The organism is Deltaproteobacteria bacterium (assembly GCA_016931625.1).
Taxonomy (GTDB): domain Bacteria; phylum Myxococcota; class XYA12-FULL-58-9; order XYA12-FULL-58-9; family JAFGEK01; genus JAFGEK01.
Map to the genome: position 1 here is coordinate 1 of JAFGEK010000017.1, position 46,448 is coordinate 46,448.

Sequence of the window (46,448 nt, forward strand, 5' to 3'; positions counted from 1 at the left end):
ATCTTATATTTAAAAGCATAAAAAAGATCTCTCACTACGTTCGAGATGACACCCATGTTTCGCCAGTATTTATTGAGAACTTACAAAGATACTAGCGAACATGCCGTAAATTTTAAGAAAAATTTTGCTTTATTTAAGAAGGCATATCAATACGCAACAGATCCTGCGTCGGCTCTAAACCCTGGCAATCAGGCAGTCGTGAAAAAAATGTCATGGGAGATAAATGAGCGTGAACGTGCTATCGATTATTCTATTCAGAATATCATTACAAATAGACAAGCAGTAGTTCGTTCTAATGGCAATATGGACGAATTTAATGAAGATTTGAGCTATTCTCTCGAGATCAGCATTTACAATCAAAATGGTGAACAGAAATATAGCTTTATTTTCTATATAAATGGTACATGTGAAGTAAAAGACTGGACGCAGAAAATTTCAGAAGATAGAAAAGAGACAGCAAAACTAGTCACTAACAACACTATTATTAAACAACAAATGCAACCAATTGCACCATTATTAAAAACTTTAACAATTAACTGCGATCGCATAGTTCCGCATGTTCGAAAGCAGTTGGCAGAATTTGAATGTCTGGCTGAGTGACAGAATACTGATTCGCATAAGCTTAGAATCTTGGTTATATTTATTATAATGTTATATGGTTTCTGGATGCCCATTTACATGGGCATGAGGTAAAATAAAAAAATGTCAAGCAAAAGATGTGTGTATGATCATGAGGCTTTCGCTTAGAATTATATAGTTTTATAAAGATAGATACATTAAGGGACACACCCTAAATTCGTAAAAATAGTAACGTTTTTATTTACCTTAAATCTACTTGCTTGATTTTTATTTCGTGCTAAAAGGCATTATTCACAAAACTCGGCACTAATGCGGGTTTGTTTTAAGTGGCCTTTTAGTGCCTTAAGTGAGAGGTTTTTCATGGCTCGAAAAATTACTGAAGATTGCATTAGCTGTGGTGCTTGCGAAGCTGAGTGCCCAAACCAAGCTATTTCGCAAGGTGACAGCATTTATGAAATCGATCCAACAAAATGCGATGAATGCGCCGGTAAAGATGAAGTTATGTGCGTCAGTGTTTGCCCAGTAGCTGATACTGCCATAGTGAAGGCTTAACTATCTGTAATTAAAATATTTTTGCTGACCAGCTAGCCATATCGGCGAGCGGTTGCCAAAAGATACCGAAAACAAGAGTCGCTGCGGCAAGCCCAAATGCCAAAAATGCCGCAGTACTCTTGCTTGTAATGTTAGGCTGTTCATTTTCATTGCGCTCAAGATACATGGCTTTAAGTACACGCGCATAAAAATAAAGCGAAATTACTGAATTAATAATGCCGACCAGGGCAAGGGCGACATACCAAAAACCACCATTTTTAATTAGTGCTGCAAAAAGATATAATTTGCCAATAAAGCCAGCAGTAGGCGGTAATCCAGCCAATGAAATTAAGAATATGGCCATGCATAATGCTAGCAATGGCGCACGTCGACCAAGTCCGCAAAAGGCACTAATATCTTCGCTACTATGCAATTGCACATTGTCACTTTTAGCGTCTTGAGCCTTTTGATAAGCACGATCAACTGCGGCGACAACAGCGAAAGCCCCAATATTCATGGCTAAATAAACCGCAAGATAAACAATTAGTGCCCCTATACCATCACTGCCACCAGCAACAACACCCATGAGTAAATAGCCTGCATGCGCTATACTTGAATATGCAAGCAGACGTTTAAGATTGTTCTGCCAAATCGCTGATAAATTGCCTAGCGTCATGGTTATACTAGCAACAATACCTAATACTAAAACCCATGGTACCGCATGATTAAGCAACACCCTACCTGCATTAGCTGTATTTGGAAAAATTAAAAAGGTAATGCGCATTAAAACCGCAAAACCCGCAGCTTTTGGAGCAACGGACAATAGCGCGGTAAATGGCGTTGGTGCGCCTTCATAAACGTCAGGACACCACATATGAAATGGTGCAGCCGCAATTTTAAACCCAATTCCAGTAAGCACAAATACAAAAGCAATTAAAGCAGCCCATTGACCAGCACTATTTTGCAAAGCTTGCGAGCCAACTATTGCACGCCCTAGGGTGGATAGTGAAAGTTCTCCAAACAGACCAAACAACAGAGTAAAACCAAACAACATTACACCAGAAGCTACACCACCATATAATACGTACTTAAGACCAGCTTCGGCTGATCTGCCACTACGGTTATCAAAACCAGTAAGCAGGTATGATGCTAAACTTACTGTTTCGAGTGCTACAAAAATCATTAATAAATGATTGGCGCTGGCTAATAAACACATGCCCAGGGTCAACAGCAGTAATAGACCATGATATTCAATGCGTCGTGAATCAGGTAATGATGGTTGATCAATACCAAGAAATATAACCAATGTAGTGGCAATTATTACCAGTCCGCGTGAAAAAACTGAAAAGGGATCAAGAGTAATAAGGCCATTAAAAATTATTGGCCGATTGCTAATAAAAGCAAACCCGCCAGTAGCAAACAATAAAACTAATGCCGCGACCAAACCTAAGCCAGCCAATAGCGGAAAAATGATTTGCCTTTTTTTACCTTGGGGAGCGATCAATGCCTCAAGCAAAAATATTATAACCATGGTGGCTGCAATAATAAGTTCAGGCAGCACAAACATAAAACTGTCTATATTACCGATGCTATTCACTACACGCTCCTCATTAAAGTCCGGTCATTAATCCAGTCTTTACTGCTAATGGTTGCACTAAAGCATGTAGTGTTTTGTTGATCAGATTAAGTACCGGCATTGGATAAAAACCAAGGATAACCATAGCAGCAGCAAGCGGATATAATGTCATACGTTCGCGCCAATTGAGATCTGACAAGCCGACATATTTTTCGTTTGGTTTACCCAAAAACATGCGTTGCATTGTCCATAGATAATAGGCAGCTGTAATAATCACGCTGGTGGCAGCGATAATAGTTATTACTTTGAACACTGGGAACGAACCCATAAATACTAATATCTCAGATATAAAACCATTAAGACCTGGCAAACCTAACGAGGCCATGAATGCAAGACCGGTGATTGCGGCATACTCAGGCATAATTTTGGCAAGTCCGCCAAACCCTTCAATTTCACGGTGATGAGCGCGGTCATAAATAACGCCTGCTATTAAGAAGAGCGCCGCACTGATTATACCGTGGTTCCACATTTGATACACCGCGCCTGATATCCCCTGCGGGGTAAATGCGGCCATACCCAACAACACAAAACCCATATGACTAACTGACGAGTAAGCAATAAGTTTTTTGAGGTCTTTTTGCGCCATACAAACAAAGGCGGCATAAACTATGTTAATAACCCCAAAAATTGCTATAGCCCATTGCGCCCAAATAGTAGCATCTGGCAAAACTGCAAAATTAATTCGTAGCATGCCATAGGTACCCATCTTTAATAGAACACCTGCAAGTATGACTGAGATAGGTGTAGGCGCTTCAACATGAGCATCTGGCAACCATGTATGAAATGGAAACATCGGTACTTTGATCGCAAAAGCGATGAACATGCCAACCCAAATAACCTTAGTAAAAGGTAATTCTAATATTGGCGACATTAGGGCAAACTTTTTCGCCTGGCTTGCCAGAGCCACTAGATTGAAAGTGTGCTCAGCTATAGTACCATCAACTAGCGCGGTTTTATCTGAAGCGAAATACAATGCTATCATACCTAAAAGCATCAACACTGAACCGGCTAGCGTATAAAGAAAGAATTTAATCGCTGCGTATTCACGACGTGGTCCACCCCAAATACCAATGAGAAAATACATTGGCAGAAGAACTAATTCCCAAAACACATAGAACAAGAAGAAATCAAGCGCACAGAAAACACCAAACATACCAGTTTCAAGCAGCAACAATAACGCAAAGAAACCTGGTTGTTGGCGCCGTGAAAAATGCTTAGTATCGTCAGCGGCAATACCCCAAGGCATTGATGCAATAACGGCAACGACTGAAACTATTGCAGTTAGCACCATCATTGAAATGCTAATGCCATCAATACCAACAAAATATTCTATGTTAAATGAGCGTATCCAGATAAAATGATGCACAAATTGCATCTGGGTACTGCTTGAATCGAAGTTAGCCCACAAAATTACTGCCATTGCTAATGATGGTAGCGACGCCAGCAGTGCAAATAAACGCGAGCAGTTATTCACTGTTTGTGGTGATAGCTGCAGCAATTTGCGTAGCATGAGTAAAAGACCAATAGCGCCGACACCAAATAGCGGCGAAAAGGTCATCCAAGTAAGAAGTGTTGACGTAGTTTGCATTGCCATGATTAATGAAAACCTTTAGCCATAAACGTCTATAAGAAAACGAGTTAACACTATAAGAAAAACTGCACCAATCGCTATGCCCATTAAATACTGAGACAATCGACCAGTTTGTATTTTGCGCACTTGATTACCAAAGCTGCGAATAGTCATACCAACTAAATTGACAATACCATCGACTATATATGCATCGATAAGACCATCGATAACGGCAAATATGCGAGTTATTTTGCCAGTGAGGTTAACAACACCATCAATAATATTTTTGTCCCACCAGGAAAAAAGACGCGAAGTAAACATAAAGCTTCTTACATAGGTAGCTTGATAAAACTCATCAACGTAATACTTGTTGTAAACTAAGCGATTTAACCCTGGAAATCTTGCCAGTATACAGGCAGGTACTTGACTTTGGCGACCTCGATACATCCACCAGGCTAAGACTAAACCTACAGTGGCAACTGCAATCGAACTAAGCATCAAAACAAGTTCTGCACTATGAGCTGCATGACCTTCAAGACGCTCAGGCAACTTTGCAGCATGTTCAAATACCGGTTCTAACCAATGCTCTAGCCAAGGTGCCTTGCCCGTCCATAGTATAGGCAAACCAATAAATGAGGTTAATACCGCGCCAAGAGCAAGTACGATTAATACACTAGTTATAACTTTAGGTTGTTCGCGAGGAGTGCTGTTGCTATGGCTTTCATGACTAGAGTGAGTTGCATCACCATTATGACCATGACCATGCGCTTCTACTTTGGCAACCGGGCCGGTGAAAGTCATAAAATACGAACGCCACATATAAAACGAGGTAAGCCCTGCGGCAATGAAGCCTAAGAGCCACGGCACGAACCCAGGCACTAATAAACTATTAGAGTTAAAAGCACGCCAAAGGATTTCGTCTTTTGAATAGAAACCAGCGGCAATAGGAAATCCCGAAATCGCTACACAAGCCAGCCAGTAAGTCCACCTGGTTATTGGCATAACCTTACCGAGCCCGCCCATTTTACGCATATCTTGTTCATGATGCATGGCCAAAATTACTGAACCTGCACCTAAAAACAAGCATGCTTTAAAAAATGCGTGAGTTAATAAATGATAAGTGCCCGCCCAAAAAGCACCAACGCCAACACCAATAAACATATAGCCTAGCTGTGATACGGTTGAGTAAGCGAGTACCTTTTTTATGTCGTATTGAGTAACACCTATAGTGGCAGCAAAAAGTGCGGTGACCGCACCAACAACTGCAACAATGGTCATTGCTAACGGGCTATGCACATACATAAAATTCATACGTGCAATCATATAAACACCAGCGGTCACCATAGTCGCAGCATGAATAAGCGCTGAAACTGGTGTAGGGCCAGCCATTGCATCTGGCAACCATACATACAATGGAATTTGTGCACTTTTACCGGTGGCACCAATGAAAAAGAAAATACCTACCCAAGTAAAAATATCTAGGCCCCAGAGGGTTTTATCGGCATTGGCGGCGATCAATGATGATAGCTCGCGAAAAGTTACAGTATAGCCACTGCCAATTTGATAGCCAGAGTTACCAAATACGCCACCAATTCCCCAAAAAAGAATAAAAAAGCCAATTATAAAACCAAAATCTCCAATGCGATTAACAATAAATGCTTTCATACCAGCTTTGGCGTTATTGACGTCTTCATACCAAAAACCAATTAACAGATAAGAACAAAGCCCCACCCCTTCCCAACCGACAAACATTAATAAAATATTATCGGCCAACACCAATACCAGCATCGCAAACAAAAACAGATTGAGATAAGTAAAAAAGCGCCAAAAAGCTTGGTCATCAGCCATATAGCCTTTAGCGTATAGATGAATAAGTGAACCAATTAGCGATACCGCTAGCACCATTACTGCTGATAAAGCATCTAGGGAAAAAGCCAGATCAACTTTTAAATATGAACCGATAACTATCCAATCGGTAACTTTATGAACTAACACGCTGCCAGTAGGCGCATTATTAAGTTGCAATGCAGCTAATACAGCCACAACAAACGCCGCCCAAGGCAGAGCAATACTAATAGTTGCGATAGCACCTTTGCCAAAAGCACGCTGCAAACGCATACCAAATAGGCCGTTTATTGCTGCACCAATTAAGGGCAATAACGGAATAAATGCGAGATATTTACTGTCGACGACGGTCACAGCCATTACCCCTTGAGAGTTTCAACGCGCTCGAGATCAACGCTACGCCAGCGGCGATGCACCGCTAAAATAAGTGCCAAACCAACAACTGCCTCAGCAGCTGCTAATACAATAATAAAAAGGACAAAAGCTGCACCAATAATAATTTGATTGCTATAGCGGGCAAATGCCATCATGTTGATACCAGCAGCGTTTAATAAAAGCTCAATACCAATCAACACCGCTACTGCATTACGACGGGTAACCACAGTAATTAAGCCCAGCACAAAAAGTATCGCTGCCAGCACGAGAAAATGTTGTAGCCCAACTTGCATCATGACTTACTTCGCCTTGTTATCTATGTGATGATGACGACGAGCCAATGTTACCCCGCCAATAACCACCCCAAGTAAAATTAAGCCCACCACTATAAAAGGTAGCATTAAGTTACCTGATAACATCTCACCCAAACTAGCAGTAGTCGGCTCTGGTGTAGTTAAAGAAGAGCTTTGCCGCCAAGGAGTTAAAACTGCAATTGATACCAATAAAACCAGCAGAGCCCCGCCCATTAAAAGACCAATAGGCCATGAACCACTACGATTGCTTCGGTTTACAGTTTCGATATTAGAAGTAAGCATAACCGCAAAAAGCATAAGCACGAGAATGCCACCAACATAGACTAAAAGCTGCATAACCGCGACAAAATCAGCGGCTAACATGCCATAGATTATCGCCACGCCAAAAAAGGTACCCAACAAAGCAAAAACCGCACGCACAATGTTATGAGAAAAAACCGCATACGCAGCTGTAGCAACCGTCGCTAAAGCAACACCATAAAAAATTAAATCGGGTATGGTTATATCATTCATGCCTTGCCTCGATCATCGCCAGCATCGGCACCAGAGTTCAAAACATTAGAAGCGTTATTTTCAGTGGACGCTGTATTTACAGCTTGTCGCTGCACCATAATTGTTTGGGACGCTGCAATCTGCTTAGCGCTGCGCTGTCCTTTGGCATTGGGCATTAGCCTTCGCAGTACTGAACCAGAAGGGGGACGTTTTACATTCGCATCTTCTTTTTTTACCATCTTAGCGACTGGCACTGATTGTTCAACGAAGTGTAAAAGTAAGTTATCTATATTATAAGTACCGCCTTCAAATTCTCGCGTATGATGTATAGCCCCAGTCGGGCAACATTCTTCGCAAAAACCACAATGCATACAGAGACCAAAATCGATATCAAACTTATTAATTTGCCGATCTTTGCCTTTGCTTACCTCTATTTTTATGCATTTAAGCGGACAAGTACGCTCACAAAGACCGCAACCAGTACAAAATTCAAGATCTACTTCAAGCAAACCACGTGAGCGTTCTGGTAGCATTGCCACAATTGGTTTGACTGTGCGATCAGGATATTGCAGCGTAACTGGTTTGCGCAACAGATATGAGCCCGTAACCGCAAGACCGTCACTAAGACTTTTTACTGTGCGACCGATAGCAGCAAAATATTCGCGAATAGCGCCCACTTATTTTGACTCCTCTTTTTTGCGAAAGGCACCGTAGTGGCGAACTTGCAGCTCGGGATCAAAAACACCTACTTGGCCACGAGCAAGATCAATTGAAATAGAGTCACCTACACTGCGTATATGATAAAACATGCGCTTAATAAAAAGCCCAACAAAAGCAAAACCCATCACTGTTGTTGCTATACGCACTATATCATGGGCAAGCGAAGCCTCTGGTACTAACCAAATATACAAGGCGTTTGCCGCAAGCATCGTGAAAGATAAAGGTAAAAGGTAGCGATAGCATAAGCTCATTAGTTGATCGACACGTAAACGTGGCAATGTCCAACGTAGCCATAAAACAACAAACGCGCCAAAGCTCGCTTTCGCAGCAAAAATTATCGCACCAAAACCTTGCAGCAATATCGAGTTAGCTTGAGCATTGGCTTTAACACCAGGTATTTGCCAACCCCCGAAAAACAAGGCAGTAGCAATCGCGCTCATTAAATAAACATTAGCGAATTCACCTAAGAAAAATCCACCAAAGCGCATACCAGAATATTCAACGTTATAACCTGCAACTAATTCGCTTTCGGCTTCAGGCAAGTCAAATGGTGTACGATTACCTTCGGCAACGGCAGCGGTGAAAAATAAAAAGAAACAAACAAAAGTAAATGGATTATAAAAAATATACCATTGCCAAGGCCAACCACCTTGTTGTGAAATAATGCTTTGTAGCGACAAAGAACCCGCCAATAGCGCAATAGACATCATAGATAAAACTGAAGGAACTTCATATGAGGCTACTTGCGCGGCTGAGCGTATACCACCTAACAATGCCCATTTATTATTCGATGACCAACCCGCCATCAAAACTCCAACGACGACGAGTGAAGTAATTGCAACCAAATACAAAATACCAACATTAAAATCAGTAGCGATTAAGAGCTGACCGAATGGAATAGTTGCAAAAGCACTAAACACACCAACTACTACCAAATACGGAGCTAAACGAAATAAAGGTCGATCAGCTGCAGCAGGGATGATGTCTTCTTTAGTAATAAGCTTTACGCCATCTGCCATCCATTGCAAAAAACCAATGGGGCCAACTCGATTTGGCCCAATACGACTTTGCGTACGTCCAGCTACGCGGCGCTCTGCCCAAGTTAATACACCAGCTATTGTTAAGGCGATAATTGCAACTAAGGCCGCAACAATAATAATCATTACCGCTGCAGTTACATCTGCCATTAAGCTACTGAAACCAAAAGTTGACACAATATATTGTGTTAATGCTTGCATGGTTAGCGATCCATCTCTGGCGCGAGAACATCAAGAGTTGCTATCACCGCAACTAAATCAGCGATCATAAGACCTCGCGAAACATGTTCAATGATGCTTAGTGCGGCAAAAGAACCCGAGCGCATTTTAAGGCGATACGGTTTATCACTACCATCGGCTACTAAATATACACCGAACTCACCACGTGCACCTTCAACGGCGCTGTATGTTTCACCCGCCGGAATCTTTAATAGTCGTGAAACCTTAGCACGAATTTCCCCAGTTGGTAGTTTGGCAATTGCTTGACGAACTATTTTGATACTTTGCTTAATTTCTAATACGCGCATGTAAAAACGGTCATAGCAATCACCAACCACACCACGGAAGCCAGTACCAATCGGCACTTCAAAATTTATGTCATTATAAGCACTATATGGTTGGTCTCGCCTTAAATCCCAATCAACACCGCTTGCTCTTAAATTAGGCCCAACTAAACCCCAAGCTTTAGCATCGTTTGCATTAATAGTGGCTATATTAGCTAGGCGTTTAACAAAAATCTCGTTACCTGAAATAAGTGAATCAAATTCTTTCATTACTGGTTCGAGATGAGCAACATAAGCATCAACGTCTTTTAACCATTGTTCTTCAGCGTCGTAAGCGACACCACCAATGCGTATATAATTATAAGTAAGACGTTGGCCGCAAAGCGCCTCCATTAAATCATTGCCACGCTCGCGTTCACGTAATAGGTAAAGAAAGGGCGTATAAGCCCCGATGTCCATGGTTACTGAACCGAGTGTAATAAAATGCGAGATTATCCGATTGAGTTCAGCAGCAATAATGCGTAAATATTCAGCCCGTGGCGGTACCACAATACCGGCTAAACGCTCGACCGCCATAGCATAGGCTTGACCTACAAAAATCGCTTCAAGATAATTAACTCGATCACCAAACGGTAAAAAGTTTGCATATGGATGTTGTTCGGCAATTTTTTCAATACCCCGATGCAAATATCCAACATCAGGTACCGCCTTACGCATGATCTCGCCGTCGGTATGCAAAATAAAACGTAACACCCCATGCGTTGAAGGGTGATGTGGCCCCATATTTAATAATAATTCTTCGCGCGCAACAGTAGCCACCATTTTACTTGCTCTCCGTTAGGTTATTGGTGGATAACTCGGGCTTGTGTCTGCGCGTAGGAATGCCTTGATAAAATTCGGGCTCTTGATAATCTTTACGCAATGGGAAACCCTGCCAATCATCAGGAAGTAAAATACGACGTAGATCTGGATGATCAGTAAAATTTACACCTAACAAATCAAATATTTCACGCTCATGCCAATTGGCTGCGGGCCAAATATCTTGCACGCTAGCTAATTGAGGTGCAGCTCGTTCAATGCGAGTTTTAATGACCACTTGAGCACGTTGCGAATAAGAAAACAAATGGGCTACAACTTCAATCTCATCTTGTTGTAAGTAGTCAATACCAGATAGAGCGCGTAAAAAATCAAACGATAGTGAGTTATGCAACAAATGCATGCAAGCGTGCCATTTGGCTGCTGGCACTTTTATAAACTCATCTCCAACACCTGAGATGTGCTCGCAACCTTCACCTATTTGCGTTTGTAATTTGGTTAAAATGTCGGCAGCTTGCAACTTGAATCACCCCTTATTAAGATGAATAGAATTATTAATATTAGTAGCAGCCATAGTTTCATTAGCTGCTGCATTTGTATCACCAGAATTACGTTTACTTATTGGCCACGGGTCGTGACGTTCAGGTAAACGACCGCTTGCTTTACGCATCCATGGTTCTTTAGCCATTTTATCTTGTACGAGTAAAAGCCCTTCAATAAGCGCTTCAGGCCGTGGGGGACAACCAGGGATATAAACATCAACCGGTAAAATTAAATCCCCACCCTTAACTACTGAATAACTATCGTAAAAAGGTCCGCCAGTATTAGCACATGAACCCATAGCAATTACATATTTAGGTTCTGCCATTTGTTCATATAGCAAACGTACGCGGCTAGCCATTTTATAAGTTAAAGTACCAGCAAGAATGATGGTATCTGCTTGCCTGGGTGTTGGCCTAAAAATAAAGCCGAAACGGTCAGCATCAGTTCGTGGACCACCGGTTTGCATTAATTCAATACCACAGCAAGCAGTGGCAAAAAGTAGATACCATTCACTATTTTTACGTGCGAGATTAATCAGGTCATCTAACACACCAACGGCAAAGGCACCATCTGGGCTTCTTTCGATATGGGGCGTCACCGTCATAGCCTTTCTGCTTTAGGGTCAGTGGCTATCGCGTTAGTAGTATTAGCACCGCTGACCTCTGACTCGGTTTCATCAGTTTTATAAGAAGCAGTATTGGTAAAAAGATGCTCTTTAATCTCACGTACCCAGCTTAGATCACCATGTCGCCAAACATATGCTAATGTAAGGATCATAAAACCAAGATAGCTAAATAAGGCTATTGCTGTGGCACCGGCATTATTGCTACCTAAAAAACGACGAAAAATCACAATAATTGGCACGGAAAGAGCTAATTGCACATCAAAAGCAACAAAAACTAAAGCAATTACATAAAAACGATTATTAAAATTAAACCAAGCTGAACCAAAAGGTCTCTCTCCGCATTCGTAAGTAGAAAGCTTTTGCGCATCTGGCTTTCTGGCTCTAAACATTCTACCTAAAGATAGAAGCACAAAAAGCAACGCCGCGCTTACCAGAAGAAAACCAAATATAACCGCAAGGTCAAACGACATAGCAGCCGGTAATTAACTACTAATAACCAGAAGTCAACAGCACATTTAAAAATATTGACTTTTTTGTTTAACAGTAAATATCTTATAACTATGCGATTCTTTAACTTTTTTGGTATAATTAGGGGGTGTCTATAAATGTTGGACTTAAGAGATTCACGAAAGCCCGCGTAAACGATGGCCGCGCGCTTAAGTAAAATCATGCAAAAGGCTTGCTAGTGGCAAGTCGCAGGCAAGATTTTTACGAGCACGTGGCCGTAAGTAGCGGATTTCGTGAAGATCGACGGGAGACATTTAGGGACACCCCCTATTTATAAAAGGATATTGTTGAATTATATGTACTTTCGCTAGCAATGATCGAATGTTGCAGGGGCAATAAATTCATGAAAAAAAAAATAATCGTATCCTTATTAAACAAAAAGCAAGATTATCAGCAATTGATGGCTAATGACGCTTACGAAACTGCGGGACGCGCTGGTTTCGATGTAGAAGTGCATTTTTGTGATAATAACTCGGTAATTCAAATACGTTTACTTTTACATCACATAAACGCTAAACCTGATGAACGCCCAGTTACCATAATTGTCGAGCCAGTTAGCTCACATGGCATTGAAAATATTGCAAGAAGTGCTGTAACTAATGGTATTGGCTGGATAATACTCGACTCTCATCCGCCCTATCTTGATACTTTACAAACTGAATTTCCGCAGGCAATTATTTCAAAAGTTGATGTTGACAACAAAGACATTGGCGCAATTCAGGCTCAGCAAGTAATGGCGCTTTTATCATCTGGCGGAAATATTCTCTGTGTTGAAGGGCCAAATGTAAGTTTACCAGCAAGGGCACGGCATGAAGGATTTGTTGAAGGATTATCTAAAATATCCAATATGAATATTGAACAGACTTTGCTTGGTAATTGGACTGAAACAGTTGCCGAACAAGTTGTTTCGTCTTGGTTTAGACGTAGCCGTGGCAACATAAACCAAATTAATTTAGTAGCCGCACAAAATGATGCTATGGCACTAGCAACAAAGCGTATCATAGAAAATGAACAACCTGGATGGAAAAAGATTATCTATATTGGGTGTGACGGGTTACCTCAAGGTGGACAAGATTTAGTAGATAAAAGAATATTTGCCGCTACTATTATCAAACCTTCTGAGACAGGGCCGGCAATAGTTCAACTGGCTAACTATCTACAAGGAAACATAATAAATAAAAATATTACCTTGCCGGTGCATTCTTATCCCACATTACACCAACTAAATCTTACACGTGGGTTTTAGTCAGGGGAGTGTCCCCTAGCTAAATCAAATTTTTAGAGCGTTAATAGAGTTCAAAATTGCGTCACGATGATTTTTTAATTTCAGCACTTCTCCTGATGCTTCAACAATTATAAGACGTGAGCCAGAAACAAATAATGCGATTAAATAACCGTAATCTTGCAGGCCTACAGGCGCCGCCAATTCTAGTAAGTAGCCTGGGATCTGGCCAGCGGTAATATCATTTTCGTTAGTAAAAATGTAGCCCGCATCAAGCATGCGTTTTTTCAATGCTTCGCGCCAAAAAACAACTTTCGCTTCTGGTGAATTTTTTTCTGTACGTACGCGATACACTACCCCATCAGGACTAACCGCGCGAAAATGATTTATACCATCATCATAAGCAGCAAACCCGTCAGGAACTTTTGCTTCAAAACGACGACACCCGTTTAGCAGCAACGTTGTTGAAAGCACGCTGGCAATTACCAGCAAAGGAAATAAGCTTTGAGAGTTGGTTTTCATTTGCGAAAGTCTTCAATAAGGTCGATTAAGTTTACGGTATTTAGCCAAGCAAAAGACGAACTGCCGTCACGTATTGGTGGTTGGCGTTCACGAAACTGAAAATTTACCGTTAAATCAGCAAAAGCAACATGATGTTCAATTAAATTTAAACTACCACGTAATTGTTCAATATCAGCAATGAGTTGAGTCATTTCATGTTCAATCGACACAATAGCATTTAAACTAGCACCATCTAATACCTTAAAATATCGCGCGAGCACTGCTTCGCGAGAGGCTACTAAAGTACGTTTTTCTTCAATATCAAAAGTTACATCTGTGCTGTTATAAGTCTTTTGTATTACCTTACCTAAGCTTTCAGCCATAGCAATAACTTTTGCTAGCGCATGGTGTGGCACCCGTAAAACTACATAGTCATTTTGCCTTTGTGAAAAATAACCGCCAAGTTCTTCGTTGCGTTTAATTAAATCATCGGCAGCCTGCGTGCGATCAGTCACTTTTAAAACCAATGACGTTGAAACCGTTACTTTAGGTGCTGACGCTTTTGCACTAACAGCGCATAGAGAAAGCAATAAAAAAGCAGAAAAAGCACCTCTTGCTCCCCTAATCATGATTCACCTCGCTCTAGTATATTGTTTACCGCATCATGATAACGTTGTTCGTGTTTTTGTGAAGGGTAGTAGATTTCGACAATTTGTAATTCGTCATCAATTACCCGCAGGCCAATAAGATAACGATAAGCAGCCTCTGATTGATCTACTAAACGCAGAACAGCAAAATCGCCAATATTAGTTATCGAGGCAGATTTATACTCTGGCGCCAACCTACTTTGGACAGCTTTCATCCAGTAATCAGTAGTACCTACTGGAATATTTTCACGCGTACTTGCCCATATTACCGCACCATCAGCGCTTTCGGCGGTCCAATGAGTTTTTTCACTTAGTAGCACCATGCCTTCGGGAACATTCAGTTTTAACCGTTTGCCTTGATGCGCAATATCGCGACTAAACGGCGATAACGAACGGATCCAACGAAAGGCCGCTAATTCATCAACTGAAGATGATGACTCACGTGGCTGGCGTGCAATCGCTTCAATAGATAACCGTGAAAATTCGGCAAGCGAAGCCAAAGTTTTTACTTGCATTTCGGCGCGATCAATTTCTTCGGTGAGTCGTCTTATTTCAGCTAAAATTTGTAATTTTTCATGTTCTTTACGTGCACGTGCTAACAAATCGATTAAACGATCACGGCTAGCTTTTAAAGTTTTTAACCGTAATGAAATATAAGTATATGAGTCGGTGACATCCTCGGCAGTCATTGAACGATCAAGCACATCACCAAGCTTTAAAACCGCAGCATAGATTTCACGAAATTTCGCAACTGGCACCCGCAAAGTTATTGCATTATCAGTCAAACTTTCAATATAACCACCTACTGTCTCGCTAAGCTTTGCTGCACTAGCAAGTGTTTCTTTGGGGCTGGTAACTCTCAACTTAACAAAACCGTTATAGTGAACCATACGGTTTATTTTTGCTGGTGGTTGCTCTTGACCTTCGATGCTTTCGCTTTCTTCTCTTTGGTTTGCAGCACCAGGACCACCGCGACTAAAATCTTTGCCTTTGCTGCCACCTTTACCAGATGAAATACGTCCAATTTTCTTTGATCGCATGGGCATTGGCTTTGAGGCCGCAGGTGGCGGTGGGGGGGCTTTGGTGTCCGACATAGTCGCAGCAGCAACTTCAGGCTCTGACATGGGTGGTGCCATTTCACTAGGCGATTCTGCGCTTAATGTGCAGGAGCCCGCAAAAAGGCAAAAAGCCACCAGTGCCTTTACAATACTGCAACCATGTATTGAATTATACTCATTGTAAACATATGATTTGATCATAAAGTTTTCACTTTCACCAAGTAAACCAACCAAATACTGTTAGCTCAGCTTTTGGGAGTTTTATGAAACTATTTTTTCCTTTTAAATGCAAGCAGATTAAATGTAATTGCAGCATTGCTAATTTTTTTGCCCTGCCTGCAACGCAAAAACACCGTTGAGCTGCTTATAGCTAAGCAACTATCTACTTAAGCCCGCGTTAATGCTTTCCCATAATCAAAACCGCGGTCGAAAGCTTTAAGATTAACGTCGATAGTGCTTTTGGGTACCGAATCTTCAACTGCTTTACGGATGGCTTGAGGGTCAACTATATTCGTTATAGCAGCAAAAAAACCGACCATAACAATATTTACCACCAATTTTTTACCCAATTCTTCAGCGATACGAGTGGCCGGGATTTTATAAACTTGCGCACCTTCTGGCACAGTTTGCGGTTTAACTAATTCTTCTTCAATTATTAGCGTACCACCAGGAGCGACTTCTTTAGAAAAACGATTGTAGGCATCTTGTGACATAAGCACCATAATATTTGGCTTGGTCACATACGGATATAAAATGCGCTCAGAAGAAACCACTACTTGGGCACTACAGGCACTACCGCGCGCTTCAGGACCAAACGCCTGCGTTAAAGTCGCTTCTTTATTATCATATAACGCGGCAGCTTTGCCGACGATTATCCCTGAGAGAATAACGCCTTGACCACCAAATCCCCCAAGCTTAATTTCGTCTCTTGACACCCTCTTCTCCATATTTGCCTGGCACCAATTATCTATTTTACCTTTGCAAGGTGCTTTACAGGCGCATAGCTAAAGATAAACACTTAGCCCTCTGGATAAGGTTGATAGCTAGCACCAATAGTTTGAGAAAAACGCGCGTTCATAGATTCTAAAAACGTTGGCCGTTCTTTATTAACAAAGGTACCAACAGTAATTTCATCTTGAAAATCTATTTTTATCTCACGCGTATCAGCATTGTTGTTGATCACTGATTTCTCGACATAATATTTCATCGCATCAAGACCATCACCCAGCTTGTTACGACGTTGATATAAAGTCGGACATGGGGAGATGACTTCAATAAACCTAAAGCCTCGTTTGTTTAACGCTTCACGCATACTTTTGGCTAATTGATTAACATGAAATGTTGTCCAGCGCGCCACATACACTGCACCTGCCGACTCAGCGAGATTGGGTAAATTAAATGGTTCTTCAAATTGTCCAAAAGGAGCGGTGGTAAACTTTGCAGACGCAGGCGATGTTGGGCTAACCTGGCCACCGGTCATGCCGTAAGTGAAGTTGTTAACACATATAACTAAAAGGTCCATATTGCGACGTGCTGCATGAATAAAATGATTGCCGCCAATGGCAATTAAATCGCCTTCACCAGAATAAACTACAACATTTAATTCTGGATTAGCTAGCTTAAGGCCAGTGGCAAACGGAATAGCACGACCATGAGTAGTATGAAACGAATCAAAATTTAAGTAACCTGAAACGCGACCACTGCAGCCAATACCAGAAACGATAGCAGTTTTTTCAAGATTTACTTTCGCTTGTTTAAGCGCACGCGCAAAAGCATTAACACTAGTGCCAACGCCACAACCAGGGCACCAAATGCTAGGCATGCGATCAAGACGCAGCATAGCATTTACAGGATTTTGTTCTTCTTTGACGCAGTCACAATAAAAAGCATTTGCGTCATTATCAACTTTCATTTTAGTGCTCCTTTAACCCTTTGCTGCTTTAATAATAGCCGCAGCAATAACTTCGGGTTCATGCACCTCACCGCCACCATGGCCAACCAAGATAGCCGGTGCTTTGCCTGCAGCAACTCTTTGAACTTCTAAGACCATTTGTCCGTAATTAATCTCAGGCACCACAAATGCTTTAACTTTACTAGCTAACTCACGAATGCGTTGCTCAGGAAACGGCCAACAAACAATCAGCCTTAATAAACCAACTTTAACGCCTTGCTCACGAGCTATAGTAATAGATCGACGTGCTACTCGTGAAGTAATCCCATAGGCAACAACTATCACTTCGGCATCTTCGATATCGACTTCTTCGCAACGCGTAATCTGATTTGCATTAAGTCTGATTTTATTAACTAAACGATGAACCAATTGTTCTTGGATATGTTGATTCATAATTGGATAGCCACGCTCGTCATGAGTTAGGCCGGTAACTAAAATTTTATAACCATCACCAGCTTTGGCCATATCCGGAACCATGTCAGATGCTGGCTCAAATAATTTAAAGTCTTGTGGTGACTTTTTAGTAAAACGTCGTTCAGTTACCTGAATATCTTTTGCTTCAGGAATAACCACACGTTCAGTCATATGACCAACGACTTCATCCATCATTAATAACACCGGCACACGCCATTGTTCTGCTAAGTTGAATGATTCTATAGCAAGATCAAAACATTCTTGTGGTGAATCTGGCGAAAGTGCAATTATTTCATAATCGCCATGCGAGCCCCAACGCGCTTGCATCATATCGGCTTGCCCTGGCTGAGTTGGTAAGCCGGTTGACGGACCACCGCGCTGTACATCAACGAAAACACATGGAGTCTCAGTCATTGCCGCTAAACCAATATGCTCCATCATTAGCGAAAAACCTGGCCCTGATGTGACCGTTAATGCTTTCTTGCCAGCCCAAACCGCACCTTGCAATGCTATCGAAGCCGCAAGCTCGTCTTCCATTTGAATGAAAACACCGCCCATATATGGCATTCGCGAAGCAATACGCTCAACAACTTCGGTTGAAGGGGTAATAGGATAACCAGCCGCAAAACGACAGCCTGCTGCAAGTGCGCCTTCACATGCTGCATGATTGCCATCGATATAATGCGAGCCGGTGAGGACACCCGCCGGATCTGCACTCATAGTATTATTGGCCCTTGTTTTTCACCATAACGGCGAAAATGCTAAAATCTGGACAAAACCGACCGCATAAATCACATCCAGTACAATCATCAGGTCGAGCTACTATTGGGGGATGATACCCTTTGGCATTATAAGCCTGATCAAGCTCGAGACATTTTGTGGGACAAAACTCAACACAAAAGCCACAACCTTTGCATTTTTCACGGTCGATATAAACAACACCGCTAACTTTTTTATTTTTTTTTGTCCCCGCCACTTCAGACACACTTTCAGTTGCTGATTGTGTGCTTTGCGTAGGTTGCAACATAATTTTTGACACTCCACATCCCTTAAACAATAACCTAATAGCCCTGGCTTAGTGTTGCCACTAGGGGAGTTAAAAAATTTAAGACTCTGCACTTCTTAAGAGTTTTTTAGCAGTTGCCCCTTATCTCTGCCCTATAAATATTGTCAAGCCAATGACAATAGGCGCAAAAATAAAGTTAGGGTCCTTTTGGTAAAATAATAACTAACTATTAACGTAAGCAAGAGTTTTACAAATACTATATTAATTACCAAAATCACTTAACCTGCTGATTTTAAAACAGTAAACAAGTCTAAATACCTTCCTAATTGTGAAAATATTAAAAACGATTCATAGACACGAAATCTGGCACTACGTCCCATAGCAAAGCGTTGACCAGGCGAGCATAACATTCCAGCCAGATGACCCGCTATTTCATCACTATCGGTAGGATCATGAGTTAGACAACCATCAATTCCATCTCGTATTTGCTGGCGTATACCAACTGCTCGAGTTCCCAAAACTGCATGCCCCTTCCACATCGCTTCAGTTACGGTTAGGCCGAAGCCTTCGCGTAATGAGTTCTGCACTACTAGGCTAGCACAATACTGCAATGCGTTAACAATAAGCGCATTTTCTCTTCTAGAAGTCATGGGCAATAATAATATTGCGATATCTGTCTTTAATAGCTCATCAAGAGAAAGATAACTCTGCATAATTTCATTAAATACTTCTTTGCCTTCAGGGTCATCTGAAACTCCTCGTGGGTCAGGACCTGCAAAAATCAAGCGGCAAAGCTCAAGGCGTTGCTGGTTGCGGGGGGATAGTGCACTTTTACGACGTGGAGTTTCTATTTTTTTAAGTTTAACAAACGCATCAAGTAATGGCTTGAAGCCTTTCAATCTATCCCAACGCGACACCTGTAAAATAATTGGCCTGAAAAGCAGACCAATTTCACCTGGTGGCACAATATCACCATTGGGTTGTATTCGACGTACTAATTCATTAAATGGCTCGGTCAAAAGCGGCTCATACGGTGTCTGGCACCCGCTATTACAAAGAATACCAACCATCTTATGCACCGTAAGTTCTCGATTTTTATGAGAATTTGGATCAATCGCAGGATAAATCAGCATAGCATGGTCAGCCAAATAACTAGGAATATATTCAGGCGCTGAAAATACTGTGCGGTCGTACTCACTCAGAAATGGTTGTAAAAATCGCCATGCTGCACGAGTAGCGGCATTGCGTTCATCGACACCTATATGACAACGCCAAACAGTATGAACCGGAACAAGCTTTTTTAAAATACCAGCCATAGCCACCGGCTGAGGGTCATGTACAATGATTGTATCGCCTGGCTTGATATGGTGTGCTAATTGTTCGGCATTATCACGCCCGACTTCGGCAAGTAGTTGAGCATCTTCACTGCTTAAATCTATGCCAGCTTCAATTTGACCATGTAATAAATTATGCAATCGCTTGGTTAAGCGAAAAAATTCTGGTCGATCTGAATCAATAACTGCCCAGCGGGCTGCTATGCCTAATTCGTTAAGTAACTTAAGCATTGTCGGCATCATTTCGGCGACACCGCCGCCTGTAGCGGTCGAATTAATCATCCAAACCGTTCCTTGAAATTGACGTGTCGCCAGAGCCGCTTGCTGAGTTAATCCACGAACAATTGCAGATAAACGAGCGTCAGCACTATAAACATCAAGAGCGACTTTGCCACTTTGCTCTGGTTCGACCAATTTCAGCATTAAAAACCTCCAGTTCAAGGTGTGGCTATAAAAATCAATAACTACATATTAATTAAGCATAGCCGCTACTTATGGAGTCTGCTAATTTTGATGAACAAATTCACGATTTAATTTCAATTCTGACTTGCACTTCGCATCTCATAGTGGGAAGGCTCTATCAGCGTTTATTTTTATAATTCCTTGTTTGTGAAGAAAGGAGAGCGAAAAATGAAAAAACAATTACTCGCAAACGCAATTTTACTGACGACAGTGCTGGCTTTAGCCACGTGCTCAAAATCTTCACCACAATCAGCAGAAGAGGAACAGACGACTGCTGTTGTTACTGATGAAACGGCAACTTCCGCCGAAGCAAAAGATAATAAAATTGGTGGAACAGTGTCTGTTCTTGGTTTATGGGGCGGTGCTGAATTAGAAATTTTTAACAATCTAGTTAAACCATTTGAAGAACGCACAGGTATAAAAGTTGAATACGAAGGCACTCGTGACCTTGATGCCGTGTTAACCACTCGTGTTGAAGCAGGTAATCCGCCTGATCTGGCTGTATTGCCAAACCCCGGAAAAATGGCTGAACTCGCACGTAGCGGTAAACTTATCGATCTTAGTAGTGTTATCGATATGGCTAAAATGAAAGAAGCTTATGCTCAGAGTTGGATAGATTTAGGTAGTGTTGATGGCAAACTTGTCGGTATTTTTACTAAAGCTTCACTTAAAGGCCTGGTTTGGTACAACCCCCAAAATCTAAAAGAGGCTGCTATTGAAATACCCGAAAGTTTTGACAAACTTATCGAAGTATCAAAAGTCATTGCTAAAAAAGGCAAAAAACCTTGGGCAATTGGTGTTGAAAGCGGCGCTGCTAGTGGTTGGGTTGGTACAGACTGGATTGAGAGTATTCTACTAGGCAAGTATGGAGCACAAAAATATGTAGAGTGGTATAAAGGCAAACTCGCGTGGACCAGTGACGAGATGAAATCTGTTTTTAAAATGTGGGGCCAAATCGTAACCGATAAAAAGATGGTATATGGTGGCAAAAAATATATTCTTGCCACTAACTTTGGTGAAGCTTTTATTCCAGTATTTAAATCACCCTCAAAGGCCATGTTTCACTTTCAAGCAGCTTTTATTCAAAGCTTTATTCAAAAACAATTTGCTGATCTAAAACCTGGCAGTGATTACAATTTCTTTGCACTGCCACCGGCTGATCCGCAAAATGCGAATGCTATCGAAATTGCCGGCGATCTTTTTGGTATGCTCAAACAAACACCACAAGCTGCAGCGTTTATTGAATATATGACTTCTCCAAAAGCACAATCATTCTGGGTAAAAGCAGCAAATGGTATTTCACCTAATAAACAAGTTTCATTAGATGACTATCCAGATCCTTTAAGCAAACATGCAGCAGAAATAATGACCAAAGCTGAAGCTACAGTCTTTGATGCATCCGATATGATGCCAGGTAAGATGAATAATGAATTCTGGTCTGCCATTTTACACTACATAGAAAAACCCGCAAAACTTAATAGTATTCTTGAAAGCCTCGAAAAAGTACGCAAAGAAGTATACAAACAATAATAATTTAAATACATATCATTAAGACACGGGGAGCTAACATATAACTCCCCGTGTTTATCTACGGTTTATTGCTTAACCTCATGTTTTGAGGTTCATTATGAGCATCACGAACCTGTTTTGGGTAACCATCGCTGTAGTAGGCGTGCCCTTTATACTCTGTATTTACCTGATAATTAGTGAGCGAAGTCTCAATCTATTAGCATACAAACAACGTAATCGTTTACGACCTTTATTTCTATGCTGTTGCCGCTAATGATATTTTTAGCTCTGCAAAAATATTTTGTAAAAGGTATATTGGCTGGATCAATAAAAGGTTAAATAGAATTTTTCACACTTTTTCAGCGTCAAAGTCAAAATCACGCGGTTTCCTCAATAAACAGGACTAACTTTTAAAATTTATAATTTATCTCTGTAAGTATTTATGCGATGAGTTAACTACAATAGTGTTTTTGTTTAGGAGAGTTAAGTGAGGCTTTGCTCATTTATTTTAATCACTTTATTAGCAGCATTAAAAGCATACGCTGCAATTGAACCACAGGGACCATTGCCTGAAGTTCCTAAAGCTACAGAAGCTCAACCCACTCCTGTTCTTACTAAAGCACCAGAGTTACTGACATTTATTAAAGCTGAATATCCCCCTGAATTTTTAGCTAGTGGTAAATCTGGGGAAGTACTCTTATTTATTGATATCAATGAAGAAGGTCTCGTTGATAATGTAGAAATACAATCTGCCAGTGAACCGGCCTTTGGTGATGCGGCAATGTCAGCGGCTACAAATTTTGTATTCTCTCCCGCTGAAGTTGATGGCAAACCAGCAGCTATTCGTATTGAGTATCGCTATACATTTGTTCCGGAACTCCCTAAAGAAAAAAAACCACAAGCTGAAAAACCCGCAGAGCCGCAACCAATTACATTCTCTGGTACAGTACGTGAAGCTGGGTTGCGCAAACCTATTGCAGGTGCAGTAGTAGAAATTGATGGTAAACCGGTGGCAGAAACTGACGCAGAAGGTAAGTTCGCGGTACGTGGCTTGCTACCTGGCAAATACAAAGTACGTGCTCTGAGTCGTAATCATCGTCCCTATGAAACTAATGCAGAAATTACGGCTAACGAACGCCTTGAACTATCACTTTACTTAGTAAGACAGTCAGGTGACCCATTTGAAACTGTGGTACGCACTCACAGCCCACGCAAAGAAGTTGCACGGGTAGAACTACAACGCAAAGAAGTTGAGAGAGTACCAGGAACATTTGGTGATCCTGTACGAGTACTCGAAAACTTGCCAGGACTAGCTCGTGTACCAGGTGGTCTTGGTGGTGCACTTTTAGTGCGTGGCACACCGCCTGCTGATACTGCAACCTTTATTGATGGCGTTCAAGTACCTTTGCTCTATCACTTTTTAGGGTTAACCTCAGTTATCAATCCAGAATTTCTTGAAACGATTGATTTTTATCCTGGTGGTTTCGGGGCTCAGTACGGTCGGGCAACTGCAGGTATTGCTAATGTAAAAAGCCGCAGCATCATTTGTGATGATTGGCATGGCGTTGGTGAAATTAGTGCTATGCAATTGAAAGCTTATGTCTGTGTACCCGCTGGAAGTTGGTCTTTAGCAGTGGCTGGGCGTCGTTCATTTATTGATTTCTTTCTACAATCTATAATCGATAGCACCTCATCAAATGAACCCGGGCAAGGTAGTTATACCGTTTCCCCGGTTTTTTGGGATTATCAATTAAAAGCGAGCCGTCGCCAAGATAATCATGCTATTGATATATTTGCTTTTGGCTCAAACGACCGCCTAAAACTATACCAAAGCGGATCTGCCGAAGACGTTAATGTCAATTTTGGTATGCATTTAGCTTTTCATCGGTTACTTTTACGCGACCGTTGGCAAATTGATGAACAAACTACATTAACAACATCATTAACCCCAGGTATTGAATACCAAAATTTTATAATAACTTCCGATACTGGTGCTGATAGCAATCAAAAAATCTATATCTATTCATTAGAATTTCGTGTTGACTTTCAACATAAGCTAAACGAAAAACTCGTTTTAAATGCAGGCATTGATCATCAATTTGGACAAGGCAAAGTTGATTTAGAATTTCCGTTCACTACTGATTTACGCCGCTATCCTAGTCCAGTATTTGATTACACTAAAAATCAGTCTTATACCTCAGATGGTTATGGCTATCATCAAGGTTACTGGATAGAAGGTGTTGCCATGCCACTAGCTGAACTTAAATTAACTGGTGGATTACGGTTTGATCGTTATGATTATTATCATACCCAGGCTTTTATGTTGCAACCGCGCTTAAGCACACGCTATGAAGTTCGCAAAGGCACAACACTAAAAGCAGCATATGGTATGTACGAAAAACTTCCTGGGCCTGAATATCTGCAACCAAAATTTGGCAATCCAAATTTAAAACCAGAGCAATCGCATCATTTCATTGTAGGTTTTGAACATGAATTTACCGATTTAATAAATATTGATGTGCAAACTTATTATAATTTACGGCGTAACCTGCGCTCCCCTACTCCCTTGGTTAAATATGATAACGGTAAAGCAATTCCACAAATTTGGGATAATGCTGGCAGTGGGCGTGCTTACGGTCTTGAAATTTTACTACGTAAATTGGCAACTGCCGATGGAACATTTTATGGATGGGTATCTTATACACTCTCACGCTCTTTAGAACGTGAACGAGATAAACCTGTAACAACAGCATCAGGTACATCAACTACATATCGCGATGATGATTTTGCTACTAAAGAGCATTTGGTATTTTTTGATCAGACTCACATTCTGACCATTGTTGGTCAATGGACATTACCTTGGGGATTTGAAGCAGGTTTTCGTTTTCGTCTAACTTCAGGTAATCCTTATACCCCGCTTAATTCTGGTAGAGCTAATTGGGATGCTGATGCAAATGTCTATCGCCTTAATACTTCAACACTTAAACGTTTATCACAGCGTATGCCTACATTTACTCAATTAGATATTCGCATCGACAAAAATTTTATATTCGACCTCTGGAAATTGTCAGTATTTTTAGAAGTCATAAATGCTTACAACACAAAAAATGTTGAATCTTATCTTTATGATTATCGTTATCGTGAGCGTGCCGCTTTTAGTTTCTTACCGGTAGTACCGCTTATTGGCGTAAGGGGAGAATTCTAATGCGATATATTCTTTTTGTTTTCATTTTTATCATTTCAGCTTGTGATCAAAATCTACCCCAATATTCAAAAGTTGAAGATCTGCGCATCATTAGTATGCAAGCAGAGCCACCGACTTATCTTTTTGACCAACCAGATGCAGAACTCACGTTTAATGCCTTAGTATTAGATCCTCGTGGTGGCCCGGTTGACTATACCTGGAGTTTCTGCCCAGTAGAATCTACTCTGGCTTGTGATGATTTTGAAGAATTAGTTACTCAATTTCCTGAAGATATACAAGCAACATTAAAAACCGCACGACAAATAACTTTAAGCGGCACAGCATTGCCAAAACCCGAAGCTTCGGATCTTCCTGCTCATGAAGCTATGCGTCCCTACGACATCCCAGCATTTACTCTCACAATTGAACAACTCACTCCATTAATAAATTATTTTGCAGCTATGCAATTTGGACTAGGAATGGGGATTTGGCCATCAGCGATACTCGCTTTAAGCCGTCAAGGGGAACAAGTATCAGGTTATAAAAGAGTTGTTGTCACTGTTGCCGACTTATATGCCTTTAATGATCACCTGCAATATCTTCTCGGCTATTCATTCTGCCCACCTGACCAAAGTGACGCTACTAATGATTGTATTGCTTGGCATCCTGAACTTGTTGCTAACCACAACCCTATATTTGATCAATTACAATGGTCTTCAGAAAATACGACTTTCGCCACTTGGGAAGATATTCCAACCGATGTTCCGTTACATATTCAAACTGATTCAGAAATAAGAATACTGCCAAGCTTTACTACTGAATCTTCCGAATCATTTGAATTGTTACAGACCGATTTACAATCAAGAACAGTGCAAGTCATTGCTTCTACTGAAGAGATCTCTGTGGCATGGTTTGTTACTTACGGAAAAATTAAAGAAGAACTAACCTGGCCTAAGTTCACCAAAACACTCGATACCATATATACTGCACCTAAGACACCACCATTGTATACCGATGGTCTAGCCACGCTATGGCTTGTAGCTCGTGATCACCGCGGCGGTGAAAGCTATACGCATATAGACCTAATTATTGATCCCTAATGTACGTAAAATAAAAACATTACCGTCGAGTGTGAAGTTGATGATCACGCCAAGCATCACGTCCTTCATTTAAGCTTGTAATTAACTCGCGGCAATCTTCATCATCCTCAAGCAAACTAGAGTTTAGAGCCTTTATTACATCTAAAATACGCTCGCATAATTTTATGCTCTCGTTAGCAAAGGCATCTAATCTAATCGTTGATGGCTCAATAACATATTCCTCGACTTCATTTTCACTACCTGCAAAAAAAGAAAGCTCAACGCTATCACCAGCGGGCATGAAAGCATAACAGTGTTCACTATTTCGTAAAGCTACTGTTTCTGTATCGCCACCTAAAACCCATGGTAGTTTACTTATCCATTGAGAGCTTAAACGCAATAATGGATCAGAATAGTCACTGTTATAAGTTTCACCGTCAAAAATTGTTATAACGGCACCTTTGATATCAGATGCTTGCGAAAACGCACCTTTATATTTCTCGATATCGGCAAGAAGTGTATCGGCATCAACTGCCACGTCATCAATGTGGATTATAAAATCTAGTGCGACCTTCATAGTAAGGTTTTTTTTATATGTTGCCTACAATGTCCCCGAAAATTAAGAATGTATCGAGCTTACGAGATAGCGTCAAGCTTCAGCGCTAATACAATACACTCTCAGAATAAAAAAATCTTAAGAAATGTTGTTTTAAGAATAGTCAACCATGTGCCCTCTTAATCATTTGCTAATTTGCTAATCGTACCTGCTTACAATGTTGAAATCTAGCCCCTTCTAGTATTATCCCGTTAGGAGCACAATACTCTGTGAAAAAATGCTTAATTTTATTAATATCAACGTCAATTTTATCTCCTGCTGGTGATCTTTTAATTAGTGCACTGATCAACCAGGAAGTCCAAGATTCAAACGTTTCATTACTAATTGTAAATCATGCCAAGCCAAACGTTTATCGGTAGGATTACGTAATAAATAGGCGGGATGAAAGGTTGGCATTACTGAAACACCTTGATATTCGCGCCAAATACCGCGTAAACGACTAATTGGCGTCGATTCGCCTAAAATTGTTTGAGCCGCAACGCGGCCAAGCAATATGATCGTTTCTGGTTGTATTGCTCTTATTTGCGCCTGCAAAAATCCTAAACAAGCTGCAATTTCATCAGGTTCAGGATCACGATTATTTGGAGGACGACATTTGACAATATTAGCGATATAAACTTCTGAACGTTTTAAGCCCATTGCAAAAATCATACGATTAAGCAATTGCCCGGCAGCTCCTACGAAAGGCTCACCTTGCAAATCCTCGTCCCGTCCAGGGCCCTCACCTAAAAAAAGCAAGCGGGATTTGGGATTTCCCGTACCAAAAACAATATGAGTTCTATGCTGAAAAAGTTTGCATTTTGTACAGTTTTCAATCTCTTTAGATATCGCTGCTAATTCGGTTGGTTGTGTAAGGTCTGCTGAGACATCTAATCCTATTAAGCCAAGCTCCCCTTGAAACGTGAGAAAATCACGTAATGCTGCGGCAAAATCATTTATTCCATTCATCATAGACATTTACTTGCGCTAAAACCGTTATCATTTATTAACGTCTAGTACTTTAAAAAAAGTATATATGCAAAAATATGATTAATTACTACTAAAAACATAAACTTTTCACCTAGTTAGAAAAAAATAAAATATTGATCAATCATAATAACCTGTAAAGCATCATAAATTATATTTTTGCTTCCTCTTCCCCCCTGGTTGTCGCTTCGCTATGTTATGGGTTATTTAGTATGGGGGTAACTGCTACGGAGTACATTGACAGTGATCAGTACGGTAGAGAAAGTACTCTTTCTTAAAGGAGTCGACCTATTTAAGGCAATTCCTGGCGAAGAACTCTCAGAAATTGCTGCTATTACTGAGGAGGTGGAGTATGCCGCCTCGCAAGTCATTTTTCGTGAGGGTGATCATGGCGATGCTATGTATCTGATCGTAGATGGCAGTGTTAAAGTACACTCAGGAGAACAAGTATTCGCGACTCTTGGTTTACGCCAATGTTTTGGTGAAATGTCTATTCTTGATGCGCAGCCACGTTCAGCTACTGTCACAGCTTGTGATGACCTTACTCTACTAAAAATTAAACGCGATGATTTTGCTGATATTTTAGCAGAAAAACCTGAGATATCACAGGCAATTATTCAAGTACTAACCAGACGCCTGCGCGAAACAAATAGACGGTGATTTAATGAATTCAATTCTTTATTTGTTAATACATAACAAAATACTGGTGCAATATGAGTGATGCAAAAAATCCCATATCACCAACTCCCTCTATGACAACAAAGACTTATAAGCCGTCAAAAATTGGCATAATTATACATAAACAATACTGCAAATTTCTATGTTATATTTTTGGACGCTTATTTGCCGCTATTGAATATCCTATAGCAACAGCTACGAAAATGCGTGAGCTAGCAAAAGATGGCACTATTATATATGTGGCACGCGCTAATACTGGAATAATGAGTTTGTATTTTAACCATACATTGTCTACTTTAGACCTTCCTCTCGCACAATTCATAGGGGGAACTAGTCTTTCTTTTTGGCGGCTACTTTTAATTTTTTGGAGACGTTGGTTGCCGCGTTTTCGCTTTTGGTCACCATTTAAAGTTCCTCCTCCAGAAATCTTAATGCGTGACAAAGTAATACAAGGTAATCCGGCCTTATTATTCATTCGCCCATGGACGCAACGACGCGCAAAAAAACGCCACAATTACTTGCAAGCACTTATTTCGGCACAAAGAAAAAGCAATCGTCCAATCTATGTTTTGCCGCATGTGTTTGTACATCCATCCCAAAGTGGAGCTGTATACGGTCCAATTGGTAGCCGCATATTTGGTGCAGGACGACGAAATGGACGCTTACATGAACTTGTTATGCTGTTATTCAATCCAGGTAGGATAAATGTCAGAGTTAGTGATCCTATAGATCTAAAAGCAATGCTAACAGCATCGCCTGATGCAGATGATATGCATTTAACTAGGCGTCTTGCACATGAGATTAATCGCTCGTTTGATGAAGAAGAGCGAGTTGTAGTCGGCCCTAATCTCTCAACTATCGAAAAAACAAAGCGTCATGTCTTGCGATATCCACTTGTGCGAGAAGCAATTAATAAACAATCGGCTGCTCGCAATGTTGATAATCTTGATCTTGAATTAAGAGCTGAACGTCTATTTTATGAAATTGCTGCTCGTTATAATACTCATTTAATCCGGTGGTTCGCATTTATCATGCGGTTTATTTTTAACCGAATATACGATGGGATAATTGTAGATGAAGCTGGACTTGCTCATGTCCTTGAGGCTGCACGAAAAGGGCCGTTAGTTTTTTGCCCATCGCATAAAAGCCATATCGATTATCTAGTTCTCTCATCTTTATTATGGCAACGAAGCATAACTCCGCCCCATATAGCTAGCGGAGTTAATATGTTCTTCTTTCCCATGGGTTTTATATTTCGTCGTGCTGGTGCTTTTGCTTTGCGTCGTACTTTTCGCAATGATGATTTATATCGTGCAGTCTTTAGCTCATATATTATTGAACTTGTACGCACTGGAACCTCTATTGAATTTTTTCCTGAAGGTACACGCAGTCGTTCAGGCAAACTCGCTCCGCCCAAATTTGGCATGCTTGGAATGTTAGTAAACGCTTGGAGATCTGGCGCTCGTAAAGATTTGCAATTTGTTCCTGTTTCCATTGACTATGAACGTATTATTGAAGCTGGTTCATATGAACGAGAACTTATGGGAGCTGATAAAAAATCAGAAGATATTAGTGCCTTATTACGTTCTACCAAAGTTCTACGATCACGTTACGGGCGTGTTCATGTACAATTTGGAGATCCAATATCGTTAGCAGAGTTGGCTAATAAACATGGCCTTTTACAAAGTGATGATCCTACTTATGATGATAAATGGCGCCGTGAAACCGAACGTTTGGGTTACCATATATTACACGATGTTGCACAAATTTGTATGGTTACACCCATTTCGGTCGCAGCTACGGCATTATTAGGACATCGCGGTCGTGGCCTGCCTCAAAGTCTATTACTTGAACTAGGTGAGTCAATTATTGAATATCTTGATTCATCTGCAGCACGTTTATCTGAAGTTATACGGTTACCATATAGTCGAAAATCTGCACTGCTTCATGCCATGCAAGAATTGATCTCGGAAAATTCTGTGCGTGTTGATAGAGCTGGCTATAGCGATAGTGAACCTATTTATAGGGTAAACGAAGAAGCAAGAATTAGACTTAATTTTTATAAAAATGCGGTAATGAATTATTTTGCCCCAGCCGCTTTAATGGCTCGCGCTATTTTACACTATAACTCAACCAGTGTTTCACAAACAAAAATCTATAATGATTCCAAGTTTCTTTCTCATCTATTCAAACGTGAATTTCTTTATCGTGTCGATACATCCTACACAACACATTTTGACGATACCCTCGCCACACTTGCTATTCGAAGTGTCCTAGATGTTCTTGATGAAGGTACGATTATAGTCAAAAATATAAACACGATTAATAATCTTGCTGGTATGCTTGACAGTTTTGTTGAAGCTTATTGGGTAGTAATTCAAACGATATCTGATCTCTATAAGTTTCCTCTTTGGGACAAAGAATTAGCTACTCGTGCTCGTGAACGTGCTCGTCGCTATTATCTCGAAGGTATTATTCGCAGTCCCGAAGCAGCGAGTAACACCCTAATTGACTCTGCATTAAAATGGGCGTTAGATGTTAATATTATCTCAGTTAAAAGTGAGGGAAGGCGACGTCACCTTAAACTTACGAAAGAGTATGAAAGTGAAAAACTAAATAAGCTTGCTGATGAAATTGGCTCGTATCTCCATTATTAGTTACTTTATTCTTAATTCCATTAACAATGCATCTTCATTTTCTTTTTGATAATATCCTTGCCGCTTTCCAGTGGTCCTAAATCCTAATGATTTATATAATGCAATAGCCTTTTCATTACTGCTTCTAACCTCAAGCAATATACTCAATTTTTTCTGAATGTTAGCAAATTGTATGACCACCTGCATAAGCTTTCTTCCAATTCCTTTACGACGTACAGATGGCAATACAGCGATATTAAAAATCTCAATTTCATCAACACTAAGCCTAAATACAATAAAGCCTAATATTTCTCTATTTATTGTATTCTCAGCAATGTAAATCTTCGACCGTGTAAATGAATACTCATCAGTAAATGACTGGTAATTCCAACCGCCACCAATGTTTTGCGAATCTATTTCAACTAAGCTAGCGATATCGCCCTTATCACATTGTCTAATTTCAATATCTTCTAACTTTGTCAGGCAAGCAATACTCATCGGATTGCACCATTAATAATATGTTAATATTACTTTTTATCTATTGAATTTTCTTTTGGTACAACTTCTAAAAGATTACTTGGCCCTAATAATCGTACATCGACTGCTTCTTTGAGTTCGTTTAGCCAACGTCTTAATTCAGCTTGGTATTGTTCTGAGTCTTGATTAAGTTTTTCTCCGCTAACGATACGCAATCTCATTCGTTCCGTAATAAAACGTTGATTTCTAAGATTGCGCGCAAGAATATTTTGTAAGGTTTCAGTAGTAATATCATATTTTTCCATAAAATCATTATATGCATCTTTGCTATGGAATCTAAGCATAAAATGATTTACTTCTTGTTTGATTTCTATTGAATTGATCTCTAGAATACCTAAACGACTAACTTGTGCAGTGATTAGCGCTTGATTTACCAAATAGTCTGTGAAAGCGTTTAACATTTTTTGATCAAATATAATATTCGCTGCATTTTCTCCTTCGCGAAGCACTAATAAAATTCTTGCTTCACACATTAATTCTGATTGTGTAATAACTTGCTTATCAACAACAGCAACTACTCGGTCAATAATCGTACCAACAGGTAACCCAAAATATACGCTAATTATTAATCCCCAAAGAATATGCATCATTAAAACTCAGCGAGTAATATTTATAGTTGATTCATTAACAAGTTGCCATAAAGTCTTCTTAAGCTCACTAATTCCATCTCCAGTATGAGCAGAACATAACAATGCCGTTCCTTTAGAAAAATTAAGATCTGATTCAATCTTGTTTATAACATGACTTCTTCTTGTTTTTGGAATCAGATCGCTTTTGGTTATAACAAGAAGTAATTTACGTTGATTTTGTAAAACCCATTTTGCGAAAGCCTGATCAAGATCCGATACTTGTTCTCTTCTTGCATCAACAAGTAATACCACACCAACAAGCTGTATTCTTGCTTTTAAATAAGAACGCAGCATCTCTTCAATAGCTTGACGATGAGTTTTTGGTAGTTTTGCATATCCGTAACCAGGTAAATCAACCAACGCTATTTGCTCTTCAAGCAAGAATAAATTAAGCGATTGAGTACGACCAGGAGTACGCGAAGTTCGAACAATTTTTGACTGACCTAATACAGCACCCAATAATGAACTTTTCCCTACATTTGAACGACCAGCAAAAGCTATCTCAATATCACCACATTCGGGAAGATACTTATAAGAATTAGCAGAAGCTACAAAACGTGATGATGATTTGTTGCGCTTCATTTGTTTCAACAGTTAGCAATAATACTACTTATGTACTTTTTTTGTGGGCTTTTCTTTTTTAATTTCAGGGTGTTTCTTTTGTTTATTTTGCCATGCTTCTTTTGCACGTTTTCCATGATCTATTTTTGCCCACATTTCTTTAAAAGAAAAGGCACGAATACTTGGTGCTCCCTCAGTATGACAACGCATACAATGCTCAGGTTTTGGTTCAATAAGCCAGATAGCTTTAGCTAACTCTCTATCTTTCATAACATAGCTAGGATAATAGTACTTACCTGGACCATGGCATTTCTCGCATCCAACTGCAGAATTAATGTTATTTAATTCTGCAGCCATAGTATGACAGGTATTACACTTTGGATCTGATCTTTGAGTTTCGTTTAATGATGTTTGGGCACGATTATGAGCACTACGTTCCCAAACACTATATTCGAATTCATGACAATTCTTGCATCGTTTCGAGCCGATGTAATTCTCGGCAGTACCCGCAGTATTACTGATAAGCAAACCCATTAAAAGAACTATCATGCTCATTATTATCAATAATGGGCGTTTACTACTATTATAAGCGCTATCATTATTTTTAAATAATGACAGAATTAAAATATGTTTTATGCGCCAGAATACCATCGTAAAAAGCCTATCGCAGCATTTTGTGGTTATAGCAAAGCTATACCGCTAAATCTTTTAACTGCGATGATTACTCATTCACAGCGATACCTGGAAGATTAGATAGAAGTGGTCCTTCTCTATCTTCAAGAGTCATTTCATATTCTTCATCAGCTTCCAATAATTCTGGATCAACAACAGAAGCAAGACGCTTGTATCCTTCCAGACCTGTACCGGCAGGAATTAGTCTACCCATTAACACGTTTTCTTTAAGTCCTCGTAAACTATCAATCTTCGCAGAAAGTGCTGCTTCTGTGAGTACTTTGGTGGTCTCTTGGAATGAAGAAGCAGACAAAAACGACTCGGTAGATAGCGATGCTTTAGTGATACCTAATAACATAGGTTCACCTGTTGCAGGTCTTCCACCAGCAGTCATTACCTTTTCATTTTCTGCTTCAAATACTGTCTTCTCAACTTGTTCATCAATTAAAAATGTAGTGTCACCAACATCTTTAATACGTACTCGCCTTAACATTTGACGAACAATTGTTTCAATGTGCTTATCGTTAATACGTACACCTTGTAAACGGTATACTTCTTGAATTTCATCAACGAGATAACGACCAAGTTGTTTTTCGCCCAATACTCTTAAAATATCATGAGGATTTGCTGGTCCATCCATTAATGGATCACCAGCTTTAACTCGATCATTTTCTTGCACAGTTAAGTGTCTACCTTTAGGTACCAAATATTCAACTGGTTCACCTACATCAGGAATAATTACCAGTTTTCGTTTACCTTTTGTATCTTTGCCAAACTGCACCGTACCATCAATTTCAGAAATTAAAGCATGATCTTTCGGTTTACGTGCTTCAAATAGTTCTGCAACACGAGGCAGACCGCCCGTGATATCTTTATCTTTTGTGGTTTCACGCGGTATCTTCGCGATAACATCACCCGCTTCAACCCTATCACCTTCAAGAACCGCGATATTCGCACCAATTGGTAAGAAATAACGCGCTTCATTATCGGTACCTATTATGCGTTGTGTCTCACCTTGATCATCTTTAATAGAAATACGCGGTCTAGTATCTTTGTCTTTTGATTCAATAATTCGTTTACGAGATAAACCGGTAACTTCATCAAGCGTTTCATTCATAGTAACGCCTTCGATAATGTCACCGAATTTCACAATACCAGATGATTCAGTTAAAATTGGTACCGCAAATGGATCCCATTCACAAATAATTGCTCCAGCAGGAGTTTGAACGCCATCAGCAAATAAAATCCTAGCACCATAATTAACTGAATAGCGTTCGCGCTCACGACCACCTTCATCCATAACAGCTATTTCACCATTGCGATTCATAACAACAATAGTGTTATCAGCTTTGGTGATAGTATTGAGATTTAGATATCTAATAATTCCGCCACCACGAGTCTCAAGAGTAGATTGTACGGCTCGTCCAGAGGCGATACCACCAATATGGAAGGTACGCATTGTTAATTGCGTGCCTGGTTCGCCAATTGATTGTGCTGCAATTACACCAACTGTTTCACCTAAATTAACTTTGTGCCCGCGTGCTAAATCACGACCATAGCATTCAATACAAAGTCCACGCTTGGCTTGGCAAGTAAGGGGTGAACGTACTCTAACTTTTCTAATAGGTGAATCATTAATAATCGAAACTTTCGTTTCATCTATCTCATCACCAGCAGAAGCTATTACTTGGTCAGTATGTGGATGTACAATATCTTCTAATGCCACACGACCAAGAATACGATCACCAAGAGGTTCGATAACTTCACCAGCTTCGACTAAGGTCTCGATTTCAATACCATCAAGAGTACCACAATCAAATTCAGAAATAACCGCATCCTGGGCAACATCTACCAGTCTTCTTGTGAGATAACCAGAGTTTGCTGTTTTTAAGGCGGTATCTGCCAAACCTTTGCGCGCACCGTGCGTAGAGGTAAAGTATTCAAGCACGGTAAGACCTTCTCGGAAGTTAGCAGTAATTGGTGTTTCAATGATTTCTCCTGATGGTTTAGCCATTAAACCACGCATACCCGCTAACTGTTTTATTTGTTGACGTGAGCCACGTGCTCCCGAATCAGCCATCATAAAAATGGGGTTAAATGATGGCATCTTTTTCTGTTCATTTCTCTCAGAAGTTACGACCTCTGTGCTAATGCCAGTCATCAATTCATTTTCTAATTCTTCTGCGACACGTGACCAAATATCAATTACTTTATTGTAACGTTCACCGTCGGTAATAAGACCTTCAGTATATTGATTTTCAATCTCTTGAACTTGCTTTTGAGCGTTCTCTACAAATTCGTTCTTCCGTTTTGGTATTTCCATATCTTTGATGCAGATGGAGGTACCAGCTTTTGTAGCATAACTATAGCCTAAGGTTCGAATGTGATCGGCTAAAAGCACTGTTTCTTTTTGACCACATTTACGGTAACAAATGTCAATAAGGGCACCTAATGCCTTCTTGTCCATTACTTTATTTACCAGTTCAAATGGCAATTCTTTTGGTATAATTTCGTATAAAAGAATACGCCCCACGGTAGTTTTTATGCGTTTGCCATTTATTCGACAATCAATTGCAGCTTGAAGATCTATAACTTCATGGTCAAAAGCTGCTCTCACTTCATCAGGAGAAGCAAAACGCATACCTTCACCTTTTGTAAAAGCACGCTCACGAGTCATGTAATAACAACCAAGAACAATATCCTGTGACGGAACAATAATAGGACGTCCGTTTGCAGGGGATAAAATGTTATTGGTTGACATCATTAAAACACGAGCTTCTAGTTGTGCTTCAACAGAAAGCGGTACGTGCACAGCCATTTGGTCGCCGTCGAAGTCGGCGTTAAATGCGGTACAAACTAAAGGATGCAATTGAATCGCTTTACCTTCGATAAGAACCGGCTCAAATGCTTGAATACCTAATCTATGCAAAGTCGGAGCACGATTAAGCATAACCGGATGCTCGCGAATTACTTCATCTAAAATATCCCATACTTCCGGTTTCTCTTTTTCTACCATCTTCTTAGCGCTTTTAATGGTAGTTACATATCCTCTCTCTTCAAGCTTATTGTAGATAAATGGTTTAAATAACTCAAGAGCCATTATTTTAGGTATACCGCATTGATGAAGCTTTAATTCTGGACCAACAACAATGACACTACGACCGCTGTAATCAACACGTTTTCCTAATAGGTTTTGACGAAAACGACCTTGTTTACCTTTGATCATATCGGATAGAGATTTTAACGGTCGCTTATTAGGACCGGTTATACTCTTACCACGACGACCATTATCAAATAATGCATCAACTGCTTCCTGCAACATACGCTTTTCATTACGTATGATGATTTCAGGTGCGTTGAGTTCTTGCAGACGTTTAAGACGATTATTACGATTGATAACTCGTCGATATAGGTCATTTAAATCTGAGGTTGCAAAACGACCACCATCTAATGGTACCAATGGTCGTAAATCTGGCGGCAAAACCGGAATAACTTCGAGCATCATCCACTCGCATTTATTCTGGCTATCGCGTAATGCTTCACAAACTTTTAGGCGTTTGGCATATTTTTTACGTTTTGCATCACTAGTGGTTGTGACCATATCTTCACGCAATTGTTTGCATAAAGCTTCTAAATCTGTAGCTTTTAACAAATCACGTATGGATTCACCGCCCATAGCTGCATTAAAAGATTCTGGGCCATATTTATCTATCAATTCATTATAATCATCTTCGTTAAGTAGTTGACCGCGCTGAATCTCTTGAACTTGACCAGGATCCACTACTACAAATGCCTCACAGTATAGAACTTTTTCTAATTCTTTGAGGCTCATGTCGAGCACACAACCGATTCGCGATGGCAATGAACGCAAAAACCAAATATGCGCAACCGGGGTGGCTAAATTAATATGGCCTAATCTTTCGCGTCGCACCTTTGATTGAATAACTTCAACACCGCACTTTTCGCAAACTATACCGCGATGTTTCATGCGTTTATATTTGCCACAATTACATTCATAATCTTTTACTGGGCCAAATATTTTGGCACAGAAAAGACCATCACGTTCTGGTTTGAACGTTCGATAGTTAATAGTCTCTGGTTTTTTAACTTCACCATGAGACCATTCTCGAATTTTATCAGGGCTCGCTATAGACACTCGAATAGAATCAAAATTAACTGGATCCTTCGGTTTCTCGAAAAATGAGAAGATGTCTTTCACTTTGCGTCCGCTCCAATCTGCTTCAGCGCGTATCTATTTACTACTATCCCTTTTTAGGGTGTATCGTTAATTCACTGCATTGTTTGGCCGACTATCAACTGCAATTTGCGGTGTTGCTTGTTCTTTTTCTAAAAGCTCAATGTCTAAACATAGAGCCTGTAATTCTTTCATTAATACATTGAATGATTCAGGCACACCACATTCAAGAACGTTCTCCCCTTTTACAATGGCCTCATACATCCGTGTACGACCTACAACATCGTCTGATTTAACAGTTAAGAATTCTTGAAGTGCATAAGAAGCGCCATAAGCTTCCATGGCCCAAACTTCCATTTCGCCCAAACGTTGTCCACCAAATTGAGCCTTGCCTCCCAATGGCTGCTGCGTGACCAACGAATATGGCCCTATTGAACGGGCATGAATCTTATCATCAACTAAATGATGAAGTTTAAGCATATACATTATTCCTACAGTCACATCATGCTCAAACGGCTCTCCAGTGCGTCCATCAAACAACATAGATTGACCACGAATTGATAAACCTGCAGATTCAAGCACATTTTCTATTTCTTTTTCAGTTGCACCTTCAAAAACTGGAGAAGCAAAGTGCATACCGTTCTTAAGCTTCATGGCCATTCTTCGCGTATCGTCATCATCCAATTTTTCAATAAAATCCTGCTGTTCTTCATTATTAAATTGGCGTTTCAATTCGGCTTTAATTTGTTCAGTAGAATAGTTCTGCTCAATATAATCCTGTAATCTTTTACCGATAATTCGCGCCCCCCACCCTAAATGGGTTTCAAGTATTTGGCCGACATTCATACGTGAAGGCACGCCTAGTGGATTCAACACAATATCAACCGGGATTCCATCTACAGTATAAGGCATATCTTCAACAGGGAGAATACGGCTGATAACGCCTTTGTTACCATGACGCCCGGCCATTTTATCGCCAACTTGTAATTTGCGCTTGATGGCAAGATATACTTTCACCATCTTAATAACACCTGGGGCTAATTCGTCACCTTTTTTCAGGCGTGCAATTTTGTCACCAAAAGTAACCTTAACCAGAGCAACTCTTTCTTCAACAGATCGAAGAATAGCCTTTACCTGATCTTCTTTATCCTTATCATTAATATCTATTTCACCTAATAATTTACTACGTATTTGTTCAAGCAATTGCTCGCTTAAAATATCATCTTTCTGAATAATCACGTTACCATCATCATCAATAACTCGACCGGCAGCTCTGCAATCTTTAAGTATGTTAATAATTTTACGACGAGCACTTTCTTTGACAATTTTTATCTCATCATTTTGGTCTTTTAATAGACGAGCTTCTTGCTCTTCTTCAATTTGTTGTGCACGCTCATCTTTATCAATACCTTTTCTAGCAAATACTTGTGCACCAATAACAGTACCCGAAACACCAGGTGATACACGCAGCGAAGTATCACGAACATCACCAGCTTTTTCACCGAAAATAGCTCTAAGCAGTTTTTCTTCAGGAGATAATTGTGTTTCTCCTTTTGGTGTAATTTTACCGACTAAAATATCACCAGCTTTTACTTCAGCGCCAATACGTACTATGCCAGCTTCGTCGAGATCTTTAAGTGCTTCTTCTCCAACATTAGGAATATCTCTAGTGATCTCTTCTTTGCCAAGTTTGGTATCGCGAGCAATACACTCAAACTCTTCAATATGTATAGAAGTATAAAGGTCTTCTTTGACAACTCTTTCGCTAATTAAAATTGAATCTTCGAAATTATATCCTTGCCATGGCATAAAAGCTACTAGCAAATTTCTCCCTAGTGCTAATTCACCACAATCAGTAGCTGGGCCATCAGCAATACAATCGCCAGCCTGTACTCGATCTCCACAACGAACAATAGGTTTTTGGTTTATACAAGTATTTTGATTTGAACGTTGGAATTTAGTAAGATTATAAATATCTACTTCAGCAGCAATATCAGTTGAATCTTCAATAGTGTCAGCTTTCACAACTATTCTTGTAGCATCAACAGAGTCTACAACACCTGAACGTCTTGCAGTTACGGTGACGCCAGAATCTCTAGCTACTTGTCTTTCAATACCAGTACCAACAAATGGTGCCTCAGCACGTAATAATGGTACCGCTTGGCGCTGCATGTTTGAACCCATTAGTGCACGATTAGCGTCGTCATTTTCTAAAAATGGAATAAGTGCCGTAGCTACAGATACTAATTGTTTTGGAGAAACATCCATTAGACTCACATCTTCATTGCGAGCCATAATTGTGTCTCCACCTTTACGTGAAGCTACTAATGGTTCAGTAAACTTGCCTTCTTCATCAAGTTTTGAGTTTGCTTGTGCGATTATATGTTGCTCTTCTTGTAGCGCAGAATAGAATTCAACATCTTGCGTTACTTTACTGTCAGCAACGGTACGATATGGGGTTTCAACAAATCCATATTCGTTAACTCGTGCAAATGTAGAAAGCGATGCAATAAGACCAATATTTGGCCCTTCAGGTGTTTCAATTGGACATATTCGACCATAATGCGTTGGATGAACATCGCGGACTTCAAAGCCTGCTCTTTCGCGTGTAAGACCACCAGGACCTAAAGCGCTCAAACGACGCTTATGCGTTACTTCAGATAATGGGTTTGTTTGGTCCATAAACTGCGAAAGTTGAGAACTACCGAAGAACTCTTTTATAACTGCTGAAACTGGTTTAGCGTTAATGAGGTCATGAGGCATTAACGTTTCAATTTCTTGTAGAGACATGCGCTCACGAATAGCACGCTCCATACGAACCAAACCAACACGGAACTGATTTTCAAGCAATTCGCCAACAGCTCGAACTCGACGATTACCTAAATGATCGATGTCATCAACAGATCCTTTGCCATTCTTAAGATCAAGTAAATATCTTACAACTTCAAGAATATCTTTTTTAGTAAGAACCGTGTTATCAATTGGTTCTTCAAGAGCAAATTTATGGTTAAGTTTTAATCTACCAACTTTTGATAAATCATATCTCTCTGGATTGAAGAAAAGATTATCAAACAAATTTCTGGCAGTATCAATTGTTGGCGGATCACCAGGACGTAAACGACGATAAATCTCTAAAATCGATTCTTCTTGATTTTCAACTTTATCAACAAGCAATGTGTCTCTAAGATAAGAACCAACATTTAGACCATCAATAAATAACACTTTAAATTGCGTAATATTATGTTCACGCAATTCTTCTATTTTTACACTAGTGACGGTCTCATTTGTTTGTAAAATAACTTCGCCAGTTGTTTCATCAATAACATCCTCAGCAGACACGGTGCCGACGACGTCTTCAGGTTCTATTGAAATACGTTCAATATTAGCTGTTTGGATTAATTTTATGGTTGAGCGAGTGAATTTTCGATTCTTACGAACTAATATTTCTCGAGTTTCTGGATGACGAATGTCACGAGTAGCTCTTTGCCCAAGCAATAGGCTAATATCAACTGATTTTTCAAATTTATCTTTGCCAAGAATAAAGACAGTCTCAGTATCGTAATAGTAATCTAATAACTCTTTGGTGGAGTAACCCAAAGCTTTTAATAATACCGTTGCAGGCAGTTTTCTTCTCCGGTCGATACGTACATGCAAAATATCTTTAGTATCAAACTCAAAATCTAACCAGCTACCTCTATTAGGTATAATGCGTGCGCTGTATAGTAGTTTACCGGTGCTTCCGGTCTTTGATTTATCCTGACCTACAAAGAAAAATGCACCTGGAGAACGATGTAATTGCGAAACAATAACACGCTCTGTTCCATTTATAATAAAGGTGCCATGCTCGGTCATTAGAGGTATTTCACCAAAATAGACATCTTGTTCTTTAACCGAGCGGATGGTCTGCTGTCCGGTAACCTCGTCTTTTTCCCAGACAATTAGACGAATCGATACCTTCATCGGTGCGGCATATGTCATACCACGCTGATGACATTCATAAACATCGTATTTAGGTTGATCGATTTCGTATTTGACAAAATCTAACGAAGCGGTGTCATTAAAATCCTTTATAGGAAAAACACGTCTAAATACCGCCTGCAACCCAGTATCTTCTCGCTTAGCGGGATCAACTTCAAGCTGCAAAAATTTGTCATAACTACGCTTTTGGATATCGATAAGGTTTGGGATCGCAATGAGACTATCGATCTTGGCGAAACTCTTACGTATCCGAAAATTGTCTTGGATTTGAGCCATTCGTTAGAGCGCTCCTTAAGATGCGTTCTGGCTGCAAAAAAGCAGTTCGTCTTTCGCATGCGTATGGCCGTGAAGCACACCCTTCGGCCAGTTACTTTCAATTGGTGGCTTCACCACAATTTTGCCTTCTCTTATTGGTTCACCCAGCACCGGTGTTTATTAGAAATATCTCTCAGATCACACTCTTGATATTTCTAAAAAACCAGTGCCATAATTAACCAAGCATACATAAAGCTTATATATGGCAAACATAATTCTCGCCAGTTGCTTTATAATGCTTCATTTTCAAACCGCGCCAATTTTATAAATAAAAATTGACCACGGCAGAAGGCATTAACTCACCACGATAACGAAGGTATTTATGCTACGTTATCGTAGTACTTGACCACAACCAATTTTTACGCCTTGATTTCCACTTTAGCGCCAGCTGCTTCAAGTTTCTTTTTGAGTTCTTCAGCATCCTTCTTTGGTAGTGCTTCTTTGACGGTCTTTGGTGCACCATCAACAAGGTCTTTTGCCTCTTTGAGACCAAGACCAGTAACTGCACGGACCTCTTTAATGACTTGAATTTTGTTAGAGCCAGCATCTATCAAAATGACATTAAACTCTGTTGGCTCTTCTGCAGCTACCGGAGCTGCGGCAGCCATAGGACCAGATGCCATCACTACACCACCAGATGCCGCTTCAAGACCATGCTCTTCTTTCAAATAATCACCAAGCTCTTTAGCTTGTAAAAGCGTGAGCTTAACAATTTTCTCACCGAGGTCCTTAATCTCGGGATTCCAGTTACGTGCTGCCTCTGCCATGACCTACTCCTTTTGCCTCAATTCTTCGCAAAGCGTTTGCATAAGCTATTTTTTTTGCTTGTGCGGAAACGCTTGCGTTTCTTTGGTTCACTTCTGTTAAAATAATTAAAAATTTCTGCACAATACTAAACTTGTGCCTATCTCTTTATGACGCCTATGCAGTTGGCTCTTCCTCCTTCGCCTTCTTTTCAACTGCTCCAACTATACGTCCAGCCGGACTCTTAATTTGAGCCAGCAGATTACGCGCAGGACCAAGGGCCATTCCTACTATTTGCGTCACCATCTCGCGCTTACTTGGCATCTGCGCGAGCGCTTCAGTTTGATTTGATGAGATGGCTTTCTTGTCAAGAATGCCACCTTTAATACGTACATGTTTCGAATCTTTTGTGAAATCAACAGCAAGCTTTGCTGTGACCACCGGATCCGAAAATCCAACAATTACACCTGTAGGCGACCCTTTTAAAAACTTAGAAGCTTCTTCTGCTTCAGTTCCTATTAGAGCCCTAGCCATTAATGTATTTTTAACAACTTTATACTTGATATCAGCGGCGCGAGCTTTCTTTCTAATAGACTCAACTTCAGCCACGGTTAAACCGGTGTAATCGAGAAAAACCACGCCTTCCGCTTTGGCGATATCCTCTTTAATCTCTTTTACAAATTGTTCTTTTTGTTCTTGCTGAATCATAGCTTACTCGCGTCCCAGGCCGATCATTGCCTTTGCTGGATCGATTTTGATTCCAGGACCCATAGTGCTCGAGAGCGATACTGAAAGGAGATAATTACCCTTTGCAGTTTGGGGCTTGGCTTTAATAATAGAATCTAACAAGGAACGAAAATTCTGCTCTAGTTTTTCTGTATCAAAGCTTAGCTTCCCAATAGCACAATGAATGATACCTGCTTTTTCAATACGATACTCAATACGGCCAGCCTTTTGTTCTTTTATCGTACGAGCAACATCTAATGTTACCGTACCGACTTTTGGATTAGGCATTAAGCCACGCGGACCTAAAATTTTTGCAATAGGTCCGATTTTGGGCATCATATCTGGTGTAGCAACACAAGCATCAAAATCAAGCCATCCACCCTTAATTTTCTCAACTAGGTCCTCTGCCCCGACAAAATCTGCGCCAGCCTCTTTCGCCTCGATTTCTTTTTCACCTTTAGCGAAAACTAAAACACGTATCGTTTTTCCAGTACCATTAGGCAGTGAAACAACACCACGGACCATTTGGTCTGATTTTTTTGGGTCTACCCCTAAGCGAATAGCAACATCAACAGATTCATTGAATTTAGCTGTTTTTACAGATTTTAAAATCGAGAAAGCTTCTGTAACTTCATACCTCTTAAGTCGGTCAAACTTCTCGGCGTTAGCAACATAACGCTTACTGAGTTTAGCCATTAAACACCTCTCTTTGCAGTCAGTTCGGCACGTAAAATATTTACGGGCCTCCTGCATAACGACGTTAATACTTAAAACATTGATGTATTAACTATTAACGTAGTACCTTTATAATTTCCTATCCGCGAACTTCAAGCCCCATACTCTTTGCCGTACCTTCAATTATGCGAATAGCACCAGGAAGATCTTTGGCATTAAGATCAGGCATTTTAATTTTTGCTACTTCTTCCACTTGGGCTCGAGTTATCACACCAATCTTGGTTTTATTTGGTTCTTTAGAACCAGCACCTGGTTTCTTGGTAGTCTTTAACCCTGCAGCTTTTTTAAGCAAAATCGAAGCAGGTGGTGTTTTAGTAATAAAGCTAAATGATCTATCAGCATAGACAGTAATTAAAACCGGTATAATCATATCACCGTCTTTTGCTGTCTTAGCATTAAATTCTTTACAAAACCCCATAATATTAACACCATGTTGACCTAAAGCTGGACCAACAGGTGGCGATGGGGTCGCTTTACCAGCGGGGATCTGTAATTTCACATAACCTGCAATTTTTTTAGCCATTTAAGCCTTCTCCACCTGAACAAACTCAAGCTCAACTGGTGTCGCACGCCCAAAAATCGATACCAGAACCCGCACTTTTGATTTCTCAGCATTAACTGCGTCAACAACGCCATTGAAATTTTGAAACGGACCGTCAATCACACGCACATTTTCACCATCTTCAAACTTAACTCTGGGTTTAGGCTTGAGCGTTCCCTCGTCAATTTGTCGCGTTAATCTTCTTACTTCACTCTCTGGCACTGCTGGTGGTTGTGTAGCGCCACCAACAAATCCTGTAATTTTGGGAGTCGACTTAACAAGATGCCAGGTATCTTCATTAAGCTCCATCTGTACTAGCATATAGCCAGGAAAAAATTTGCGCTTCGTAGTTCTCTTTTGCCCACCTTTTACTAGTTCAACAACATTTTCGGTGGGTATAAGTACTTCACCGAATTTATCAGTCAGATTAAACTGACGGATACGCTCCTCAAGGCTCTTTTTCGCACGGTTTTCGTAGCCTGAATAAGTATGGACTACATACCATTTAAAACTCGGATTTGTCACCTCAGATTTAACTTCGGTTGACATCTCTTCCGAGTTTTTAAGCGCCATCTCTTCAGTACCGTCCGCTTCCAGCTCGCGGTCCGCCATAGTAGTTCCTATCCCAAGTGCCACAGCAGCATTTGCTACCCGCAGCTTAGCTCGGGTTAACTCCAAGTATAAAGTTAGTCAATGACAACCATATGGCGTCAAAGATGCCTAAATAAACCGAACAAATTAGCACTGCAACTAATACCACAATAGTTGCATTGCCAGTCTCTTCACGCGAAGGCCAAGAAACTTTTGATAATTCATCAACAACCTCATTGGCGAGTTTAAAAGTATGCGCATGTTTCAATACAAACACGGCACTACCAAATGCTACGCTAAAAGCTATTATGCGCGTTAGCGTCATTTCCCTAGCAAATAATGACGCATCATCCCAATCTAGCTGCACCCAGACCCATGACAGTCCATGTGACAACGATACTGCGGCAAACACAGCCAATATCAGAATGCCAACCACTACGTATCGAGTTCTTGTGCCCATGTGGTCTTGTAAATACCTTTCAAGTTTAAAATCTTGGCAGGCCAGGAGGGATTCGAACCCCCAGCATGCGGTTTTGGAGACCGCCGCTCTACCAATTGGAGCTACTGGCCTGTAATTCTTTTACCCTCAATAAAGAGCAATAAAACTTCACTTAACCTTAGTCTCCTTGTGCTCAGTATGTCGACGATCCCATCGACAATACTTTTTGAGCGTGAGCTTTTCGGTTTGCTTCTTTTTATTTTTTGAAGTTGTGTAATTGCGTTGCTTACACTCTGTGCATTCTAACGCAATAAGCTCACGAACCGCCGCCATTTTTAACTCCTACTCGATGATCTCTGCAACAACGCCAGCGCCCACCGTGCGCCCACCTTCACGAATAGCGAAGCGGACTTCCTTCTCCATCGCAAT

General features: G+C 40.4%; 44 protein-coding genes and 1 tRNA gene. 9 read left to right on the forward strand and 36 right to left on the reverse strand.

Going from position 1 to position 46,448, the window contains the following annotated elements:
- Positions 1-54 precede the first annotated feature (54 nt).
- Both JW841_00865 and JW841_00870 read left to right on the forward strand, forming a co-directional pair.
- Positions 55-600, forward strand: a complete 546-nt coding sequence (locus JW841_00865; protein ID MBN1959469.1) for a hypothetical protein — start codon at positions 55-57, stop codon at positions 598-600.
- 339 nt (positions 601-939) lie between these two features.
- Positions 940-1,131 (forward strand): 4Fe-4S binding protein, encoded by a 192-nt coding sequence (locus tag JW841_00870; protein ID MBN1959470.1) that lies wholly within the window; start codon positions 940-942, stop codon positions 1,129-1,131.
- Between the two features lie 10 nt (positions 1,132-1,141).
- Here JW841_00870 and JW841_00875 read toward each other — a convergent pair whose 3' ends face one another.
- From JW841_00875 to ndhC, 11 genes are all read right to left on the reverse strand, one after another.
- The gene (locus tag JW841_00875; GenBank protein ID MBN1959471.1) at positions 1,142-2,707 is read right to left on the reverse strand and encodes an NADH-quinone oxidoreductase subunit N; all 1,566 of its coding nucleotides are present in this window, start codon (positions 2,705-2,707) and stop codon (positions 1,142-1,144) included.
- Positions 2,708-2,720: 13 nt separating this feature from the next.
- A complete protein-coding gene (locus JW841_00880; GenBank protein ID MBN1959472.1) occupies positions 2,721-4,334 on the reverse strand; it encodes an NADH-quinone oxidoreductase subunit M in 1,614 nt (537 codons plus the stop codon).
- Positions 4,335-4,355: 21 nt separating this feature from the next.
- Entirely contained in the window at positions 4,356-6,521 is a 2,166-nt protein-coding gene (gene nuoL / locus JW841_00885) for an NADH-quinone oxidoreductase subunit L (protein MBN1959473.1), read from the reverse strand.
- Positions 6,521-6,829 carry an NADH-quinone oxidoreductase subunit NuoK gene (gene nuoK, locus JW841_00890; protein ID MBN1959474.1) on the reverse strand — a complete coding sequence of 103 codons (309 nt, stop codon included), beginning with the start codon at positions 6,827-6,829 and terminating at the stop codon, positions 6,521-6,523. The genes nuoL and nuoK overlap by 1 nt, the downstream gene beginning before the upstream one ends.
- Before the next feature lie 6 nt (positions 6,830-6,835).
- Positions 6,836-7,363: an NADH-quinone oxidoreductase subunit J gene (locus tag JW841_00895; GenBank protein MBN1959475.1), complete on the reverse strand. Its 528-nt coding sequence runs from the start codon at positions 7,361-7,363 to the stop codon at positions 6,836-6,838.
- Positions 7,360-8,019: an NADH-quinone oxidoreductase subunit I gene (locus tag JW841_00900; protein MBN1959476.1), complete on the reverse strand. Its 660-nt coding sequence runs from the start codon at positions 8,017-8,019 to the stop codon at positions 7,360-7,362. The genes JW841_00895 and JW841_00900 overlap by 4 nt, the downstream gene beginning before the upstream one ends.
- A complete protein-coding gene (gene nuoH / locus JW841_00905; protein MBN1959477.1) occupies positions 8,020-9,300 on the reverse strand; it encodes an NADH-quinone oxidoreductase subunit NuoH in 1,281 nt (426 codons plus the stop codon).
- A gap of 2 nt (positions 9,301-9,302) precedes the next feature.
- On the reverse strand, positions 9,303-10,424 hold the full coding sequence (locus JW841_00910) for an NADH-quinone oxidoreductase subunit D (GenBank protein ID MBN1959478.1): 1,122 nt from the start codon (positions 10,422-10,424) through the stop codon (positions 9,303-9,305).
- A gap of 1 nt (position 10,425) precedes the next feature.
- Positions 10,426-10,821, reverse strand: coding sequence for an NADH-quinone oxidoreductase subunit C (locus JW841_00915; protein ID MBN1959479.1), 396 nt, complete (start codon positions 10,819-10,821; stop codon positions 10,426-10,428).
- A 123-nt stretch (positions 10,822-10,944) separates the two neighbouring features.
- Positions 10,945-11,565 carry an NADH-quinone oxidoreductase subunit B gene (locus JW841_00920; GenBank protein MBN1959480.1) on the reverse strand — a complete coding sequence of 207 codons (621 nt, stop codon included), beginning with the start codon at positions 11,563-11,565 and terminating at the stop codon, positions 10,945-10,947.
- Entirely contained in the window at positions 11,562-12,056 is a 495-nt protein-coding gene (gene ndhC / locus JW841_00925; protein ID MBN1959481.1) for an NADH-quinone oxidoreductase subunit A, read from the reverse strand. Before ndhC ends, JW841_00920 begins: the two co-directional genes overlap by 4 nt.
- Before the next feature lie 380 nt (positions 12,057-12,436).
- Between ndhC and JW841_00930 the strand changes: the two genes are divergently transcribed.
- Positions 12,437-13,339, forward strand: coding sequence for a substrate-binding domain-containing protein (locus tag JW841_00930; protein MBN1959482.1), 903 nt, complete (start codon positions 12,437-12,439; stop codon positions 13,337-13,339).
- Between the two features lie 24 nt (positions 13,340-13,363).
- Here the strand turns inward: JW841_00930 and JW841_00935 are convergent, their stop codons facing one another.
- The 3 genes from JW841_00935 to JW841_00945 are packed head-to-tail and all read right to left on the reverse strand — an operon-like array spanning position 13,364 to position 15,557.
- The gene (locus JW841_00935; protein MBN1959483.1) at positions 13,364-13,837 is read right to left on the reverse strand and encodes a hypothetical protein; all 474 of its coding nucleotides are present in this window, start codon (positions 13,835-13,837) and stop codon (positions 13,364-13,366) included.
- Positions 13,834-14,445, reverse strand: coding sequence for a DUF4349 domain-containing protein (locus JW841_00940; protein ID MBN1959484.1), 612 nt, complete (start codon positions 14,443-14,445; stop codon positions 13,834-13,836). Before JW841_00940 ends, JW841_00935 begins: the two co-directional genes overlap by 4 nt.
- A complete protein-coding gene (locus tag JW841_00945) occupies positions 14,442-15,557 on the reverse strand; it encodes a DUF4349 domain-containing protein (GenBank protein ID MBN1959485.1) in 1,116 nt (371 codons plus the stop codon). Before JW841_00945 ends, JW841_00940 begins: the two co-directional genes overlap by 4 nt.
- On the opposite strand from JW841_00945, the gene JW841_00950 reads away from it, so the two are divergent.
- Positions 15,547-15,705, forward strand: coding sequence for a hypothetical protein (locus JW841_00950; protein ID MBN1959486.1), 159 nt, complete (start codon positions 15,547-15,549; stop codon positions 15,703-15,705). The two genes, JW841_00945 and JW841_00950, sit on opposite strands and share 11 nt — an antisense overlap.
- A 202-nt stretch (positions 15,706-15,907) precedes the next feature.
- Here JW841_00950 and JW841_00955 read toward each other — a convergent pair whose 3' ends face one another.
- The 5 genes from JW841_00955 to JW841_00975 form a co-directional block, all read right to left on the reverse strand.
- Entirely contained in the window at positions 15,908-16,456 is a 549-nt protein-coding gene (locus JW841_00955; GenBank protein MBN1959487.1) for a 2-oxoacid:acceptor oxidoreductase family protein, read from the reverse strand.
- A gap of 83 nt (positions 16,457-16,539) precedes the next feature.
- Positions 16,540-17,433 carry a 2-oxoacid:ferredoxin oxidoreductase subunit beta gene (locus JW841_00960; protein ID MBN1959488.1) on the reverse strand — a complete coding sequence of 298 codons (894 nt, stop codon included), beginning with the start codon at positions 17,431-17,433 and terminating at the stop codon, positions 16,540-16,542.
- 12 nt (positions 17,434-17,445) lie between these two features.
- Positions 17,446-18,606 carry a 2-oxoacid:acceptor oxidoreductase subunit alpha gene (locus JW841_00965; protein ID MBN1959489.1) on the reverse strand — a complete coding sequence of 387 codons (1,161 nt, stop codon included), beginning with the start codon at positions 18,604-18,606 and terminating at the stop codon, positions 17,446-17,448.
- A gap of 4 nt (positions 18,607-18,610) precedes the next feature.
- Positions 18,611-18,913: a ferredoxin family protein gene (locus tag JW841_00970; GenBank protein ID MBN1959490.1), complete on the reverse strand. Its 303-nt coding sequence runs from the start codon at positions 18,911-18,913 to the stop codon at positions 18,611-18,613.
- A 257-nt stretch (positions 18,914-19,170) separates the two neighbouring features.
- The gene (locus JW841_00975) at positions 19,171-20,649 is read right to left on the reverse strand and encodes a glycosyltransferase (GenBank protein MBN1959491.1); all 1,479 of its coding nucleotides are present in this window, start codon (positions 20,647-20,649) and stop codon (positions 19,171-19,173) included.
- Between the two features lie 207 nt (positions 20,650-20,856).
- On the opposite strand from JW841_00975, the gene JW841_00980 reads away from it, so the two are divergent.
- From JW841_00980 to JW841_00990, 3 genes are all read left to right on the forward strand, one after another.
- Entirely contained in the window at positions 20,857-22,218 is a 1,362-nt protein-coding gene (locus JW841_00980; GenBank protein ID MBN1959492.1) for a carbohydrate ABC transporter substrate-binding protein, read from the forward strand.
- A 466-nt stretch (positions 22,219-22,684) separates the two neighbouring features.
- Positions 22,685-25,402 carry a TonB family protein gene (locus tag JW841_00985; GenBank protein ID MBN1959493.1) on the forward strand — a complete coding sequence of 906 codons (2,718 nt, stop codon included), beginning with the start codon at positions 22,685-22,687 and terminating at the stop codon, positions 25,400-25,402.
- The gene (locus tag JW841_00990) at positions 25,402-26,481 is read left to right on the forward strand and encodes a hypothetical protein (GenBank protein MBN1959494.1); all 1,080 of its coding nucleotides are present in this window, start codon (positions 25,402-25,404) and stop codon (positions 26,479-26,481) included. Before JW841_00985 ends, JW841_00990 begins: the two co-directional genes overlap by 1 nt.
- 19 nt (positions 26,482-26,500) lie before the next feature.
- On the opposite strand, the gene JW841_00995 is transcribed toward JW841_00990, so the two are convergent.
- Both JW841_00995 and JW841_01000 read right to left on the reverse strand, forming a co-directional pair.
- Positions 26,501-27,037, reverse strand: a complete 537-nt coding sequence (locus JW841_00995) for a hypothetical protein (GenBank protein MBN1959495.1) — start codon at positions 27,035-27,037, stop codon at positions 26,501-26,503.
- Positions 27,038-27,361: 324 nt separating this feature from the next.
- Entirely contained in the window at positions 27,362-28,027 is a 666-nt protein-coding gene (locus tag JW841_01000; GenBank protein ID MBN1959496.1) for a uracil-DNA glycosylase, read from the reverse strand.
- 258 nt (positions 28,028-28,285) lie between these two features.
- Between JW841_01000 and JW841_01005 the strand changes: the two genes are divergently transcribed.
- On the forward strand, positions 28,286-28,702 hold the full coding sequence (locus JW841_01005; protein MBN1959497.1) for a cyclic nucleotide-binding domain-containing protein: 417 nt from the start codon (positions 28,286-28,288) through the stop codon (positions 28,700-28,702).
- A 92-nt stretch (positions 28,703-28,794) separates the two neighbouring features.
- Positions 28,795-31,377, forward strand: coding sequence for a 1-acyl-sn-glycerol-3-phosphate acyltransferase (locus tag JW841_01010; protein ID MBN1959498.1), 2,583 nt, complete (start codon positions 28,795-28,797; stop codon positions 31,375-31,377).
- Here JW841_01010 and rimI read toward each other — a convergent pair whose 3' ends face one another.
- The 15 genes from rimI to JW841_01085 form a co-directional block, all read right to left on the reverse strand.
- Positions 31,378-31,854 carry a ribosomal protein S18-alanine N-acetyltransferase gene (rimI, locus tag JW841_01015; protein ID MBN1959499.1) on the reverse strand — a complete coding sequence of 159 codons (477 nt, stop codon included), beginning with the start codon at positions 31,852-31,854 and terminating at the stop codon, positions 31,378-31,380. It abuts the gene before it with no gap.
- Positions 31,855-31,883: 29 nt separating this feature from the next.
- On the reverse strand, positions 31,884-32,483 hold the full coding sequence (locus JW841_01020) for a SurA N-terminal domain-containing protein (GenBank protein MBN1959500.1): 600 nt from the start codon (positions 32,481-32,483) through the stop codon (positions 31,884-31,886).
- 6 nt (positions 32,484-32,489) lie between these two features.
- Positions 32,490-33,104 carry a ribosome biogenesis GTP-binding protein YsxC gene (gene ysxC, locus JW841_01025; GenBank protein MBN1959501.1) on the reverse strand — a complete coding sequence of 205 codons (615 nt, stop codon included), beginning with the start codon at positions 33,102-33,104 and terminating at the stop codon, positions 32,490-32,492.
- Positions 33,105-33,128: 24 nt separating this feature from the next.
- On the reverse strand, positions 33,129-33,632 hold the full coding sequence (locus tag JW841_01030) for a hypothetical protein (protein MBN1959502.1): 504 nt from the start codon (positions 33,630-33,632) through the stop codon (positions 33,129-33,131).
- Positions 33,633-33,804: 172 nt separating this feature from the next.
- Entirely contained in the window at positions 33,805-37,974 is a 4,170-nt protein-coding gene (rpoC, locus tag JW841_01035) for a DNA-directed RNA polymerase subunit beta' (GenBank protein ID MBN1959503.1), read from the reverse strand.
- 66 nt (positions 37,975-38,040) lie between these two features.
- The gene (gene rpoB, locus JW841_01040) at positions 38,041-42,204 is read right to left on the reverse strand and encodes a DNA-directed RNA polymerase subunit beta (protein ID MBN1959504.1); all 4,164 of its coding nucleotides are present in this window, start codon (positions 42,202-42,204) and stop codon (positions 38,041-38,043) included.
- A gap of 398 nt (positions 42,205-42,602) precedes the next feature.
- Positions 42,603-43,010: a 50S ribosomal protein L7/L12 gene (gene rplL / locus JW841_01045; GenBank protein ID MBN1959505.1), complete on the reverse strand. Its 408-nt coding sequence runs from the start codon at positions 43,008-43,010 to the stop codon at positions 42,603-42,605.
- A gap of 154 nt (positions 43,011-43,164) precedes the next feature.
- The gene (locus JW841_01050) at positions 43,165-43,695 is read right to left on the reverse strand and encodes a 50S ribosomal protein L10 (protein ID MBN1959506.1); all 531 of its coding nucleotides are present in this window, start codon (positions 43,693-43,695) and stop codon (positions 43,165-43,167) included.
- A gap of 3 nt (positions 43,696-43,698) precedes the next feature.
- Positions 43,699-44,409, reverse strand: coding sequence for a 50S ribosomal protein L1 (locus tag JW841_01055; GenBank protein ID MBN1959507.1), 711 nt, complete (start codon positions 44,407-44,409; stop codon positions 43,699-43,701).
- A 118-nt stretch (positions 44,410-44,527) separates the two neighbouring features.
- Complete coding sequence (gene rplK, locus JW841_01060) at positions 44,528-44,971, reverse strand: 50S ribosomal protein L11 (protein ID MBN1959508.1); 444 nt, start codon at positions 44,969-44,971, stop codon at positions 44,528-44,530.
- Complete coding sequence (gene nusG, locus JW841_01065; protein MBN1959509.1) at positions 44,972-45,538, reverse strand: transcription termination/antitermination protein NusG; 567 nt, start codon at positions 45,536-45,538, stop codon at positions 44,972-44,974.
- A gap of 109 nt (positions 45,539-45,647) precedes the next feature.
- Positions 45,648-45,905: a preprotein translocase subunit SecE gene (secE, locus tag JW841_01070; protein MBN1959510.1), complete on the reverse strand. Its 258-nt coding sequence runs from the start codon at positions 45,903-45,905 to the stop codon at positions 45,648-45,650.
- A 169-nt stretch (positions 45,906-46,074) separates the two neighbouring features.
- Positions 46,075-46,151, reverse strand: a tRNA-Trp gene (locus JW841_01075).
- A 36-nt stretch (positions 46,152-46,187) separates the two neighbouring features.
- Positions 46,188-46,352, reverse strand: a complete 165-nt coding sequence (rpmG, locus tag JW841_01080; GenBank protein MBN1959511.1) for a 50S ribosomal protein L33 — start codon at positions 46,350-46,352, stop codon at positions 46,188-46,190.
- A gap of 9 nt (positions 46,353-46,361) precedes the next feature.
- Positions 46,362-46,448 (reverse strand): elongation factor Tu (locus JW841_01085; GenBank protein MBN1959512.1); only part of this gene is annotated, 87 nt, incomplete at its 5' end.

Bases quoted from the DNA above. Each gene is read 5' to 3' on its own strand.
- JW841_00990 (MBN1959494.1), top strand. From the start codon at position 25,402: ATGCGATATATTCTTTTTGTTTTCATTTTTATCATTTCAGCTTGTGAT.
- JW841_00970 (MBN1959490.1), bottom strand. From the start codon at position 18,913: ATGTTGCAACCTACGCAAAGCACACAATCAGCAACTGAAAGTGTGTCT.
- JW841_01010 (MBN1959498.1), top strand. From the start codon at position 28,795: ATGACAACAAAGACTTATAAGCCGTCAAAAATTGGCATAATTATACAT.
- JW841_00965 (MBN1959489.1), bottom strand. From the start codon at position 18,606: ATGAGTGCAGATCCGGCGGGTGTCCTCACCGGCTCGCATTATATCGAT.
- ndhC (MBN1959481.1), bottom strand. From the start codon at position 12,056: ATGTCGTTTGACCTTGCGGTTATATTTGGTTTTCTTCTGGTAAGCGCG.
- JW841_00935 (MBN1959483.1), bottom strand. From the start codon at position 13,837: ATGAAAACCAACTCTCAAAGCTTATTTCCTTTGCTGGTAATTGCCAGC.
- rpmG (MBN1959511.1), bottom strand. From the start codon at position 46,352: ATGGCGGCGGTTCGTGAGCTTATTGCGTTAGAATGCACAGAGTGTAAG.
- JW841_00980 (MBN1959492.1), top strand. From the start codon at position 20,857: ATGAAAAAACAATTACTCGCAAACGCAATTTTACTGACGACAGTGCTG.
- JW841_01000 (MBN1959496.1), bottom strand. From the start codon at position 28,027: ATGATGAATGGAATAAATGATTTTGCCGCAGCATTACGTGATTTTCTC.
- JW841_00960 (MBN1959488.1), bottom strand. From the start codon at position 17,433: ATGAAAGTTGATAATGACGCAAATGCTTTTTATTGTGACTGCGTCAAA.
- JW841_00910 (MBN1959478.1), bottom strand. From the start codon at position 10,424: ATGGTGGCTACTGTTGCGCGCGAAGAATTATTATTAAATATGGGGCCA.
- rplK (MBN1959508.1), bottom strand. From the start codon at position 44,971: ATGGCTAAAAAAATTGCAGGTTATGTGAAATTACAGATCCCCGCTGGT.
- JW841_00870 (MBN1959470.1), top strand. From the start codon at position 940: ATGGCTCGAAAAATTACTGAAGATTGCATTAGCTGTGGTGCTTGCGAA.
- JW841_00995 (MBN1959495.1), bottom strand. From the start codon at position 27,037: ATGAAGGTCGCACTAGATTTTATAATCCACATTGATGACGTGGCAGTT.
- JW841_00945 (MBN1959485.1), bottom strand. From the start codon at position 15,557: ATGTCGGACACCAAAGCCCCCCCACCGCCACCTGCGGCCTCAAAGCCA.
- JW841_00915 (MBN1959479.1), bottom strand. From the start codon at position 10,821: ATGCATTTGTTGCATAACTCACTATCGTTTGATTTTTTACGCGCTCTA.
- nuoL (MBN1959473.1), bottom strand. From the start codon at position 6,521: ATGGCTGTGACCGTCGTCGACAGTAAATATCTCGCATTTATTCCGTTA.
- JW841_00940 (MBN1959484.1), bottom strand. From the start codon at position 14,445: ATGATTAGGGGAGCAAGAGGTGCTTTTTCTGCTTTTTTATTGCTTTCT.
- rimI (MBN1959499.1), bottom strand. From the start codon at position 31,854: ATGAGTATTGCTTGCCTGACAAAGTTAGAAGATATTGAAATTAGACAA.
- JW841_01030 (MBN1959502.1), bottom strand. From the start codon at position 33,632: ATGATAGTTCTTTTAATGGGTTTGCTTATCAGTAATACTGCGGGTACT.
- rplL (MBN1959505.1), bottom strand. From the start codon at position 43,010: ATGGCAGAGGCAGCACGTAACTGGAATCCCGAGATTAAGGACCTCGGT.
- nuoH (MBN1959477.1), bottom strand. From the start codon at position 9,300: ATGCAAGCATTAACACAATATATTGTGTCAACTTTTGGTTTCAGTAGC.
- JW841_00920 (MBN1959480.1), bottom strand. From the start codon at position 11,565: ATGACGGTGACGCCCCATATCGAAAGAAGCCCAGATGGTGCCTTTGCC.
- JW841_01055 (MBN1959507.1), bottom strand. From the start codon at position 44,409: ATGGCTAAACTCAGTAAGCGTTATGTTGCTAACGCCGAGAAGTTTGAC.
- JW841_00880 (MBN1959472.1), bottom strand. From the start codon at position 4,334: ATGCAAACTACGTCAACACTTCTTACTTGGATGACCTTTTCGCCGCTA.
- JW841_01050 (MBN1959506.1), bottom strand. From the start codon at position 43,695: ATGATTCAGCAAGAACAAAAAGAACAATTTGTAAAAGAGATTAAAGAG.
- JW841_01020 (MBN1959500.1), bottom strand. From the start codon at position 32,483: ATGATGCATATTCTTTGGGGATTAATAATTAGCGTATATTTTGGGTTA.
- secE (MBN1959510.1), bottom strand. From the start codon at position 45,905: ATGACGCTAACGCGCATAATAGCTTTTAGCGTAGCATTTGGTAGTGCC.
- ysxC (MBN1959501.1), bottom strand. From the start codon at position 33,104: ATGAAGCGCAACAAATCATCATCACGTTTTGTAGCTTCTGCTAATTCT.
- JW841_00865 (MBN1959469.1), top strand. From the start codon at position 55: ATGTTTCGCCAGTATTTATTGAGAACTTACAAAGATACTAGCGAACAT.
- rpoB (MBN1959504.1), bottom strand. From the start codon at position 42,204: ATGGCTCAAATCCAAGACAATTTTCGGATACGTAAGAGTTTCGCCAAG.
- JW841_00975 (MBN1959491.1), bottom strand. From the start codon at position 20,649: ATGCTGAAATTGGTCGAACCAGAGCAAAGTGGCAAAGTCGCTCTTGAT.
- nuoK (MBN1959474.1), bottom strand. From the start codon at position 6,829: ATGCAAGTTGGGCTACAACATTTTCTCGTGCTGGCAGCGATACTTTTT.
- JW841_00895 (MBN1959475.1), bottom strand. From the start codon at position 7,363: ATGAATGATATAACCATACCCGATTTAATTTTTTATGGTGTTGCTTTA.
- JW841_00930 (MBN1959482.1), top strand. From the start codon at position 12,437: ATGAAAAAAAAAATAATCGTATCCTTATTAAACAAAAAGCAAGATTAT.
- nusG (MBN1959509.1), bottom strand. From the start codon at position 45,538: ATGTCAACCGAAGTTAAATCTGAGGTGACAAATCCGAGTTTTAAATGG.